Raw genomic sequence first — 57,671 nt, 5'->3', positions numbered from 1 at the left:
TATAGCCTAAGATTGAGCAGCAGGCGCTGGCTTTAATACCCTGTTAATATCCATCAAGTCTTGCTGCGTTAAAGTACCTGACGCTTCCTTTAAGCTAACAATAGCGGCAATAAAGTTATAACGAGCATCGGCTAAGTTACGGCGGGCATCAAACAGGTTTCGCGTGCTGTTAAGGACATCAACAATGGTTCGTGTACCTACATCAAAACCCGCTTCGGTTGCTTGTAATGCACTGTTGGCTGAAACGACCGACTGTTCGAGCGCGCGAATAGTCGCTATTGAGGCGTTAACATCATTGAATGAGCTGCGCACTTGGCGGACCATTTGGCGATACGTAAGCTCTAAGTTTTCACTTGCTATGACATAATTGGCGCGGGCTTGCCGAGTGCTTGCTGACACTCTTCCGCCTTGGTAGATAGGAATGTTCAAGGTAAGGCCGATTGAGCTGCGGTTCAATGCGCCGGGTTGACTAGCTTGGCCGCCATTAAAAACGGTTTCAGAGTCGTTCACATCAAACGAAGCGCCGAATCTTAAGGTAGGATAGTGACCACTTTTGGCTAAGGCAATTTCTTCTTTGGCCACGTCTTTTAGAAAGCGCTGTGCCAATAAATTCAGGTTTGACTCTTTTGCCAGGTCTAACCAGGCGCTAGCAGTGCTAGGGTCGGGCTGCACAGCAGTAAATATTTGCGTATCAAGCACGGCAATTTGGTCATGGTATTTACCGGTAATCTCTCTTAATTGCTCGAGGCGCTCCTCAAGCAAGTTCTCAGCGCGTATTTGGCGTGCAACTGTATTGTCAAAGTTGGCTTGCGCCTCGTGCACGTCGGTTATGGCGGTTAAGCCTACTTCGAATCGTTGTTTGGTCTGCTCTAACTGTCTTTCAATGGCTTCTAGTTCGGCTTTTACAAACTCAACGTTGTCTTGTTCACGCAGTACAGCAAGGTAGGCATTAACGGTACGCAACATTAAGGATTGCAAGGTTGCCCCTAACACCGCGTCACTTTGCTGAGCGATAAGTTCTGCGCGGTCCATACCTAACCAATTTGCGTGGTCATATAAAGACATATTTAGGTCAATACCATAGTTGATTCCAGTAGTCTCAACTTCTGCAATGGCATTAATAACGACTCTTCCCCCATTCTCATCGACTACGGGATTGTTGTTGGCGTCAAAAACAGGTTGATTAATTTCGGTTTCTCGGGTCCCATCTGAATAGCTAATACTGCCTGTTATTTGTGGTAGCAAATTAGCGCGACTAATGTCAATACCCTCGTAAGCAGCATCTTTTTGTGCTTTGGCCCTATTTACAATAGGATCATTAGCTTGCGCCAGCTCATAAACAGTGGCTAAGTCATCAGCAAAGGCTGAGCTTGAAAGAGTGAGTCCGATAACTAGGGAAATGAACGTTTTTTTCATTGATGGGTGCTCTGCGGTATTGTAGGGGTTAACGCGAATATTGCGTGTAGTGTAAGTCACCCACGCTTGAATGCGTATAAAATGCTTATATCAAGTTATGATTAAGTGTAACAGAATGTAATGTATTTGCAGATTAAACATCTGTTATTAAATAGGGTCTGGAATAAACTATGGGGTTTCAAGCGACTGTTTTTATGGCGCATCAGCAGTAAGTGTATATTTGCGTGCTCACTTCACCTAAGCATATTTGTAACGGGTGACTAGCTTATTTGCAGTGGATGGGTAAACTACTTGCTTAAAGGAATTAGATTATTTGGACCCCTTCTCATGACGACAGCCTACCCTAAGTTCACAAAAGCCGATGTAACACTTATCAAAAAAGAATCACTGTATAAGGGTTTTTTTGAGCTAAATCGTTACCATCTGAAGCATAAGTTATTTGATGGATCACAAAGTAAAATAGTCGTGCGTGAAGTGTTCGAAAGACGTCATGCCGCTGCGGTATTACCTTACGATCCAATTCGTGACGAGCTCGTACTACTTGAACAATTCAGATTTCCGGCAATGGAAACGAGTGACCAGCCTTGGTTAATTGAGGTGGTTGCCGGCATTATTGAACATGGCGAACAACCGCAAGAGGTATGCATTCGTGAAGCCCAAGAAGAAGCGGGCATACTCGTAAGTCAGCTTATAAAAGTAAGCTCTTATTTAGCCTCACCCGGCGCCTGCACTGAACGAATCCATGTCTATTTAGGCTACGTAGACGCCAGCACCGCAAAGGGCATTCATGGATTAGACAGCGAATCTGAAGATATAAAGGTTCTCACAGTGCCTTTTGAACAAGCGGTAGCGTGGTTGCAAGAAGGTAAAATAGACAATAGCACCGCTATTATCGCCATTCAGTGGCTTATGCTGAATAAACAGAAAGTTCGCCAGCAGTGGCTAGCGACAGAGTGAAGAAGGTAAATACCCTAGCAGCAACTGAAACTTAATGCATTTTGCCAGCGTTCATTACACTAACATAAAAAGGTAATTCACACATTTTACGCAAAAAATATGTACCTCATCTGCCGACTATTCTCGCAACCTGTGAGCATAATTATTCGTGCATGCTAAAATTGTTGCCCGACTGCGACACGCGTGACTTGCACTATGAGTTTGAAGTTGGTCGTGATACTAAATATCGCATACAAATCGTCGATTCGAGCCGTTATACAAGCACCTTAAAAATGGCCCAACTAAGCAATAGCACGCCTGCATTCTTGCAGCCTAAAATGGTAGTTCGCCTATATCACGATGCAAAAGTAGCCGAGGTTCTTGAAGCCCAGCGAACGTCGCGCTTAAAACCGGTGTACGAATACCCAAATCTAAATATGCACCAGCGCAATGAGAAACATATGGTGAATGTGTTTTTAGCAGAATGGTTACATTTTTGTCTGTCTCAAAGGCTTGCGTCTACTGCCAATTAGTTTTAGTTTATGGCGTCAATTAGTCAAACAAAGCCATATATGCACCACTTAGTTTATTTACACGGATTTTTGTCGAGCCCGCATTCGCTAAAAGCGCAGCAGACCATTTCTTTTGCTAACAAACATTTTCCAAATCTTAATGTACATGTGCCGGAATTACCCGGTGACATAAATAAAGCCATAGAGCTTATAGATAACTTGCTAGCCACACTGGCGTTAAGTCATACCGGTTTCATTGGTAGTTCGATGGGTGGGTTTTTGGCGACGTACTGCGTTGAAAAGTATGCACTTGGTAATAGCCCAAAAGCGGTATTAGTTAATCCAGCTGTTGAACCTTTCAAGCTGCTAGGCAATTACTTAGGGCAACATGTAAATCCCTATACTAATAAAGCATTTGCTATTGTGCCTCAGCATATTGTTAAATTAAAGCAGTTGTATGTAAATGAATTAGCCGCGCCTGCACGCTATAAAGTGTTATTGCAAACCCATGACGAAACGCTTGACTATACATTAGCAGCAAAAAAGTATGCGGCTAGTGATCTGGTTATTGAACAAGGCGGGAATCACAGTTTTGTTGGCTATGAAGTCCACCTGCCAAGTGTTTTTAAGTTTTTATTTGCGTAAAAAAAGAGCGAGACAGCGTGGTTGCTCAATCCCTATTCGCTTGTTACTATTGGATTTATATACAGGTGTTTATTTGACCAAGCCCCACACGAGTGCAAATCATGTCACAACAATATAATTCAGATGCTATTGAGGTTTTAAACGGCCTTGACCCAGTGAAGCGCCGCCCCGGCATGTATACCGATACCACTCGGCCTAACCACCTGAGCCAAGAGGTTATTGATAACAGCGTTGATGAAGCGCTTGGCGGTCATGCCTCCAACATAAAGGTTATTCTGCACGAAGATCAGTCATTAGAAGTGGTTGATGATGGCCGTGGCATGCCCGTAGACATTCACGCTGAAGAGGGCATGAGCGGCGTTGAACTTATTATGACTAAACTGCACGCGGGAGGTAAGTTTTCAAATAAACACTATGAGTTTGCCGGCGGTTTACACGGCGTGGGTATTTCAGTGGTAAATGCGCTGTCAACACGCGTTGAAGTTACCATTCGTCGAGGCGGGCAGGTGCACCAAATAGCCTTTGAAAACGGTGACAAAAAAGAGGAACTCGCCGTTATTGACACCTGCGGAAAGCGCAACACCGGAACCCGCGTCCACTTCTGGCCCAATCCCATCTATTTCGATACGTCCAAATTCTCCGTCGGTAAGCTACTGCATATATTGCGTGCAAAAGCGGTGCTGTGTCCCGGTTTACGCATAAAGTTTGAAGACAAAATTGGTAAAGAGTCTTACGAATGGCATTATGAAGACGGTCTTCAAGATTATTTATTACAAGGCTTAAAAGAGTATATTACGGTGCCGGGTGACGTGCCTTTTGTAGGCAGTTATTCAGGTAATGGTGAGGCAGCTCAGTGGGCTATAATGTGGCTGCCAGAAGGCGGTGACATGGTCACTGAAAGCTACGTTAACTTAATACCAACCGCGCAAGGCGGCACCCATGTAAACGGTTTACGCCAAGGTTTATTAGACGCCATGCGCGAGTTTTGTGAGTTTAGAAACTTGCTGCCACGAGGTGTTAAAATTACTGCCGACGACATATGGGACCGCTGCTGCTATATATTGTCAACCAAAATGCAAGATCCGCAGTTTGCTGGCCAAACCAAAGAGCGTTTGTCGTCACGACAAGCCTCTGCTTTTGTGTCAGGGATTGTTAAAGACGCCTTCAGCCTATGGTTAAACCAGCATACTGACGTAGCAGATTTACTCGCTGAAATGTGCATAAATAACGCACAGCGAAGACTGCGTCAAAGTAAAAAAGTCGCGCGCAAAAAAATCACATCAGGTCCTGCACTGCCGGGTAAACTCACCGACTGTTCAACGCAAGACAACGACCGCTCTGAACTATTTTTAGTGGAAGGTGATTCAGCCGGTGGTTCAGCCAAACAAGCCCGCGATAGAGAGTTTCAGGCGATTATGCCGCTGCGCGGTAAAATACTGAATAGTTGGGAGGTTGACTCGTCGCAAGTGCTGGCGTCGCAAGAGATACACGATATATCGGTAGCCTTGGGCATAGATCCCGACTCTGAAGATTTAAGTGGCCTTCGCTATGGCAAAATATGCATACTGGCCGACGCTGATTCAGACGGCTTGCACATTGCCACACTGCTGTGTGCGTTATTCGTCAAACATTTTAGAAAGTTAGTCGACACGGGGCATGTATATGTGGCGATGCCGCCCTTGTTTCGCATAGACGTGGGTAAAGATGTGTATTACGCCCTTGATGAAAGTGAAAAGCAAGGCATATTAGATCGTATAGAAGCCGAAAAAAAGCGCGGTAAAGTAAACGTTCAGCGCTTCAAAGGATTGGGTGAAATGAACCCGCTGCAGTTGCGCGAAACTACTATGGACCCTAACACTCGAAGGCTGGTTAGGCTCACTAGTGAAGATGCCCAAGGCATGCTTGAACTAATGGATATGTTACTGTCTAAAAAGCGCGCGCCCGATCGTAAGGCTTGGTTAGAAAGTAAGGGTAATTTGGCTTTAGTGTAGCCATACTGCCTTAATTAAGTTTTTTCTTTTTCGAAGGAAATTTGAAGTGATAATTTGGTTAACCCTGTTATCTGGACTGGTGCTACTTATTTTGGGTGCAGAGGTGTTGGTAAAAGGCGCGAGTCGATTAGCCACTTTTTTTGGTGTGCCAAGTTTGGTTATTGGACTCACCATTGTGGCATTTGGCACTAGCGCGCCAGAATTGGCAGTCAGTGTAAAGGCCGCTTTCGATGGCGAAGCCGAACTAGCCATTGCTAACGTAATAGGCAGCAACATCGTTAACGTGCTCGTTATACTAGGCATTTCTTCAATCATTCTTCCTCTGGCCATCGCTAACCAGCTGGTGCGTCAAGACCTGCCTATTATGGTCGGACTGAGCTTAGTGCTGGTGCTATTTGTACAAGACGGCCAACTCGGAAAAATTGAGCAGAGTTGAAGGTGGCTTTTTCTTATTGCTTTATGTCTTTTACACATGGTTTTTAATTTCGGTGTCGCTCGAATTTACATATGTAGAAAATTTACAAAAGGGTATTTTGTTTGGTTTACTGCCAATACTAGGTGTTTATGTATTGTTTACCTTTCTAAAAGCGTTTAAAAATAAAAGCTCCTAGAAAATAAAGCGGAGTGTTAGCCCAGTAAGCTAGCATGTAAGAATTACTTTTCAGCGGCCGTGAGTCTTATATTGTTTACACTGTGTTTGATTTTGCCTAGTAATGCTTAAACAAGTGCTCAAGCATTGATATACTCAACCGTATCCCTATCACTAGGGCAATACATAAATATGAGCTATGTACCTGTGTTTACGCAAAAGAGCACGGTTAAAGCAAGCTTAGCGAAAGGGAAGCAATGCGAAAAACAATTAAAGGGCTAGTGGCTTTACTACTGCTAATAACGATAGTGTTAATGGTATTGGTGTTTGACATATCCTCTTCTGTAGAAGTAAGTTCGTCAGCACAGGTGAATAATGCAGACACAGTGCAGCCTCTTATAGACGAGCTAAAACAAAGTTTACGAAGCCGCTACGAGTCGCAGCAAATTAATGTTAGTGCGGCCCAAGCAAATAGCCTAGCAGGTTTTATTAACCGCGCGCGCAGCCAAGTTGATGCTCACGTTACGTTTAATAACGACAAAGTGAATATTGCGCTGTCCTATGAGATTCAAACTGGTCTTTTTCCACTTTATCTTAATATTGAAGCACTTGTGCGCGAAGGCAACGCACTGCAGATAGAGACCGTACGTGTGGGCGATCTGAAACTGCCTGGCGGCTTTGCCTTGGGACTTGCTGAGTCTTTTACCAACGCATATACTTCTTCTCAAGTGGCTACGAAAGCCATCGCCAGTGTTGAATCAGTGGTAGTAGAAAACAGTGCTATGCAGGTCACCCTTGCGCCGTTGGACGCCCTACTTAAAGAATTTAAAAACATAGAAACAGGCAGCAGCCGAGCAGACTCTCGAATTTTGAAAATAAGAATTGCACATTATTTACGTCTGCTAGACGGTATGTATGTGGCAAATGATTCTGAAAATGCAGGCTTAACCTCTTTAAGTATTTATTTGCACGCGGTCATGCAAGAAGCAGCTGCCCTAAGTCAGCAAAGCTCTGCCCCGCTTGAAAACGAAGCGGCTATTTTAGCCCTTGCGATCTACGCAGGTAGTGGTCGTTTTACCACCATAATAGGTGACTTAAGCTTTGCCATTGACAACATTCCAAGCGCATCGCCAAAGCCGGTGCTAGCAAATAGGCAAGACTTGAGCCTGCACTTTATTTACTCTGCGGCAATTAAGCTACTTTCTGAAAAAGGCGTGAGTATCGCTGTTGGGGAGTTTAAAGAGCTAATGGATCGTGGGAAAGGCGGTTCAGGCTATAGTTTTATAGACTTAGCCGCCGATTTATCTGGCGCGCATTTCGCTGATTTAGCGGTAAACACCCAGCGTGCAAAACACCTGCAGCAAGTAATGGGCAGTGCAGCAAACGAAAGCTTGTTTATGGTGTCTATTAATGACTTAGATGAAGGACTCAATAAAACTCAGTTTACCGAAAAGTATGGGGGGGTAGACACGCCACTGTACCAAAAGGTTGTGGATGACATAAACGTGCGAATTTCTAACTTACCGATCTCTCAATAGGACATTACAATGCCTGTACATGAAATAAAACACCCGCTTATACAGCACAAAATAGGGCTAATGCGAGCCTATGGCGTTAGCAGTAAAGATTTTCGCGAACTTGCCAGTGAGCTTGCTAACTTACTCACCTACGAAGCCACCCGAGATCTACACGTCGAAACAAAGTCTATTAAAGGCTGGACAGGTACGCCCATTAATATTGAGCAAATTAAAGGTAAGAAAATTACCGTTGTGCCCATTTTAAGAGCTGGCTTGGGTATGTTAGACGGTGTACTAAAGCTATTACCTAACGCTAAAATTAGCGTGGTTGGATTATATCGCGATGAAGAAACCCTTCAGCCGGTAGCATATTTTGACAAGGTCGCCAACGATATTGACCAACGCATAGCGCTTATTATCGATCCTATGCTGGCAACAGGCGGCACGCTAAACGCAACTATTAGCTTGTTAAAAGACAAAGGCTGTAAGCATATTTTAGGCTTATTCCTCGTTGCAGCCCCAGAGGGTATTAAAACCGTCACAGATGCGCACCCCGACGTTGATATTTATTTGGCCTCTGTAGACGACTGTTTAGATGAAAAAGGCTACATATTACCCGGTCTAGGCGATGCTGGTGATAAGATATTTGGCACCTAGTAATAGCGATTAGTATGGCAATGCGTGTTCTGCGTAAGCATTAGGCAATAATGCTGGTCGCTATATTGCCTATCACTGCATTATGAACCCTTGCGTAAGCCACTATTCTTGGCTGTAATGTGTAGCGTATAAGGTCTTGTCAAACACCGTCGCGAACATAGTCAGGTAATTCATCCTCGTGAGGAATTGGGGTTGAGTTACCGTGTTTATCTATAGATACAAATTTGAATTTACCTTCAGTGACTTTTTCCCTTAGGCCAATTCTGTCGCGTCTTACCCATGCTTCAACATGTATCGCCATAGAAGTTCGGCCGAGCTCGCAAACATGTGTATATATGCCCAAAATGTCACCCACTTTTACGGGCCTTATAAAGCTCATGCTATCTAGCGCAACGGTAACTACGCGGCTTTGTGCTCTTTGTCCGGCGCAGATACCCGCGGCAATGTCCATTTGAGATAAAACCCAGCCACCAAATATATCGCCTGCTGCGTTGGTGTCAGCAGGCATAGCTAGCGTGCGTGTAGTAAGCCTACCAGAAGGCTGTAAACTGTCAGATTTTTTGATGGCGTGTAAGCCTTTAGGTTAAAAGCGTAGGAATAAAGCAATATTATAAGGTCTTTTGATAATGACACAACAAAGTCTTGTGAAACTCTAGACGCTGTCGTTTTAGCCTCAATGGTAGAGTGGTGTTTAATTGCTCGTTATCCTGGCGTAAATAGTTAATACTGATCTTCGGTACAAGGTTTTAAGCTAACTAGTATGTGCTAACCTTTAATACTCTAATTTAGTTTAAATGCTCCCAGCACCATTAACTTTACGTAGATTTTGTACAAATGCTTATTTTTATATCGAAACTAAAAGGATCGTTAATGACCAAGTCTTTCTTACCTACGCTTGTCTGTTTGTGTTCATTCGTATTAGTACTTAGTACCTCGGTGGTCTCCGCGCCTGTATTCAAAGTCAGCAAAGACGGTGAAACAATTTATATTGGCGGCACCTTTCACTTACTTACAGAGGGTGATTATCCGCTTCCTGAGGCCTTTGAAAAAGCCTATGAGCAGGCCGATGAGCTTTATTTTGAAACCGATATTAACGCATTAAAGACGCCGGAGTTTCAGCGTAAGAGCTTGGGTGTTTTATTGTACCAAGATGGCAGTACTTTACAGTCGGGTCTTAATGCGACAACGTATGCGCGCTTTGTCGAATATGCAAAATCGAGACAGCTTGATCCCATGCAGTTAAATGCCTTAAATCCCACGGGCGTAATGTTCACTATTACTATTATGGAATATCAAGCGCGCGGTTTTGTTGCCCAAGGAGTAGACAAATATTATTTTGAAAAAGCCGAAGCAGACAATAAAACCATTGGCTGGTTTGAAACGCCAGACCAACAACTAGCAATCATTGATAGCTTTGACGATGAAGAGCCAAATGCCTTAATTAATTACACCTTAGACGAAATCGAAAATTTTGATGCTGTCGTAAAGCCTCTGCATGAAAGCTGGCGCTCTGGAGACATGGAAACCTTAACAGCCCTAGGTATAGACAGCTTTGAGGGCTATCCTGACGTTTACGATGCACTGCTGGTGCAGCGAAACAACAGCTGGATGACTAAAATTGAAGCGATGTTTGGTGATGAAGGTACCGAGTTTATACTCGTAGGCGCACTGCACTTACCCGGTGAAGACGGTGTGCTTACGCAATTAACCAATAAAGGCTATACTGTTGAAAAACTGTAGCAGTGGCTAATGTGTTTTAGGCAATAACAAATTTTACGATACCGTCTTTTTAAACTGCGTTAAGGTTGTCAGCAAAAGCTCGATTTTTTTCACGATGGCTGGAAGTTCTTTATTCAAGGTGCTGGGGTCAGCGTCAACTAACTGGGCTACTTCCCCAGCAAGTTCTTCCACGTAAGGACCAAAGCGTTTATTACGTGTTGTAAAACCTGAGCCATCAACAAAAACGCTATCAAACTTGCCTTTGCCTTTTGCCTGCAGGGTATTAAGGGCTGCGTCGGCGTCTACCGATTTGCGATAAATAACGCGTAAGTTTTCGTTTAACGCCTCTATTATTTTACTCATGAATCTCCCAAAGTTGCCGATATTTCTAATGCGGACAATTGTGCCTGTATTTAGTTTTTGCTACAAGCAAATATGAAAAAAGGAGGCGCAATGGATATGCAAGGTACATCTGGCGTTGCTCAAGCACTTGCAATAAGGTCTGCCGTAATGGCAAACAATAAACAAAAGCAGGAAGAGCAGGCGGTTTTAGCATTGCTGCAGTCGGCGCCTGTGTCAAATACGTCTAGCGTAGGGAGTTCAATAAATACTTATGCTTAGCAGTATAAGCCGAAGTTTTAATGTGTTTATAGTCGTTCATTTATGTTTGTCTTTAGATACGCATTTACGTTAAGGCTCAAGTCCTAAATCGATTGGTGTCTTACCGGGTTGTCTTGGCAGTTCTTGCACTAGCTTGGGCACCAAAAATCCCGGTAAGCGCGTTATTACCTTAGCCATAATTTTTTGAGCATCGGGTTTACTCACATCAAAATGCGCTGCACCTTTTACCGGATCAAACATATGTAAATAGTACGGTAAAATATTCGCTTCAAACAAAGCCTCGCTCAGCTCACAAATTTCTTCAGCGCTATCATTAATATTTTTTAGCAATACCGACTGATTAAGTAAGGTTACACCGGCCTGTTTCAGCATTTTTGTTTTTTCTATTAGTGCTTCACCTATTTCGTTTTTATGATTTATGTGTAGCACTATAATCGGCTTTATACGTAAATTAGTAAGCCATGCTAATAGCTCATTATTCACGCGAGAAGGAATCACTACAGGCAGTCTGGTGTGAATTCGCAGTCTTTTAATATGCGTAATATTGTCTACTTTTTGTGCAAGCTTCGCTAGTTGCTTGTCGTTCGCCATTAGGGGGTCGCCGCCGGAAAAAATGACCTCATTTATATTGGTATCATTATTTATATATTCTAATACCGACTGGTATTGAGCTTGTCCAAGCTGGTTGTCTTGATAGGGAAAATGACGTCTAAAACAGTAGCGACAGTTGATTGCACAACCGCCTCTAACAAGCAGTAAAACACGACTTTTGTATTTGTGGATTAGGCCCGCTGTGGTGCCGTTTTGTTCTTGCAATGGGTCGGCTACAAAGCCAAGCTTATCGACAAATTCAGCCTGTTGGGGCACAACTTGTTGAAGTAAAGGATCATACCAATTTGATTGTTGCATAAGGTCTGCAAAGGGCTTAGGTACCCGCATTGGGAAAAGACGGCGCGCGTTGTTGTGCTGCTCAATGATACTGATATCGTTTTGAGTGGGAATAATGTTTATATTGTTGTTATTCGAAAACGCATCGTTCGATAAAGCCGGTGGCAGTGAACTAGGGTCTATCCGCAAATATTCCAGCAATGAATCCAACGTGGTGAAAGAGTTTGCTAATTCTTTTTGCCAATGAGTCTCTACAGGCGGTGTTTTTTTAGGTATTATCAGCATGTTTATATTATTGACCCAAGGTATTAGAGGATTGAATGGCTAATTACAGTACAAACGAGTTTAAAGCTGGCTTAAAAATAATGATGGATGGCGAGCCATGCAACATTTTAGAAAACGAATATGTTAAGCCGGGTAAAGGCCAAGCATTCAACCGCACCAAAATACGTAAGCTTGTTTCTGGCAAAACACTCGAAAAGACATGGCGCTCGGGCGAAACAGTAGAAGCCGCCGACGTAATGGATACCGACTTAGCATATTTGTACACTGATGGTGAATTTTGGCATTTCATGAATAACGAAACCTTTGAGCAAATAGCCGCCGACCAAAAAGCGGTAGGCGATAACGTAAAGTGGCTAGTTGAAAACGATGTTTGTACGCTTACTTTGTTCAATGGTAGCCCAATTGTGGTCACGCCACCAAACTTTGTTGAAATAGAAATTGTAGAAACTGATCCGGGCTTAAAAGGTGACACCGCAGGTACAGGCGGCAAACCGGCCACATTGTCGACGGGAGCGGTTGTGCGTGTTCCTCTATTCGTGCAAAAAGGCGAAGTGGTTAAAGTAGACACTCGCAGCGGAGAATATGCCTCGCGTGCGCAAAAATAGTCTGCTTAAATATGCCTATCAATGTAGTGTAAGCTATCAATGAATCAGTCTTGGCAGCCAAGCGCAAGCATCGAAACGCTGCGCAAACGTGCGGCGCTTTTGCATCAGATAAGAGTATTTTTTGCCCAACGCAAGGTGCTTGAAGTCGAAACCCCCGCGTTATCAAGCCACACTATTACCGACCCTTATCTTGAGGCCATGCACACTTTGCATACCCAGGTCGGTGCATTTACTTCAAGCAAGCTTTACTTACAAACATCGCCCGAATATGCAATGAAGCGTTTGTTGGCTGCCGGCAGCGGCGATATTTTTCAGTTGTGTAAAGCATTTCGCGACGACGAAGTTGGGCGCATTCATAACCCAGAATTTACTATATTGGAGTGGTATAGAATAGGGTTTTCGCTGCAGCACTTAATTGATGAAGTGGGATCTTTATTAATGGCTACATTAAAGGTCGAGGCAGTGAACCAGTCAAGCTACAGCGTATTGTTTGAGAGGCATTTAGCTTTTAACCCCTTAGAGGTAGACTTGCCCTCATTGTTTGAAATATGCGCTAAGTTAGGATTACAAGACTACGTTGGCAGTTTGCGGGCTAATTTGGCAGATGATGAAAATACACACGCAAGCGTACTGCTAAAAGACAGTATATTACAAGTTTTGTTTAGTACGCATATAGAATCACTTATTGGTATCGACTACCCCACGGTGGTGGTTGATTTTCCGGCTAGCCAAGCGTCGTTAGCAACCCTACATGAAAATGGACGAACGGCCAATCGCTTCGAGGTTTATTACAAAGGCATAGAGCTTGCCAATGGGTTTGACGAATTAACCGATGCACAAAGCCAGCATCTGCGGTTTGCACAAGATAACCAAAAACGAAGCGTCTTGGGGCTTTCTATAAAGCCTATTGATATGCATTTTATGGCAGCGCTTTTTAGTGGTTTACCGCAGTGCGCGGGCGTTGCGCTTGGCGTTGACCGCCTGCTAATGTTGGCGTTACAAAAAAACACCATAGAAGAGGTGATGAGTTTTAGTCAGCGTAACTGCTAATATTAAGCGTATAAAAACCTCAGACAAGCTGGTTTTTTGACACACGGGCTCTTTTTTGATGCCGTTTGGCTGTTTAAATAGAATTTATCTAAATGAGATAAGCATTTCAGCGATAAATTAAGGTAAAATGCCGGCCTTTCGCGACAAGACAAAGCGATAAACATTTTATAAAACCTTGGATATTTTCAGGAGACCCTATGGAGCATAAAGACATCAGTTCTCGTTCTACTTCGCAAAAAGCACTGCGTTTAAATCTTGACGACAAAAAGTACGGTACTATTGTTGAAATAGGCGCAGGGCAAGAAGTCGCTCGGCAATTTTTCTTAGCGGGTGCGGCTGCCGGTACCATAGCAAAAACCATGTCTGCCTATGACATGAAGTTTTCGGACGCTATATACGGCGTGCAAAACGATGGCCGATATGTAAGCAAAAGCCGTGTCAAAGCTATGATGGAGCAAGAACTCGACTTGGTGCTTGAAAGAGTCAAAGATGTGCGCTCAAAATCTTCACGCTATTTTGCTTATGCTGCCACAGTAGCGGCAAAAAGCTTTGGCCGTCAAAACGAGTGTCATGCGTGGTGTGGTATTCGTGTTCAAATGTATCCTGGCGCAGAGCCTTCAAATATTAAAGTACACGTGCGTATGCGCGATGACAATGCCGAAGCACAGCAGCATGCGCTTGGTATATTGGGCGTAAATTTAATTTATGCTGCCTACTATTATTTTGAGAACCCCAAAATGATGATTGATTCGCTTACCGATGGCATAGAAGCGGACAGAATTGAAATTGATTCAATCGAATTTATCGGTCCATACTTTGAAGATCTCGATAATCGCGCAATTAACCTTCATTTAATCCGCAGTTGGAAAACACGTGCCATAATGTTCAGACCCGATGGCAGCATTTGTGTGCCGGCAGAAATGTTATACAAAAAGAACGTGATTACCATTCGCGGCTCGTTCAGGCCCGTTACCAACCTCAACATAGATATGATAGAGCAGGGTAAAAAAGCCTTCTTTAAACAACAAGGCGTTACTGACGAAAACACCGTTGCTATTGCCGAAATTTCACTTAACGATGCTAAAGGTAACGACAACCACGTACCAGAAGAAGACTTAGTACAGCGCGTACAGTTGCTAAATTCTTTAGGCTACAATGTAATGATTTCAGATTACACTCGTTACTTTTCGCTGCGTGCCTACTTCCGTCAGTACACTAAAATGGAAATTGGCATTGTGGTAGGTATGAAAAACCTCAAACAAATTTTTGACGAAGATTCGTATCGTGGTGTTCCAGGTGGCATTATGGAAGGCTTGGGCAAATTATTTGAAGACGACACGCGCATGTTTATTTACCCAGAAATTAACCTAGAAAACGAGGTGCGTGACTTTTCAAACTTAAAAGTAGCTGAGCACCTGCGCTTTTTATATCGTCATTTACTAGAAAACAATTTCTTGACGGGTCTTGAAGCAAGTAATCTCGCGTTATTTGAAATTTATTCACGCGACGTTTTGAAAAGTCTAAAAGCGGGCAGAGGTGACTGGGAAGAAATGGTGCCTAAACTTGTCGCTGAAAAAATAGTTGAGCATGGTTTCTTTGGTTTTAAAAAGAAACGTGCATAGTTTTTTTATGATGTAGTTTATCTAAAATAATAATGGCGCGAGGCTTAGAAAACTTGCGTTTGAGTTCTAGCTAGCTTCTTTGAAAATAGTGTAAGTCTTCCTTTATGACTCACAACTAGCGTTTAACTTTATATGATCTTTGCTTATGAGACTGTACTGGCATTTTCCTTCTAACAGACTCTACTACAACCTTATTATATGTGGCCATTGCAAATCCTTCCCCGTGTTCAATTATGTCTAAGCATTCGCCCCAGGGTGAATAAATACAGCTATTCCCGAATGTTTGGCGTTTATCCGCATGTGTGCCTACTTGGTTTGGCGCCACAATATAACATTGATTTTCAATGCTGCGCGCTTTGAGTAAAGCATGCCAGTGAGCACTGCCTGTTTTATGGGTAAAAGCGCTTGGTACAACGATAATGTCGGGCGCCTTTTGGGTGAGTGTATAGCGACAATAGGCCGAAAACATATCGGGAAAGCGCAAGTCATAACATATGCTCTGGGCGACTTCAGCAAAGGGTGTTTTAAACAGTGATAGGTGCTCACCAGCAAGGGTATATCTAGATTCTTTATACGACTTGGTTTCATCTTCTACTTCAACATCGAATAAATGGATTTTGTTGTAGCGCGCTATACATTTTCCTGAGGGGCTATAGGCTAAACTCGCAGCGTAGTATTTATAGGGGTCGCGAGTAATGTCGGCGTCTATAATTGGGGTAGTGCCTGCTACTATATAGCATTGTAATTGTTTGGCTAGCTCACTTAGCTTAGTTTGAATATAACCACTGCCCTGTGTTTCAGCATGTTCCAGCATTCGAAGGCCGGATATACCAAAGACTGAAAAACACTCTGGAAGTACCACAAGCTTATGTTGGCTGTCATTGTTTTTATCGGCTTTTTCGCAGGCTTGTTTAACCAGCGCTTCAACTTTGTCGAGGTTATTTGCAACGTTTGCCTCGCCATTAATTTGGACACTTATTAGCGTAGTCATCTCTTAACTCCTTTGTACCTTTGCTTTATCGTTGCATAAGTACAGCGCTAAAAACACCTTCCAATATAACTAGTGAATGCGCTGTCGAGGCTACTTTTCACCCCAAATTTCTGCTAAACGCTCATCGCGACCACAGTTCCAACGATATAAATTATATCTAACAGGACTCTTTTTGTAATAATCTTGATGGTAGCTCTCTGCACCCTTTATGGGGTAAAAAATTGAAGTGGATAAAATGGGCGTCACCACTTTTTGATTAGGAAATTGCTTAACTACCTTTCGTTTTGATTGTTCAGCCAATTTTCTTTCTTGCTCATTGTCTACAAACACCGCACTTAAGTAACTAAAGCCTTTATCACAAAATTGCCCGCGTGCATCAAAGGGGTCAATGTTCACCCAAAAATGATCAAGCAAGTCTTGATAGCTAACCACGCTTGGATCGTATGTAATTTGTACGGCTTCGTAGTGCCCTGTATGGTTCCCAGAATAGGTCGGATTTTCCAAAGTACCGCCGGTGAAGCCAGAGATAACATCTGATACACCTTCAAGCTTCTCAAAGTCGGCCTCCATGCACCAAAAGCAACCGCCGGCAAACACTGCTTTTTCAGCTTTAGCATGCGTCGCGATGAACATTGAACCTAGCAGTAAAATGCTCAGTAGTTTGTATTTCATAATTTTCTCCAAAACAGCTTATAAGTTCGGACAGTAAAACTTGTGTAAAAGTTTCATAAGTGAATGCCTGAGAGCTAAGTGTAATTCAAAATCATCTGTATGTATGTGCTTAAAACGTTTCGGCTACTAGTACTATTTTATCTTTCAGTCCTTGCATGATAGAGCCTTTAATTTAAGTACTTCTAATTTCCTTGCCTACCAAGTATAACAAGCTGCTGGCAATAAAAAGTGTCAAAAAATAATGCATAAAGATAATCAAGGGATAATCAAGGGATAAATTGAACCTGAGGTCTTTATTCTCGTCATAGTTGTGTATCACAACGCTTAGGTCTTTGTACTGATCCCATAGTAGGTTTTAATGTGTAAAAGACTACATACTTTATTGTGAAGTAGAGACTTAACGCACATACATTTCTTTTGAAGCTTCAAACACAACAGCGGATTCCGCAAACAAGGTGATTAGCATGAATCGTCAAATATTCTACTCAGTAATAGTCTTAATTATTGGCTTTATAAGTCTTACAGCCATGACCGAGGCTAAAACGCCTGACTGGCAGTCCTTCCAAAAGCCTAGCGATGAAGAACTACGAGAGCAGCTAAGCGATATCCAATATAAAGTGACTCAAAAAGACGCCACTGAGCGAGCTTTCTCGAATCCATACTGGGATGAAAAGCGTGAAGGTATTTACGTTGACATCGTTTCTGGCGAGCCTTTATTTTTATCTACCGACAAATACAAATCAGGTACAGGATGGCCAAGCTTTATTCGGCCTATCAGCCCTGATGCCGTAATTGAAAAAGACGATCGCACTTGGTTTGGAATGTTGCGTATTGAAATTCGCAGTGCAATTGCAGATTCTCATTCCGGCCATGTGTTTAACGATGGTCCCGCGCCCACTGGGCTGCGCTATTGTATGAACTCAGCCTCGCTGCGATTCATACCCAAGGCACAGATGACTGATGCTGGTTATGGTCAATATCTTGAGCGAGTTGGAGCACCTATAAGCTAGAGAGGTGGGTCAAAACTAAGGGTTTGGATTGCGCAGCACCATTAAGCGAATTTCAGTCATATCTTCAATGGCATAGCGGATCCCTTCACGGCCTAAGCCCGACTCTTTAACGCCGCCATAGGGCATGTTGTCTACTCGCCAACTGGGTACATCACCTATTATTACGCCGCCAACTTCTAATTGATTCCACGCTTGATGCGCTTTGTAAATGTCGCGCGTAAAAATGCCCGCTTGTAGGCCATACTTGCTGTTGTCGACTTCTTTCAAGGCTTCGTCAAAATCAGAAAAGCGGCTAATAACTGATACTGGACCGAAAGCTTCTTCGCTGTTTACGTCGCAGTCGGTGGGTACATTTTCAAGTATAGTGGCGGTGAGCATTGCGCCATCGCGTTTGCCACCGCACAGTAAGTTAGCGCCTTTTTCTACCGCTTTGTTAATCCATTGTTCTAAGCGTTTAGCTTCCGACTCGGCAATCATCGGGCCAATAAAAGTGTTTTCTTTGAGCGGATCGCCGTGGACTAAGTTTTTGACTTTTTCTACGTAGGCTTCTTTGAAATCCTCATATATATCGCTGTGCACAATTATGCGCTGCACACTTATGCAGCTTTGGCCGCTTTGATAATACGCCCCAAATACAATGCGCTCTACGGCGTCTTTTAGGTCGGTGTCGCGATCAACGACGCAGGCTGCATTGCCGCCTAATTCTAATATTACCGATTTTTTACCGGCTTTTGCTTTGAGTGCCCAGCCAACTTCGGGTGAACCGGTAAAGCTTAACAGCTTGAAGCGCTCGTCGGTGGTGAATAAGTCTGCGCCGTCGCGGCTGCATGGTAATATTGAGAATGAACCCTCAGGCAAATCGGTTTCTGCTAATACTTCGCCTATAATGATGGCGCCTAAAGGCGTTCTGCTAGCAGGTTTTAATACAAAAGCACAGCCTGCTGCAATGGCCGGTGCTACTTTATGCGCGGCTAAATTCAAAGGGAAGTTAAACGGTGATATAAAAGAACATGGACCTATAGGCACACGTTTTGTCATACCGGTGTACCCACGAGCGCGTTCGGTAATTTCTAGCTCAATAACTTCGCCAGAAATACGAACCGATTCTTCTGCAGCAATTTTGAAGGTGTCGATTAGGCGCGTTACTTCGCCTTTTGCATCCTTAATGGGCTTGCCTGCTTCAATACACAGTGCGTAGGCCAGTTCGTCAAAGCGTTCTTTAAAGCGCATTACGCAGTGTTCAAGTATTTGCTGGCGTTTATAAGCTGGCATTTTGTTAAGGGCAGGCTGCGCGGCTTTTGCACCAGCAATTGCTTTGTCTATAACGCTGGCGTCGGCAAGGGCAACTCTGGTAGCCACTTCTTGCGTATATTTATTGGTGACTTCTAAGTCGGTGTTGGCAAACACCGCTTTGTTAGCCAAAAAGTATGGGTATTTAGCTGCTAGTTTCATAGTTTATTCCTTTTATTTTATACAAGCACAACAGGCAGCCTTAAAGTTTGCTGCTAAGTGTGCGAATAGTTTTATTTAAGGTTTCATCATTTAGGCTGTAGTCTACCGGCACATCTATTAAATGCACGCCGGGCTGGGCTAAACAGGCTTCAATTTGGCCTTGTAAATCTGCAGCTGCTTCTATGCGCCAGCCTTTGCCGCCGTAGCTCTCTATATATTTGACAAAGTCGGGGTTACCGTAGTCAAGACCATAGTTGCCAAAGCCCATATCGCTTTGTTTCCATTTAATCATGCCGTAGGCGTCGTCGCGTAATATAATAATGACAATGTGAAGGCCTAAACGCACCGCGGTTTCTACCTCTTGGCTGTTCATCATAAAACCGCCGTCGCCGCATACGGTAATGACGCAGCGGTTTGGGTAAACTAGCTTTGCGGCCATGGCTGAAGGTAAGCCGGCTCCCATGGTGGCTAGTGCGTTGTCTAATAACAAAGTGTTACGAAGTGCGGCAGGGTAGTTTCGTGCAAACCAAATTTTGTATATGCCGTTGTCTAAAGTCACTATGCCGTCTTTTGGCATGGCACTGCGCACCGCTTTAACCGCGCGCTCGGGTAAAATTGGAAAGCGGTCGTCGTTTTCTGCGACATTTCGGTGTTCAATATAAGCTTTGTTGACGTCGCTGTAAAAATCGAGTTCCCATTTGCACTGTGTGTCTATGGCTTGGTTTATTTGCCAAATGCTGTTGGCAATATCGCCTACCACCTCTAACTGGGGAAAATAAACAGGATCAACCGCAGCCGTTTCAAAATTCACGTGAATAACCTTTTTGCCATTATTTTCCATAAAGAAAGGGGGCTTTTCTACCACATCATGGCCCACGTTAATAATGAGATCGGCACGGCTAATAACACGATGCACAAAGTCACCCGAGGACAGCGCGGTGTTGCCCATGAATTTTTCGTCGGTTTCGTCTAACACGCCTTTACCCATTTGCGTGGTAATGAAGGGAATACCAGTATTGTTAACGAATTCGCGTAGCATTTTAGAGGTGAGCTTTCTATTTGCGCCAGCCCCTATAACGAGTACTGGCGATTTAGCCGCTTCAATCATATCTATAGCCGCTTTTATAGCTTTGTATTCAGCAATTGGCCTGCGTACCACACTGGGCGTGAGAAGAGTTGCGTTGGTTTCTTCGGCGGCAATATCTTCGGGTAATTCAATATGTACTGCGCCTGGGCGCTCTTCGCTGGCTAGTCTAAATGCTTCGCGTACAATAGAGGGGATGCGATCGCCACTTACCACTTGGGTGGTATACTTAGTAATAGGGCGCATCATATCAACTACATCAATGACCTGAAAGCGGCCTTGCTTACTGGTTTTAATGGGTTTTTGGCCGGTGATCATTAGTATTGGCATAGCGCCAAGCTGTGCGTAGGCGGCGGGAGTCACTAAGTTAGTTGCTCCGGGGCCTAAGGTTGCCAAACACACGCCAACTTTACCAGTTAAGCGCCCGTAAGTAGCGGCCATGAAGCCAGCGCCTTGTTCATGACGTGTAAGAATAAGTTTAATAGATGAATGACGTAATGATTCCAGTAAATCTAAATTTTCTTCACCCGGAATACCGAAAATATATTCTACCCCTTCGGCTTCTAATGCTTTTACCATAAGGTCTGATGCTTTCATGTAAGTCCCCTTGTTATTGAATTACTTTGGGTTACCGGCATATCGTGCTGTTTCGTTTTATTATCCGTGGTTCATAATTTCATGTATGTAGATATGCACTGATCCGTAGACTTTTTAAATGCTTAGCAAGGTAGTTGATAAGTAGCAAATTTAAAAACTACACTTTCGCAAGGGGTCATTATAGCATTCTTGTCTAAATAACGAAAATAGCTAATATATGACCAAGATAGACCTCAACGTTCAAGCTAAAATTTCCTTTTTGACTAAACACGGCAAGCAAAACACGCTGGCGCCTATTCTGGTGTCGGCATTTAATACGGTGCTGGTGCATACCGACAAGTTTGATACCGATACATTAGGCACCTTTGACCAAACCATAGCCCGCACACTAAATCCGATAGAATGCGCTCTTAAAAAAGCATATTTAGCCTGCAAACTTAGCGGCTGCGAGCAGGGTATCGGCAGTGAGGGCAGTTTTAGTTCATTAATGGGCATGGGTGTTATTGACGAGGAGTTTTTGGCCTTTGTAGATATTAAGCGCAATATCGAAATCCTATCGCTTATTTACCGTGTGAGCTTTGCGGCCAAGCGACAACAAAAATAGTGTCGCCCACTGAGCTGTGCAATCACTGCGGCTTTAGTGGGCCTGAAAAAAGCGCTCCGCTAAATGTGAGCGCGTTTTATTGTGGCTACTGTAACCCTTAAATATTATGCTTTTAAGCCTAGTCAAAAACTGGTTCAGGCATAATAATCGCACGCTTTAATACTACGTTTTCAACCGGCGTGTCGGGAAAGCCAATTTCAGGGTTCACGCGGGTGTCTACTAAGGAAATTGCATCAAGCACTTCTTTACCTTCTATTACCGAACCAAATACGGTGTAGCCCCATCTGCGGCCAGGATCTAAATTGTCGTTGTCTTTCATGTTGAAAAAGAACTGACGTTTAGCCGAATGCGGGTCGCTCATGCGGGCCATTGCGATGCTATATGCTTCGTTTTTGAGTCCGTTGCCCGACTCGTTAATAATTTTATAATTCGACTTACGTTCTGTAAAGTCAGTTGTATACGCGCCGCCTTGCACTATGTAGCCGGCAATTATGCGATGAAATAGTGTGTTGTCGTACTCTTCTTCTTTCACGTAGGTCAAGAAGTTATTAACGGTCACGGGCGCTTTAGCACGTGAAAGCTCAATGACAATGTCGCCCATGCTGGTCTCAAACTTTACCTGCGGGAAAAAGTTATCTTGTTGCACGGCTGCGCCAATGGGGCTTTCCGTTTTAGGCGTTTCACGCGCTTGAGAATGCGCTACAAATGAAGTGGTGACTACCAATATGCTAATTATGCATAGTCGAAAAGTGCTCATAAAAACCTTCCTTTACTTAACTAATGATAGTGCCTCACCAGCTGACACCCTATTTTTAATACGAGGCTCAAAATAGACTATTGATACAGTAATTTCTTTTATCGGATTGAAGTATCAAGAGCGATCGACAACACTCAAGGGTACAATCAGATAATCACAGGCTGACTTTGTTCGTCTTATGCTCTTGCGCGTTGTTTAATAGCGCTAAGCACTACGAATTTAGCATCACTGGCAATAATCTCACAGGCGCCAAAAAGCTTTTTTAGTTTAGCACGGTGATCAAGATGGCGATTGCCCACAATTCTAAGTTCACCACCTACTTTTAGTGCCTTTTTTGCATCAGTGAACATCTGCCATGCAATGTCGTCAATGATCGTGTTTTGCTGATGAAAAGGAGGGTTGCATAAAATAAGATCAACGCCCTTAAGATTACCCGAGCTATCTTCACTGTGATTGATAAATTCATCTAAACAATGCCCGACTAAAAACTCTGCGCGTGCTTTTAGTCGTTCATCTACTGTACTATTGTTAAGACTTACTTTAGCTGATTCTATCGCCATAAACGATTCGTCTATGTAAATCATTTTGGGTGCATTAGCCGCATTTTGTAACAGTAAGCTAGTGCCCAAAATACCGTTGCCGCAGCCTAGATCAATTACTACTTGATTAGCTCTGGTAATACTAGGCAGCACTTTTAGCATATACCTTGCGCCAATATCTACCTGATCCCGGCAAAATACGTTAGGATAATTATGCAGCGTAAGGTCAATTTCTTTGTCTTGTACTTCGTGTATGCAGTGCGGGTTCAATGATAAAGTTTGAGCGACGTTGCCACCATTGTCGGTTTTTACAGCACATTCAGCAAATATTAAGCGTGCTTTTTTGCGCGCTAACGAGGTAGTGGTATTGCCCATGTGGGCGTTAAATATGTTCATCACCGAAGAAGTCACCAGCTTAACCATCGCGCCGCCTATCACTATTGGCGATTGGCCCGTATTGCTCGCAGTTCCGAGCGTTTGGCTAAGTGTAAAAAGTAAGTAGTCAAGATATGACAATGTGCGAGGCACTTTCAACAGCACTAGGTCAACACTTTTACCCGCCAGTTCGCTAAGCATTAGGCTACTGTGCATCGTCACGTTATTCTTATCCAAGTTACTGCCTTTTAAATTTTGCGCAATAGCACGCATAGACATGTACGAGTCGGTGTATACGCTAATATTAGCCTGTGGCGAGAGTTTTGCCATTGCACAAGTAAGGGCACCAAAGCTATCATTTACAATAACAATATGCGCCAGCTCGATAAGGTTTATCGTATCGGCGACATGATCGATAATATATTCGTCGGCCGCGTCCCATGCGCGCAAGGACTTGTCAAACGGGTTGTTTGGGAAACGTTTTAAAGAAAAGGTGTTGGCTTGAATATGGAGCTGAGTATTGTTCATAGTAGTTTCATAATAATGTTATTGCAGCATGTGGTGCGCTTTATCCTTAAATAGTAGCGCAGTGTTAGGCATGTTTACAGCAACTTATTGTGTACTTGAATATAAAATGCAGTCCGTATACCTAAGGTGTGTTTCAACTTGTGGCAGCAGAACTGAATACTGACGTCTTAACACTGGTGTTTATTCGTGTTTACTCGTCTTTGTTGGCTTACTCATGGTAATATAGTGGGAGTTTGACCATCTTTATACAGATTGGTATTGATACGAAATTTTTGAAATGAATATTAGATGAGCAACCAAAGCTAACAATAATGAACAAACAAAAAATCCCACTTATTAACGCATCTGACCCCTCGCAAGAAGAGGCGGTGTTCATCCTAGCGATGGAAAATGCGCATGTGGAGTATTACCCTAACTGGCTAAGTCATAAGCATGCTAAAAGCTTAATGGACTACTTCATTGCGCAGCTTCAGTGGCAGCAGCCTAGTATCACCCTTTATGGACAACAGCGACTTATTCCTCGGCTGCAAGCTTGGTACGGCGATCCTGACAGCCAATATGAATATTCCAGATTAGTTATGCAGCCACTGCCGTGGGACATACGATTGGCTAAATTAAAGCAGGCATGTGAGCAAAAATGTAGGGCACGCTTCAATTCAGTCCTGGCGAACTATTATCGCCATGGTAGAGACAGTATGGGCATGCATGCAGATAACGAGCCTGAACTTGGCGCGCAGCCAATTATTGCCTCGGTCAGTTTAGGGCAAACACGGCGTTTTACGTTTAAAAATATACACACCAAAGAAACCTACAAAATAGGTCTTGAACATGGCTCGTTGCTTGTTATGAAGGGCGACACGCAGCAGCATTGGCACCATGGAATGAATAAAAGTCGCACGCAAACCGGCCCAAGGCTTAACTTTACGTTTAGACATGTTACGCAAAAAAAATAATTGTTGGGTAAATCGTTGGCTGACGAATGTCGAGTCAAAAATCAGCTTTACTAAGGTATTTACCCACATAACCATAGCGCATTTATAGGGTCTATAGCGCTGTTTATATGCCGACATAGCAATAGAACAGAGCCGGTAATTATGGCTTTGAACATCGGCGCCGAACCATAATCCATTTTCAAAGGCTTTACTTGTGAATACAAAAACCACTATACAAACCGTTGTTACTGAAAAGCTCAACGCCAAATTTTTGCCGCGCTACCTTGAGGTGCTCAATGAAAGCCATATGCACAATGTGCCTGAAAATTCCGAAACTCACTTTAAAGTGACGGTGGTGAGTGATGCATTTGAGCAAAAAAGACTTATCCAACGCCACCGCATGGTAAATGCGCTGTTAAGTGAGGAGTTGGCAGGCTCTGTGCATGCTTTAGCTTTGCACACCTACACCGCAGATGACTGGGCGAAAAAGCAGGGCAGTGCGCCTACTTCACCCAATTGCCTAGGAGGCTCGGGAAAGTAAGCTAACAGTGACAATGGCTACACCTGAGGAAGTCATTAGACAAGCCATTAGATCAATTGGTAATGTTTTACCTAAAGTAAATTGAATCTATCTTAAAACCACCATGGGTACTTTGCTGCGCTCTAGCATTTTTAGCGTGTTGCTGCCTAAAAAGAACTGACGAAGCTTAGAGTGCCCAAACGCTCCCATGACAATAAGATCAATTTTATGTTTTTGTTTGTAGTCCATTAAAGAATCAAAAATATCACCTTCAACGAAGGATGCTGTAAGGTCAAAGCCTTTTTCTTTCAGCTTTTGTTGGGCGGCAATAAATTTTTCCTCGAGATTGGTTTCGTTATTTTTTACCGAAACGAGATGACAGTGAAGGCCATGCAGTAAGCCGCCATCAATGACTCGCTGCAGCGCATTATCGGCGGTTTGTCTGCCGTCATAAGCAACCATAAATGAAGTGGGTTGGGTGAATGTCTCAGGAATAAGCACGACAGGATGTGAGGCCTTGCGCAGCAGTGTCTCAATATTAGATCCCAGTGCACTGTAGTTATCGCCATGTTCCATTCCACTGCGGCCAATCACTATCAGTCGGGTTTTATCTTCAATGTCGACTATTGCATCTGCAAGCTCACCGTGTCTTTGCATCGATTCAACTTTTTGTGTAACACAGTCCTGAGCTTGCTTTGAAACCCGCTCGAGTAACTCTTTACCCAATTTTAAAGCTAGCTTGCCGCGCTGTTCATCCAGCTCGGTCAATTCTTGTAAGAGCGCCGAACGCGCGCCTAAACCAATCGCCCCGCTATAATTATCGGCGCCGTGCTGCTGTTCTTTTTCAATGGTGTGTAAAAAAAGAATGGGCTTATCAAGCTTATTTGACGCCCAGATGGCTGCGTTGGTCACGGCTGTTGTCATTGCCGAACCGTCCACACACGTGATTATTTTTGTCATCCCTTTGTCCTGTATTTATCGTCGCTTTGTGATTTCTTAAACATCGGTTTCACTTAGTGCCCGCCAAACATCTTTTTGACTTCTTTGGGATCATTGTGTATGCCGAATTCATCTACTACGGTTGCCGTTGCTTCATTCATTCCTACGATGTTTACCGTGGCACCTTCGCGTCTAAATTTAATCACGACCTTATCTAAGGATGTAACGGCGGTGATATCCCAAAAATGCGCGTGTGTCAGATCTATAACCACGTTTTCTAAAGCTTCTTTGAAATCAAATGCGTTTATAAATTGTTCCGCTGACGCAAAAAACACCTGACCAATCACTTCATACGTGCGCTTATTTTCAGGCTCGCTATAGTGCGATTTTACCGCCATAATGCGGCTAATCTTGTTAGAGAAGAACAGCGTAGCTAATAGCACGCCAACTAATACACCAATGGCTAAGTTGTGCGTAGCCACAACCACAATAACGGTGGTTATCATTACAATATTTGATGACATAGGATGCTTGCGTAAATCCTTGATGGAAGACCAAGAGAAGGTGCCAATTGACACCATGATCATAACCGCTACCAGTGCGGCCATTGGGATTTGTTGAACCCAATCGTCTAAAAAGACTACCATGATAATGAGAACTGTACCCGCAACAAAAGCAGATAATCGCCCTCTACCGCCTGACTTCACGTTAATAATTGACTGCCCAATCATTGCACAGCCTGCCATTCCGCCAAATAGACCGGCGCCAATATTAGCAATACCTTGTCCTTTGCACTCCTTATTTTTATCGCTGCTTGTATCGGTAAGGTCATCTACTATGGTTGCCGTCATCATCGATTCAAGCAGGCCTACCACGGCCAAGCCAAGCGAGTATGGTAAAATAATCATTAGGGTGTTTAGATTAAGTGGAACATCGGGCCACAAGAATATGGGTAAGGTATCGGGCAAATCGCCCATGTCACCCACTGTTCTAATATCTAGCCCTAGAAACATTGCTGCTATCGTTAATGCGACAATGCACAACAAAGGAGAGGGAATCAATTTACCAATTTTGGGGACGTACGGAAACAGATAAATGATGCCTAAACCAATAGTGGTCATGGCATAAACATGCCATGTAACGTTAGTGAGTTCGGGTAATTGCGCCATAAAGATGAGAATGGCCAGTGCATTCACGAATCCGGTCACCACTGAGCGCGACACAAATCGCATTAAGCCGCCTAACTTTAAAAATCCGGCTAATATTTGAAACACACCTGTTAGGAGTGTTGCTGCAAGTAAGTATTCTAATCCATGGTCTTTTACCAGTGTGACCATAAGTAAGGCCATTGCGCCTGTAGCAGCTGAAATCATACCGGGACGGCCACCAACAAAAGCGATGATTACAGCGATACAGAATGAGGCATACAGACCCACTTTAGGATCGACACCCGCAATAATTGAGAAAGCAATCGCTTCTGGTATTAAGGCTAAAGCTACAACGATACCAGCAAGCACATCACCACGGATATTCGAAAGCCAGTCTTTTTTAATGTGTTCGAGCATGTAAGTTGCCTAATTTTGAAAATTTTTCTCAGAGTAGAGGAAAATTGATATTATAATTTTAAAATAAATGTGAAACGTAAATAATACGCTAACTATGGCATGAATCGAAACAGTGCACCTTACAGAGAGCTTTCAGGGATAAGGCGCTCTGAGGGTGGAGTGACTGTTAAAATTTGGTTCTTTAACCTTAAACCGGAAAGTATGATAACGCTTTTGTAATTTTGTTACAAATGGAGATACTTTCTAGCCTAAATAAGAACGCAAGCTTACTGGCTTGCGCAACGTTAATGTTAAGGTCGAAACCGCCACAAACCTTGTCGAACACGAAAATTTTGATTGAAAATAAATGTTCAGTTCTAAATGCATAAAAAAAGCGGGAGATCCCCGCTTTTTTTTATGTTTATTTACTATTAAACTTTACTTTTGCTTACTCAGCCACATGACTAAATTAATCATATCGTCTACGCTCATATCATTTCTAAACGTAGGCTTAAACTTTTCATTGATGATAAAAGTAGGCACGCCTGTTAGATGCTCACGAAATTCGTCTATGCTTTTGTTATTGCGATTTACTAGACTGTTGACGCTGAAACTAGCAGCTAGCTTGTCAAACTCTTCACCGTCGGCGCCGTTAACGACGAATATTTTGCGTAAGTCGTCCAGGCCTGTGATAGACGCGCGCTGAACGTGGATGTAGTTGAAAATTGCGCCAACATATTTCTGTTCCTCTTTCATAGCGCGTGCAATCATCATTGCTTTAGTGGCTTCACTTTGTATATCGCGACTGGTTAGGCCCATGAAATTCACATGTACTTTGGTAAATTGAACGTCTTGTGGAAGCTTCTCTTTGAACTGTGCCACTAGTGGTTCATACTGAAAACAAGCTGGACACCAAAATGAAAAATATTCTTTCATCATGGGTTTTTCTGAGGCTGTTTCGGCAATCACGTCAAAATGTGTGCCTTCTTTCCACAGTTCTACCTGAGCGTTGGCTTGAAAAGAGAGTACAAGGCCTAACACCAGAGAGCTTAAAATTCGTTTCATTGTATATTCCTATAATTGTTAGACTCGAAATTGACTGTAAAATATTTCACAAGTGCGTGTTATCTTAATTTTTGCCATACAATAGCATACAGCCCCTTTGGTGCAAGTATTCTCAATTTTCAAGATATTTAACAAGAAAGGGGTGCGGCCTTACTATCCCAGTAAGCTTAAATGATTTTATAAGCTATATCGAACGCTGAGAAGCACTGTGCTGCCGTCTGTGTTATAGCCAAAAACATCTTCATACTCTGCGTCGAGCGCATTCGAAAAACGCAGGCTCGCGCTCAAGTGCTCGCTGTAAGTATACTGATAGTTTGCACTTAACAACCAATAGCTGTCTAACGTGACTATTTGAGCAGCCCCGGCAGGCGGGAAAAAGTTATCAAACTTAGTGCCTGTGTAATCAGCCTGAAGGTACACTTGATGCTGCTGATCAATTGTATAAGTCGTGCTTAGTGAGCCGATGTGACGTGAACGGCGAAGTTCAATGCTATTACCCTGCGACGCATCTAAATAGCTATATTGTGCTTGCCACGTTAGGGTCTTGAACTGTCCTTGTAAGCTAAGCTCAAGCCCATCGCGGCTGCTGTTTGCACTTGCGTTGTCTGCGGTAAACTCGCCTGTTGCGGGCACAAAAACAAAGCCGAGTATTTCGTTTTCAAGTTTGGCGCTAAACCAGTTAAGCTGGACACTCACACTGTTAAATGCACCTTCTATTCCTATTTCAGTGCTTTTTTGCTGTTCGGGTGTAAGGTTTGGGTTACCCAAAAATGAATTAGGGAAGAAACCAAATCGTTCTATAAAGGTAGGATTTGTAATCGCTTGGCCCTGCGATACAAATACGCGCCAGTCGTTGTTAACGGCATACGTGGCGCCTACTCGGTAGCTGTCGGCGTTATCAAATTCGTCGTTGTTGTCATAGCGGTAGCTAGCGCTTAGGCTTAGGGCATTGGTAATGGCATAAATCCCATCTGTTACTAGCGACCACGTGTCGTTGCTTCGGTTTTGATTCAGGCCGCTGGTGAAGGCAGGGCCGCGTTGCTCAAAATCCTCATTGGTGCTTTCAAGCCCCATGTTCAGCCATTTATTAGGCGTAAATTCAAAACGGTTCGACCACAACACGCGCAGCTTTTCTCCTTGCGACATACGGTCAAAGGCGTTGTTGGTGAAGTTGTCGGTGTCTTGCTTTGAGTATTGGAGGGATAAAAGCTGTGAATAAATGCCGTTTCGCTGGCCATTGGTAAGTGGTGTAAAATGCCAGTTAAGGCCAAGCGAAATTTGATCACCCTGGGCCACTACATTGCCATCGCCAACCAAGCCTGTGGAAAAGTCATAGCCGTCTGCATCTGTTTCATAATTGAGAATGCGCGCACTTATGTCTATGCGACTGTCTTCACTAAACGTATAATTTATGCCGCCACTAAGGTCGGTATTTCGGTAGCCGTCGGCTTCAAACCCTGTGCGGCTGATATTTTCGCCGCCGGTTTTATAGGTAGAGGTATTCAATTTAAAGCCAAAGTCGCTTAACTGTTGGCCAAAGTGAGCACTAGCACTATAGGTGCTTTTATTGCCTGCAGACACATTGGTACTAACTTGCAGTTTATTACTACTTGCGCCTTTAGTGCTTATACTAATAATGCCGGCAATAGCGCTTGATCCCCAAATAGCGCTTTGTGGCCCTCTTAATATTTCTATGCGTGAAATATTAGCCAGCAGTAAGTGGGAAAAGTCTGTTAGACCGCCTTGACCAACATCGTTCACAGCAACACCGTCTACCAACACCATAACGTGGTTGCTTTCACTGCCTCTAAAACGTACTTCGCTTAAGCTACCTGCAGTGCCCGTTTTGCCAATGTTAACCCCCGCGACGGTGCGTAAAAGGTCGGTAATGCCAATGCCACCCGATGCTCTTATGCGCGCTTCATCAATAATGGTGACCGACCCGGCAATTTGGCCTACCGCAATAGGCGCATGCGTGCCTAACACACGGATCGTTTCGATTTTTTTATTTGAATTGGCTTGTGTTTGCGCTTGCGCACCCATAGATAGACTGATCAGCACAGCGGCTGCCAGCACAGTAGTTTGAATTTTCATAAAGTTCCTTGTAAGCGCTCCGCCCGAGCACAACATAAAAAGTAAAAGCATAAAGGCTATGCTTTTTAAGCGTCACTGATTTTAAAAACAGCTCACATGCCAAGCCTTATCCAACAAAAAGAAAAGCTTGCATGCTTTGAAGACAGGCCGGTATCCGGGCTCACAATATGTTTTACAATTCCTTCCCATAGCCCTGCAAAAATGCAGTTAACCACAGTGGACGACGCATCAGTGGAATAAATCACACCAGTGTAAATGTAAAGTTTGTCTATAAACGAAGTGTTTTAAGAAAATTGATTACCGTTGCGGGGGCAGCATAGGTTTTGCACCTATTTCCCGTTTAACAAAACGCTAAGCTGCTGAAAAAAATCAATATTAGGTTTCGCACCTGACTTAATTATATTATAGAGGGACTGTGTGAAAGTGCTAGTACTTAATGCCGCTTAGTGGATGCTATTTATTTTTTACGTTTTTTATTCGCAGTAGACTTGCGAAAGCGCCGCGGTGTGGTGTCTGCCTCAAAATTTCCATACTCAGGCTCATCTATAGCAGACTTTGTAGGTGTTTTTTTAGTAGGTGTTATATTAGTAGGTACAAACCCTATGACTATTTCTGGTGCAAAGGTATGCCCAACCACCGCTTCAATCGCGCGTAGTTGTTCAGTTTCGTCTTCGCTGAACAAGGTAATGGCGAGGCCGGTGGCGTTAGCACGACCGGTCCGGCCAATACGATGCACATAGTCTTGTGGCACAAAGGGAAGGTCGTGATTAATAACGCAGGGCAGATGGCTTATATCAATACCGCGCGAAGCAATATCGGTGGCAACAAGCACGCTAATGGTGCCGTTCTTAAACCCGTCTAAAGCTAAGGTGCGCGCGCGCTGGGTTCTGTTTGCATGGATCGAGTCGGCGTTAATACCAAGGCTCTCAAGCTTTGTCACTATTTCATCAGCGCCGCGTTTGGTGCGGCAAAAAACCAATGCCTGAGGCCACTTGTGTTGCACCAGAAGGTGGATCAGAAGATCTGTTTTACGCGCCTTGTCTACCGGGTGTAGCTGTTGCTTAATGTTGTCAAGACTGCGCGTTGCATCAGCCATTTCTAATACCACTGGATTAAATAACATGCTCTTAGCCAACATTTTAATCTCTTTAGAAAAGGTAGCTGAAAACATAAGGGTTTGACGCTTATTAGGCAGTAGTGCTTGAATGCGTAATATGTCATCAATGAAGCCTAAATCTAACATGCGATCGGCTTCGTCTAATACCAGTATTTCAAGATGCTCAAAGTTAAGTGCCTGCTTGTTGTGTAAATCGAGTAGGCGCCCGGGTGTAGCAACAAGTACGTCTGCGCCGTATTCTAAGGCGAAAATTTGCGGCTCAATTCTGACACCGCCAAATGCAGCGGTACTTCTAATATTCATGTTTGCGCTATAGTTTTCAACGCTCTGTGCAACTTGAGCTGCAAGCTCACGCGTGGGGGCAATGACTAAGGCCCTAACATGGCCGGGCTGCGCGCTTATACCAGTAGCAAGCAGCTGCAGCAGAGGTAAAGTAAAGCTAGCGGTTTTGCCTGTGCCTGTGTGCGCTAATGCCATCACGTCACGCCCGCTTAACACCGCAGGGATCGCATCAGTTTGTATAGGGCTAGGCGCAGTGTAACCTTGCTGCTCGATGGTTTTTAAAAGCGCATCACACAAACCTAAGGTGCTAAATGCCATAAAAGAAAATTCCTTAAGAAACGAATGTTGTGTATTTAACGCTGTGTAAGTAAGTAAGTATCGGTAAGGTGGGTTTAAAATATAAACGCGGGCCTTAAGTGGCGTACATTTAATTTGTGCATGCCAACACTACTTTTTTTTATTCAATAAAGCTTTTAAATCGGCAAACGGATTGTGTGTAGCCTCTTCAATTTTTTCTTCAGCGGTGGCGCCATACATCACGAATTCATGGTATTTGTTATGTTCATTGTCATGACAATATAAACAAAGCAGCTCCCAGTTACTGCCGTCTGACGGATTGTTGCTATGGTTGTGGTCGATGTGATGCACGGTGAGTTCGCGTAGTCTTGAGTAGACGAATTCGCGTGCACAGCGCCCACACACCCAAGGATACATTTTTAGGGCTTTGTCGCGATAGCCTTGTTCTTGTTTTTGATAGGCTTGTGCCCCACTGGTATGTTTGCTCATTGCTATGACGTATACATTGGTAAAGAATTAACTACGATAGTAAGGCATTTTGATACGAAGATATATTAAAATGAAGGCAAATGAATAGAAGGCTGCTGCAGCGCCGAGAACTGCTCTTTTAGCGAGAGTATCTGATTTTCCCAATACTTGTCTTCTCCAAACCAAGGAAAGGCGCGCGGAAAAGCCGGATCTTCCCAGCGTTTTGACAGCCAAGCCATGTAATGCACCATTCGCATGGCGCGTAATGGCTCTATTAAGGCAAGTTCACTTGGGTTGAAGGGCGTAAATTTCTTATACGCGTTAATTAATGTCTCTAACTGTATTTGCTGTTGATTAATATCGCCTGCGAGCATCATCCACAAATCTTGAATAGCGGGGCCGGTGCGGCAGTCATCTAAATCAACGAATATTGGGCCATCGCGCCATAAAATATTGCTGGGATGGCAATCGCCGTGTAGGCGAATTTGAGTAATGTTGGCAACCGCAGCTGTGTATTTTGATTCAGCAAGGGTGCAAACCTGTTCCAAAATAGTGAAAAACGGCAGGTGAAGGTGAAAGGGCACAAGTTCACTGTGCTTGAGCGCGTGAGCCGGATCATGCAAGAACTCAGCGACACTTATTCCCAAGCGATGCGTAAACGACTTTTTGGCACTTTTCGCATGAATTTGCCCAATTAAACTGCCCATGCCTTCAAGCTGTTCTAAGTTGTCTACTTCAAACTCACGCCCACCCATTGACAAAAATAAGGCAAAACGATAGCCGCAAAAGGTATGTAAACTTTCCCCGTTAAACTTAAGGGGTGCAACAATGGGCAAACCAAGGGCGTGCAGCTCAAGTGAGAACTCATGCTCTTCAAGTATTTGTGCGGTAGACCAACGATTAGGCCGGTAAAACTTAACCACCATGCGGCCGTGATCTTCAGTGACGAATTGATACACTCTGTTTTCGTAGCTATTAAGCGCCAGTAGCCCAGAGCTCACATATATATCTAGGCTTTCAATGGCATCTAAAATTAACGCCGGGGTAAGTCCCTCAAAGGTAAAGTCAGACACCGGTGAAAATAAATGTGCTGCGTTCTTTTACTTCCACTATGTCACCGTCAACCGACGTGGTCACTTTGAAGTAAATCCTTTGCGTGCCTTCTTCAAGGTTATTAGGGTTTACCGCCACACTAATAGGCAAGGTGTATACGCCGCCGCCTTTCACCGTAACGCTGCTGTTGCCAATAAATTTAGGCTGAGTTAAGCCAAGCACTTCCACGCTATATGTTTGCGCTAACTGACTTTTATTGAGGATTTTTAAAGTGTATACGTTCTCAATTAAGCCTTCGTTGGTTTCTCTGAAAAGTGAATTACGGTCGCGAATAATATCTACGTCAAGAGGTGCTCTTGACACAATATCATATACTAACAATGCGCTCATAAGTACTAGTACAACCGCGTAACCGATGAGTTTAGGACGCATTACTTTTGTTACGCCGCCGGCAAGCTGATGCTCGGAGGTAAACCTAATTAGGCCTTTTTCATAGCCCATTTTATCCATCACGCCGTTACAAGCATCTACACATGCACCGCAGTTAATACATTCGTACTGCAGACCGTTACGAATATCGATGCCGGTGGGACAAACCTGTACACATAAGTTGCAGTCTATGCAGTCGCCAAGGCCTTTTTTATGTACTTCATCGGGGCTTAACTTGAGCGAACGCGGACCGCGCTGTTCTCCTCTAGTTGCGTCATACGATACTGTGTAGGTGTCTTTGTCAAACATAGCAGACTGAAAGCGTGCGTATGGGCATATGTGAGTGCACATTATTTCGCGCATGTAGCCTGCGTTACCATAGGTGCACGCGGTAAAAAATATAACCCAGAAAGCTACCCAAAACGTGGTGTTAAAGGTGAAGAAATCGATGAAAAGCTCATTTATAGGCACGAAGTAGCCAACGAATGTTAGCGCGGTTAACAGCGCTACGCTCACCCAAGCGAAGTGTTTTAAGCCTTTTCGCGTTAGCTTGTCGGCGTCCATTTTACGTTCATCAAGCTTTATTCGCTTGTTACGTGTACCTTCAATCTTTTCTTCAAACCAAATGTAAATCCATGTCCAGGTGGTTTGCGGACACATAAACCCACACCAGACACGACCTGCAAAGGTGGTCACAAAAAATAATGCAAAGGCAGAGACAATAATGATATAGGCTAAAATGGTTAAATCTTGTGGCCAAAGGGTAAGGGTAAAGATATTAAAACGCTGCTCGGCTAAATCGAACAAAATTGCCTGTTGGCCTCGAAATTGGATCCATGGGGCAATGGCAAATATACCTAAGAACACAAAGCCAAAAACACGCCTAATTGTTTCTAACATGCCCTTCACTGAACGCACATAAATCCTACTTCGAGCTGAGTAGCTTGGTTTTGTTATCTCTACCGTTGGCTTCTCAATTTTCACTGGTGTGATATCTTTCACTCGAATTCTTTCAGACATGCTATACAGCCTATTTTACCCATACATTAACGCTAGCCTTTAGTATATCAAAAACTAGATTACAAAAGTCAACTGAGATCAAACTATTACTCCACCATTATTCAAATAATCATCCTGATTGTCATATTGCGCTCTGATTTTGCGAAAAATTTCTTTGGGGACGTCTCAGTTACCCTCGTTTCTTGGTATAACAAGGTAATAGAGGCGACTGCGCGCAGCAAAACTATGGCTTTACGTGACCGCTTCATGCGCAACAACATGGCCTCAATACCGCATCAGGTCGCCTACATATTGAGGCAACTGATTCAGTTGAATCTATCAAGCGGTTTTATTTATTATTTTATATATTATATTGCGTACAAAAAGATAAAAATCCGTATATCTTTGGCTCAAGCTTACATAAATTTGGTGCAGAAACTAAAAGCGCTGAACTTTTACCAGACTCGGATCTCTAAAGTAATGTCAACGTTTGCAACGATAGCGCTTGAAACCTTATTCTTTTGGTCTCAACGACATATTTTTACACCTTAACAAAGGATTACGTATGAACACTTACATTAGTCTTTGTGCTGCAGCTGCACTATCTTTAAGCCTGCCGTTATCGGCAAGTGCTAAAGAAAAAAGCGAAGACGTTTATATCAGCGACAATGAGCTGCAAAGAGTGTCGGTAACGTGGGTAGAGCCTAAGTCGTATACCGATGTAAGAGATGCGAATTCCTCACGTACAAAGTTTCGTCGGCATGTTTTTACTCAATTAGAAAAACACATTGACGAACTGGCAGAAGATTTACCAGCAGGGCAAACCTTAAACGTGACCGTAACCAATGTCGATTTAGCTGGACGAATCGAACCAGCATCTTTTGTGGGGTTTTCAAACTCCATGCAAGATATACGGGTAATGCGAAACATTGATATTCCGCGCATTGAATTTAGCTATGAACTAGTTGATGCAGACGGCACAGTAATTAAGAGTGAAGAGGTTAATTTAAAAGACATGAGCTATTTAAACGGAATTGGCATTTCGGGACGAAACAAACCCTTTGAGTATGAAAAGAGAATGCTAAGCGACTGGTTCGCTAAGAGTATTGTTGAAGACAAGGCTTGATCACAGTGTAAAAACTCACTAAAAAGCTCCTGCTGAAATTAAGTTCATTTCGGCAACGCCAGTGGTCTACAAAGTATTAAGCCCGATAATTGGAATAGGGAGCAAACGTGGCAGAGCAGCCGCTGTCTTGGTAGTTGTTCTGAAATAGCGTTTACTGATACACATCACTTGCATCCGGCCGATATTTCAGTTAACTCGATTCGCGGTAACAAAGACTTCGATTTGAGTAGCAAACAGAGTTTATCAGTATCAAGGCAACCTTAACCCGTATGCCGGGTGATGTGAATAACGACGGTATCGCAAACTTCACTGATTATCGCCTGATTGTAAGCGCTAGTTCTGCCTCTAATGGATACTTTATAGCAGAAATATACTGCCTAAACCCAAGAACGCAACAAAGCCAACAATATCGGTCACCGTGGTCAGTATGACAGAGCCAGACAACGCCGGGTCGATTTTCAAGCGCGACAAGATAAGTGGTAGAATTACCCCGGTGATAGCCGCGGCAATAATATTCAACAAAATAGCAATGCCTATCACCACGCCCAGCAAACTGCTGTCAAACCACAAGTAGGCGATAGCGCCGACCACAAAAGCCCAAATAAAGCCGTTTAATATGCCGACTTTAAGCTCTTTATCAAGCAAAGCCTTGCGGTTACTTTTGGTCACCTGCCCTAATGCTAACCCACGCACAATGAGGGTTAAGGTTTGACTTCCTGCAATGCCGCCCATGCTGGCCACAACCGGCATAAGGATTGCCAGTGCAACAACTTCTTGCAAGGTTGCTTCAAATAAACCAATAAACCATGAGGCTAAAAACGCCGTCATGAGGTTAATACCCAGCCAAATTGCGCGTTTTTTTGCACTCGTTGGCACCGACGAGAATAAATCCTCGTCTTCATCCATGCCCGCCGAGGACATGATTTGACGTTCATAGTTTTCATTAACCAGTTCACAGGCGGTCACAATGTCTACTCTGCCCAACAGTTTGTTGCCGTCGTCAACCACAGGGAGTGATATATATCCGCTAGTTTGCACTTCACGGGCTGCTTGTACCGCGTCTTGGTCGGCTTTTACGACACTAATATAGTCTTCAGATAAATCCACTAATGGCAGGTGGTCGGGTTCACCAAACAATGAGCTTAATTTTACTGCGGCAGAGAACTGACCTGCGCGGTTTAGTAAAAATATGCACTCGGTGGTGTCGGGTAGCTCTCGCCTTAACAGGCGCAGTCCATCGCGCACTTTGGCATTAGTTGGCAGCACCAAAAGTTCATGGTTAAGCCAATGTCCTATTTGTTCATCTTTATACTGGCTAGCGTCTTGGAAAAACTGCCGCTGCTGCTTGCCCATGGCGGCTAAGGCAATTTCTAGCAAATCACTGGGTAGCGTATCAGATATTTCAAGCAGTTGCTCGGCGTCTACATTTTGAAATATAATCTCCCATTCTTCTTTGGGCGTTGATTCTATTACGGTGGTGCGAGGATCGCCGCGCATTTCGACTAAAACATCTAGTTTTTTGGCATTAGGTACTTGCTGCCAGCTTATTAAGCGAGGCTCTAATGGCACCGATTCAAGCAATAATGCCAAGCTTTCCGGATCGGATGCGGCGATGCTATTAGCGATGCCTGTGTCTTGTAAAAGATCGTCACATGCGACGACCTCTTCAATCAAATTAGGAAGTTGATCCGCCATAGTTACTCAGTGAATAGTTGGGTTCTTGGTTAGTAGCTGATTGCTTATAATTGCTTATATTAGTGTGTTTAGGCTAAATGTAATAGTCTTTGCATAAAATAATCTTAAGCAGATTTGTTACCATAAGTTGATGGTGCCTTCCAATTCAGGTACTTTTAACTACTAAAAAACCTAAAAATGATAACTAATGACCAAGATGAACAATACCCTCACCTTTGTAAAAGTGGATTATAGTAAGCAAATACATATGGCGCATCTGCTTACTTTGCTGCAGCTGTATGCAAAAGATCCTATGGGCGGCGGCGAGGCTATAAGTGAGCATGTCATGCAATCACTGCCGCATGCTTTGGCCACAAGATCCTATATGCATTCTTTTTTAGTGTTTAAAGATGAGCAGCCTGTTGCTTTTGCAAATTGTATAGAAAGTTTCTCTACGTTTGCAGGCAAAGGGGTCATGAATATTCACGATTTTGCGGTCAACAGTGATCAGCGAGGACAAGATGTGAGCCAGTTTTTACTCAAAGGTATCCAAGAGGTAGCGTTGCTATTAGGCTGTAGTAAATTGACTCTCGAAGTGCTGCAAGGAAATAAATCGGCTATTCGTGCCTATGAAAAATCAGGATTTAGCGCTTACCAACTTAACCCTGAATTGGGTAATGCTATGTTTTGGCAAAAATATATCACCTGAATTTGATATAGCTTAAAGTGCGCTTTTTGATACTAAAGCGCTACTGCTTCCATAAGTGCAGCAGACGCATTTATACAATGTGGTGATCAGGCAGTAAAGTGGTTTTTTTCACCACGCCATAGGCGAAGCTGGTGTCGATAGAAGCTATACAGCCAATTGAATGCAGGCTATGGCGCACAAAATGTTCATAGTCGTGCAAATCTTTAACCACCACTTTAAGCAAGTAGTCGGCCCGGCCAGTCATAACAAAGCACTCAAGTACATTTTTCTGCTCTTTAATTTGCGCTTCAAAATGGGCCACCACTTCTTGTGTGTGCTTTTCTAACTGCACGCGCACAAATACGGTTACAGGTAAACCAAAGGCTTCGTTGTCTATCTCTAGTGTATATGCTCTTATAATACCTTGCTGTTCTAGCGCTCTCACTCGCCTTAAACAAGGGGAAGGCGACAGATTGACGGTGTCGGCAAGTTCTTGATTGGTCATGCGAGCATTTTTTTGCAAGGCTCGAATGATGTTGCGATCTGTTTTATCCATAAGTTGCGTGATTTTTATTAATTTAATGAATATATGCCAATAAAGATAGCACTATCGACACTATTCGCAAGAAAATTGCGCACGAGTTAGCATATTATGTGTAGGTTAATAAGTCGTTAAAAGTGAATAAAAAATGAAAAGTCTATTACATCATCCAACAACAGATAATCAAAGTAAACATCGTGGCGATCTGCCAAGCAAGCATCAACAACGACAGAACTTAGGGTTCGCAACGCAAGCTATTCACCATGGCTATTGCGCCCGACAACATCAGGGGGCCCTGAATCCGCCTGTACATTTTAGCTCAACGTTTACTTTCGAAAATGCACAGCACGGCGCAGACTTATTTTCAGGTGAGCAGGAAGGTCATTTTTACTCACGAGTATCAAACCCTACTTTAACGGTATTAGAAGAGCGTATAGCTTGCTTGGAAAAAGCAGAAGCAGGCTTAGCCGTGGCGTCTGGCATAAGCGCAATTACCTCAACTTTATGGACCTTGTTAGCAGCTGGCGACGAAATTATTGTGGATAAGACTTTATACGGCTGCACTTACGCTTTTTTACACAAAGGATTAGCCAAGTTTGGGGTAAGCGTCACCCACATTGATTTAACCGATATTGCGCTTTTACGCGCCGCTATTAGGCCAAATACCAAAGTGATTTATTATGAAACACCAGCTAATCCGAACATGCGCTTAATAGACATTGAGGCAGTGTCGGCGCTGTCCACAGCGCACAATATTATATCGGTGGTTGATAATACCTATGCCAGCCCGCTTATTACTCGGCCGATTGAGCTGGGCGCTGACATTGTGGTGCACTCAGCAACCAAATATTTGGGCGGTCATGGCGATTTAATTGCCGGCGTACTGGTAGGTCGCAAAGCCATGGTTGACCAAATTCGCTTAGAAGGGGTAAAGGATATGACCGGTGCTTGCATGTCTCCTTTTACGGCCATGCTGGTGCTAAGAGGATTAAAGACGCTTGAATTAAGAATGCAGCAGCATTCGCGCTCGGCCCTCATCGTGGCTCAATTTTTAGATAAATGCCCGCAGGTTTCAGTAGTGTACTATCCTGGCTTACCTAATTTTGATCAACATGCCCTAGCGCTTAAGCAAATGAAGATGTTTGGGGGAATGATTGCGTTTGAGTTAAAAGGCGGGATGGCCGCCGGTAAGCAGTTAATGAACGAATTGAAAATGATTCAGTGCGCAGTATCCCTAGGCGATGCTGAAAGCTTGATTCAACATCCGGCCAGCATGACCCACAGCGCATATAATGATAAAGAGCGCTTGGTGCATGGCATAAGTGATAATTTAGTTAGGTTGTCGGTGGGCTTAGAGTCGGTTGATGACATTGTGGATGATTTGGCGCAGGGCTTAGCGGCCCTATTGCACCCAATCTCTGACGCAGCATCAGCGCCCTTAGCGTAAATAGTGTATATAAGTGCTAAACTATAAAGCACTGAATATGGATTAAGTAAGCCTAATAATCAAACGCTTCATCTGAGAGCGACATTAAATCAGAGGCTGAACTTAACAGAACTGATCGATGCGCTTCTTTACGCGGCAAAATACGTTTTATGTAAAATTCGCAGGTAGCAGGTTTGCCTGCTTTAATTTTAGGGTTTGCAGATTTTTTAGCGGCGTCGGCCATTTGTAGCCACAGTATGCCCAATAGTACGTAGCCACTGTAATGCAAATAATCAGTAGCTGCGCCAGCCGCGTCTAAGGCATCAACATGAATTAATTTGGCCGATATTTGATGCCATTCATGCAGTAACATTTGCGCCTGCTCTAGCTGTTTTTTATTCGACATACTGTTGATACTAGCTGACAGCATTTCTACCGTTGCGTTCAACATTAAGCCGCCGTCGCGGCTTAATTTACGGCCAATAAGGTCGGCTGCTTGAATGCCGTTAGTGCCTTCATATAGCTGTGCAATTCGGGTGTCGCGAGCTAATTGCTCCATGCCCCATTCGCGCACATAGCCATGGCCGCCATATACCTGAATACCAATATTGGTCACCTCAGTCGCAATATCGGTCATGAAACCTTTACAAATAGGGGTTAAAAACGCCAGAATTTGCTGAGCTTGAGCCTTGCGGTAGTCTTTACAATATTTTTCAATGTCCATTTGCTGTGCATACAGCAAGGATAGCGCACGCAAGCCTTCGGTGAAGGCTTTTTGCGTTAGCAGCATCCTTCTTACATCAGGCTGGTGCATAATTGAGTCGGCTTTTGCATCGGGCTGCTGTGGGCCTTTAGGGCTTCTTGACTGTAGGCGGTCTTTGGCGTAGCTAAGCGCTCCTTGAAAAGACGCCTCGCAGGTGCCTAAGCCCTGCATGCCTACTTGAAAGCGTGCGTCATTCATCATAGTAAACATACAGGCAAGGCCTTTGTTTTCTTCGCCCACTAGCCAGCCTTTAGCGCCATCAAAATTCATTACGCAGGTTGGACTCGCTTTAATGCCCATTTTCTTTTCAATACTGCCTACACCTAGCTTGTTTTTTTCAGCGGCTTCGTTTTGCTCGTTTAGCAAAAACTTAGGCACTAAAAACAAGCTAATGCCCTTAACACCTTCTGGAGCCTTGGGCAGTCTGGCCAGCACTAAGTGAACAATGTTGCTGGTCCAGTCGTGATCGCCGCCCGTGATAAAAATTTTGTTTCCTGTGATTGCATAGGTGCCATCATCTTGCGGCTCAGCTTTGGTGGTAAGCAGCGATAAATCACTGCCGGCTTGTGGCTCCGTGAGGTTCATGGTGCCTGTCCATTCGCCGCTAATAAGCTTGGCTAGATACTGCTGCCTAAGTGCTTCGCTAGCGTGTTTGTCAACCGCTAACACCGCACTTTCAGTGAGCATAGTCGTGAGTCGCCAGCTTAAATTAGCCGAGTTGAGCATTTCATGAATAGGCACTGCGGCGGTATAGGGTAAATCTTGGCCATCGAAGTCTGGGTTGCCTAGCATTGCATTCCAGCCATTGCCTACGTATTCTTGGTAGGCTGCTGCAAAGCCAGGCGGCGTGCTTACTGCGCCATTTTCAAGTTTGCAGCCAATTTCATCACCTTCTCGGTTGAGCGGAGCAATAACTTGCTCTGCAAATTTAGCACCTTGTGTCATTACTTCGCTAACCAGCTCAGCGTCCATACCTTGTGCGCCTATGGCTAAGTAGTGGCTGTCTAAGTTTAACCACTCTTTTAATAAAAACTGAAAATCGGCCATAGGGGCTTGATATTGATGCATGTTAGTTTCCTATTCGTCATAATTACAGGGCAGGTGCTATATGTAGGTCATGAATACAGTCATTCAATCCAAAGTCTTTGCCAAGCACCTTGTGATTTCACTTAACCTTGAGTAGTGAATTATGAAATTAGTTTACCTGATTGAGCCTCGTCAGACCAGTAGCATTGATTAATTGTCTAAGTACGTATTAGCAATAATATAATAATGTGTACCGTATTCTTCACCTATTGTCGGCTTGGACGCCACGCAAAATGAAGGCGTCGCGAACGATAGTGAACTGGCGTTTGCGCGCCCAGTGATGTGCATCAATCTCAAATGGATCAACAAACGCAATCTTGTCAACGCTAGGGCTGCTCCAAGGCGGTGCATCAAATGGGGCTTCAGTGCCGTCAAAACCAGCGCTTACAGTGCAGCCAAATAGCCAAGTTCCGTCCGCTTGTGCACCCACAACGCTTTGAACCTCAACATTAAGGCCGGTTTGCTGCCACATCCCTTGATGCGCTAAACACTGCGAGGAGGTGAAGCGCGCTTCGTTATTTGATGATAGCTGCGCAATTGGCAGGTCGTATAAGCGCGATGTTAATTGCGTTACTAAGAGTTTATTGTTCATTTTGATTACGCAAGCGCCTGGGCCTTGATGGGTGGATAAAAAATTTGCGTTGACCCGGCAGCTCGGCTGCGCAAACTCCTGCTGACGACAAGACAGCACAAATAATGCAAGCACTAATATAATTGTTAATTTACATCCATTTATCATCGCTTACGTACTATACTAAAGGATTAGAGTTGGTACTCTAAATTGCCAATAGGCGTTACACAAGCTATTAATTAGTTAACAGCAGGCGAGCCTGTTCATTTGAGAGTGTTATGTTAAGATTTGTAAAGTTATCTCCCCTCCTCATCGGTGTTTTTGTTCTCGTTGGATTTTTGGTTTATATGAACTGGCCTGCTCAAGAAGAACAACCGGGCCAGCTTGGTACAGGTGAAACGCCGGTAGTGGTATACGCGGCCAGCCAGCAACCTTTCCCTATTGTGGTTGAGGCCTTAGGTACAGCAACCGCGAATGAATCAGTAAATATTACTGCGCAGCGCGCACAAACAGTGACTAAAGTATTGTTTGAAGATGGCGATTTAGTAAAGGCCAATCAGCCATTGCTAGAGCTTAGCAACCGAGCTGAAACAGCGCGCTTAAACGAACTTAATATCAATTTGACAGAAGCACGCCGTCAGCTTCAACGTATACAAGGACTGGCCGAGCGAAGCGCAGCGTCGCAGCAATTATTAGATGAACAAGATTCGAAAGTAGAAGCTATCTTAGCGCAGCGTGAGGTGGCCAAAGCTATCTTGCAAGAGCTTGTGGTTTCAGCACCTTTTGGCGGCCGTTTAGGGGTGCGCCAAGTGAGTGTAGGAAGCCTTGTTCGCCCCGGCGATATCGTCACTACACTTGATGACCTAAGTCTTATGAAAGTAGATTTTTCTATTTCTGAAACCCATTTTGCCAGCATTCAAGATGGCCAAAGTGTAGTGTCTACCTCAATTGCTTATCCAGGAGAAATCTTTGTAGGTAAAATAACCAATATAGATTCAAGAATAGATCCTCGCACCCGCTCAATCCAGGTACGTGCGCAAATACCTAACCTCGAGTTAAAGCTGCGTCCGGGCATGCTGCTACAAATGAATTTAGAAAAACGTGTGCTCGATGCTCTAGTGGTGCCAGAAGGTGCAATAGTGCCTGAAGGCGACAGGCAATTTGTGTTTGTGGTTAACGGTGACAACAAAGCCATAAAAACCCAGGTAGAAATTGGCGAGCGCAAGCCTGGTTGGGTCCAAATTGTATCGGGTATTGAAGTGGGCCAAACCGTCATAGTACAGGGGACCTTAAGAGTGCGCGACGGCTCTGGTGTGAAAGTGCTTGATGTTCAGGGAGATGTGTAATGCTACTGTCTGACTTAGCGGTAAAACGGCCCGTGTTTGCGACCGTTGTAAACCTTTTGTTGTTAGTGTTCGGCATTGTCGCAGTTACTTTTTTATCGCTGCGTGAATACCCCGACATAGATCCCCCTATTGTATCAATAAACACCAGTTATCCGGGTGCTTCGGCTGAAATTGTAGAAACCCGAATTACCCAATTACTTGAAGAGCGTATAAGTGGCATTGAAGGTATAAAAAATATTTCTTCGTCTAGCCGCAGTGGACGCTCTAGCATTACCATTGAATTTAACCTTAGCCGTGATATAGACGCCGCCTCCAACGACGTACGCGAGCGAATATCAAGAGCCGCTAATAACCTACCCGACCAAGCTTTTCCACCTGAAGTGGCCAAAACCAATTCAGATGAAGACGTTATTATGTGGTTCAACTTGCGCAGCACTAACTTAAACACTATGGAATTAACCGATTATGCTGATCGCTTCGTTATCGATCGCTTGTCTGTTGCCGACGGTGTAGCGCGGGTTGTTTTAGGTGGCGGACGCACCTACGCCATGAAAGTGTGGTTAGATAGAAACGCAATGGCGGCCCGCGGTATCACCGTGGGCGACGTTGAACGTATTATTCGTTCTGAAAACGTAGAATTACCCGCTGGCCGAGTACAGTCGCAAGAGCGAGATTTTGATGTGCGCGTGGCCCGCAGTTTTTTATCACCCGAAGATTTTGGCAAGCTCACGGTGGCGGCAGGGGTTGACGGTTTTTTGGTTAGGCTGTCAGACGTTGCAGTCGTTGAGTTAGCCGCTGAAGATGACGAAACCGATTTTAGAGGTGATGGCGTAAATATGATTGGCTTAGGGATTGTTAAACAATCCAAAGCCAATACTCTTGAAGTGGCGAAGTCGGCGAGCGCGGCCATAGCCGAAATAGAAAAAACACTGCCTGATAATATTTTTATTGTAAACAGCTACGATTCGTCTGTATTTATCGCTGAATCGATAAGTGAAGTTTATAACACCCTAGCCATCGCCATGTTTATGGTTGTCGTGGTTATTTACTTATTCTTAGGGAATATCCGCGCTACGTTAATTCCTGCTGTCACAGTACCTGTATCATTAGTGGCTGCTTTTATTGTGATGTTTACCATGGGTTTTTCTATCAATTTACTCACGCTGCTAGCATTGGTATTGGCAATAGGCTTGGTGGTAGACGATGCAATAGTGGTATTGGAAAATATTTACCGGCGTATTGAAATGGGCGAAGAGCCTATCTTAGCAGCCTACAGAGGCGCGCGCGAAGTAGGTTTTGCAGTCATAGCAACAACGCTTGTGCTTATTTCGGTGTTTGTGCCTTTAGTCTTTTTAGAGGGTAACATAGGCCGTTTGTTCAGCGAGTTTGCAATAGCCATTGCCGCAGCCGTCGCGTTTTCAAGTTTTACCGCGCTAACCTTGTCGCCAATGTTAGCCTCTAAAATACTTAAAAAACGTGAACGTACTTCGGGTTTTGGGGTGTTTGTAGACACCAACTTTAAACGCTTAGAGGAGCGTTACTATAAGTCTCTTGGTACAACCATGAAACAGCCCTTTGTTATGTTGTTATTGATCGTGGCCAGTATTGCGGTTGTTGTTCAGCTACAAAGCAAAATTCCAGAAGAATTTGTACCACGTGAAGACCGCGGCAATTTCTTTATAATTATGCAGGCTCAAGAAGGCGCCAGTTATGAAAGCAACTCGCGTAACCTCAAGCAAATCGAAGATATTCTCCTGCCGTACAGAGACACAGGCGAAGTGACTAGGGTACTCATACGTACGCCTGGCTTTGGAGGCAGCGCAGGTATTGCCATTGTAGGTATGGCTGATTGGGAGACTAGAGAGCGTTCTACTTTTGAACTAATGAATGAAGTAAGTGGTAAATTATCCCAGTTACCTGATGTGCGGGCCTTTGCTATTATGCGTTCGGCATTAGGCGGCGGCGGTTTAGGCCGACCCGTTCAGTTTGTACTGCAGGGGAACACTTACGAAGAGCTTGTGCAGTGGCGAGATATTTTAATAGATAAAGCGTCTGAGAATCCTAATTTACTGCGAATAGATTCAGACTACAAAGAAACCTCGCCGCAACTGCTGGTGCAAATTGATCGTGAGCGCGCTGCCGATTTAGGCGTGTCAATTTCCGAAATAGGGCGCACGCTAGAGACTATGTTGGGCCAGCGTCGCGTGTCGACGTTTTTGGACAGAGGCCAAGAGTATGACGTTATTTTAGAAGGTCGCGACGGCGATTTTCGAAGCCCCAGTAGCATAGACAACATATTTGTGCGAAGTGATCGCAGTGGTCAGCTAATTCCGCTCGACAATCTGCTCAACGTGACCGAGCAAGCGACTTCAGATACCTTAAATAGATACAACAGAATGCGCGCGGTTACGATAAGTGCAAACTTAGCTGACGGCTACACTGTAGGAGAGGCCTTAAGCTTTTTAGAAAATATAGTGGCTACCGAGCTACCCGCTGAAGTGTCGATTGACTACAAAGGCGAGTCTCAGCTTTATCAAGAGTCGGGTTCTTCGTTTGTGTTTATTTTCGCTTTAGCCTTAGCAATTACGTACTTAGTGCTAGCCGCACAGTTTGAAAGTTGGGTGCATCCTTTGGTAATAATGCTCACGGTGCCGTTAGCGCTCGTTGGCGCTTATTTGGGCCTATACTTAACCGGGTTTTCAATTAATATCTACAGCCAAATTGGCTTGGTAATGCTGATAGGATTAGCGGCTAAGAATGGTATCTTAATTGTAGAGTTTACCAATCAACTGCGCGACGCAGGGACCGAGTTTGAAGAAGCCATTAAAAAAGCCTCTATGATGCGCTTACGCCCCATTGTCATGACAGCCTTCACTACCTTGTTCAGTGCATTGCCCTTGGTGCTCGCCACAGGCCCCGGTGCTGAGTCACGCGCGGTAATTGGCACCGTTATTTTCTCGGGTGTTTTGTTCAGTGTATTTATGACGCTATTTATTGTACCTACCGCTTATTCTTACTTAGCGCGTAATACAGGTTCGCCCTTAAAGCGTACGAAGCAGCTAGAGCAGCTCACGCAAGAAGTGCCGAATGATAAAGGCCCAAGTAAGCAGCTATAATAGAAAATAAAAAAGTAAATAAAAAAGGGGCAGTGTTGATCTGCAATACATTTGTGGCACGTTAATACTGGTTCCTTTTTTTTGAATAACATAAAGGCTACGAAAAACGATTATACTTTCAAAAATTTAGTATAGTAAAGTGGCATTACAACATCAATAGCACCTGAACTGCCGACAGAGCCAATCAATTTAATTCATCGTTCATCTGCAAAAAAAAAAGCCAGAACACTGTTCTGGCTTTTTTACTTGTAAGGGTATAACGCTCTAATCGTCTAAGAAACTCTTGAGTTGCTCAGAGCGGCTAGGGTGGCGAAGCTTTCTTAATGCTTTAGCTTCTATTTGGCGAATTCTTTCACGCGTTACATCAAACTGTTTGCCTACTTCTTCTAGCGTATGGTCGGTGTTCATATCGATACCAAAGCGCATGCGCAGTACTTTGGCTTCACGAGCAGTTAAACCCGCTAGTACTTCCTGCGTTGCGTCTTTAAGGCTACCGCCCGTGGCGGAGTCTAAAGGCTGCGTAATAGTCACATCTTCAATGAAGTCACCTAAGTGAGAGTCTTCATCATCGCCAATAGGCGTTTCCATTGAAATTGGTTCTTTTGCAATCTTTAATACCTTGCGGATCTTATCTTCTGGCATCACCATGCGTTCAGAGAGTTCTTCAGGCGTTGGCTCACGCCCCATCTCTTGTAGCATTTGACGAGAGATACGATTTAGTTTGTTAATCGTTTCAATCATATGCACCGGAATACGGATGGTGCGTGCTTGGTCGGCAATAGAGCGTGTAATAGCCTGCCTGATCCACCACGTGGCGTAAGTAGAAAACTTATAACCACGACGATATTCAAATTTATCAACCGCTTTCATCAAGCCGATATTGCCTTCTTGGATTAAATCTAAGAACTGTAAGCCACGGTTTGTGTATTTCTTGGCAATTGAGATTACTAATCGCAGGTTAGCTTCAACCATTTCTTTTTTAGCACGGCGCGCTTTTGCTTCGCCAATCGACATGCGGCGATTGATGTCTTTGATGTCTGGAATAACCAAACCCGTTTCTTTTTCAACCGCGTTCATTTTACTGACGCAGCGCTCAATCTCTTCTTTAAACTCAAGTACGCGTTCTACATAGTCTTGCTTGCCTTCAAGTAACTTGTGTAGCCACTTGGTAGAAGTTTCGTTGCCGGCGAAGGCTTTAATAAAATCTTTTCTGGGCATTTTTGCGTTTATGACGCAGTACTTCATCACTAAGCGTTCTTGAATACGCACGCGATCCATCATGCCGCGCATGTTTTTGACCATGCGGTCGAACTGCTTAGGTATTAGGCGAAACTCTTTGAATACATCGCTTAGTGCAGCAATTTCTTTGCGCGCAGCTTTGTGAGAACGACCCTTTGATTCAATGACGTCGCGGGCAATGCCGTACTGAACGCGAAGGGCCGCAAACTTTTCGCGTGCTAGCTCAGGATCAACAGAATTGTCGACTTCTTCGTCTTCTTCGTCATCGTCATCATTGTTATCTTTGTTTCGATCGCTATCGGCTAATTCAGAGCCGACATTGGTAGCGGACGGTGCTACATCGTCTTCGTTAGGATCGATAAAGCCAATGATGATGTCGCTTAGTCTAATTTCTTCCGCTTCGTAAAGGTCCCATTGGTCAAGCAAGTAGGTAATTGCCTCAGGGTACTCAGCAACGGAGCACTGCACCTGATTAATGCCTTCTTCTATGCGCTTGGCAATTTCTATTTCGCCTTCACGTGTTAATAGCTCTACCGTGCCCATCTCACGCATGTACATGCGAACCGGGTCGGTTGTTCGGCCAATTTCGCTCTCGACGGTTGCAAGGGCCTGCGCTGCAGCTTCAGCGGCATCTTCGTCGGTGGTGGTTTCTTGCATTAATAATTCATCGGCATCGGGTGCTTGTTCAAACACCTTGATCCCCATGTCGTTTATCATGCGAATAATATCTTCAATTTGGTCTGAATCCACTACATTAGCGGGAAGATGGTCGTTGACTTCGGCAAAGGTTAAGTAACCTTGTTCTTTACCCTTGGCAATCAGGAGTTTTATCTGGGACTGCTTACTTTGCACATTATACCTTAAACGTAGTTGACCTTGAACATGGCTGCTCATTGGCCTTGTTAACTTACGCCTGTTTTATTAATTTTCAGTAACAATAATACCAAATGCTACTACAACGTGGTATTTTCGAAAAGTAACAAAACAAACTTGCTATATTTCCATAAACTCTAACTCGCCACTTTAGCATATGTTGGGCTAGTTATTCCACTATAAATGAATACTAAGACAGCCGTGTAAAGTTCACTATAAGTTTCATATTGTGAAATACTTCTATGTAGTGATCTAAGGCATTCGTGTTTTGAAAACACGTCCCGTGAAGGTCTGTATATATGTATGCATTTCGCTTTAGTAAATAATGACGCTCAACTATCGGTGGCTAAAAGTAATGCAGTTATTTCCTTCACTTCGTCCTGCGTTAGTAGTTCAAACTCCTGTTTCGCCATTAACTCATCGAGCCTTGCGTTAACCTGCCATTTGACCAGCGTTGAGAAACATGCAATATACTCAGCTTCCAAATCTATGTTATCTTCAATAGGCGCTGAAAATAACTTACTTAAATGATGTATGTGAGGGTGCTCTCTAAAAGCCTCAAATAATGAGGCAGTGTTAGCGTTAGGCACGCGCAAACAGTAGTCGTATATTTCAAGCAGCATACTAAGCCCTGAAATTTTATCAACGCTTAATGAGTGTGGGTTAACAATGTCCACGCTGCTGGCCAAACGAGGTGATTCAAGCAGCAGTCTTATTATCATTCGTAATGGCGAAAGCACAATATTTGCAGGCGATTTGTAATCAGTACGCTTTATTTTGCGATGCTTGTTAGCATGCTTGGTGTCCGCATCGTAGTCGTGCCCATCGCCTTCTTTACAGACTTTTTTTAACTGTGCCATCATCATTGTGCGCTGGTTTTCGCCTAAAATTTGTTTTATCAGAGGCATAGCTTCGGCTTTCAAAGCTGCCATGCCTTCAATAGAGGCAATAGAATGTTTTTTAATTAAAGCATCAAAAAAGAAGCCTGACAAAGGCTTCGCTTCACTAATCAGCGTTTCAAACGCTTCTTTGCCTATCTTTCTTACCATTGAATCGGGGTCTTCGCCGTCTGGGAGAAACAAAAACTTCATGATCTTACCGTCTTGTAAAAAAGGCAGGGCGTTTTCAAGTGCACGCCACGCGGCTTCACGCCCGGCGCGATCACCGTCATAGCAACATACCACTTCGCTAGTCGACTTAAACAAGGTTTGGATGTGGTCAGGCGTGGTAGCCGTACCTAGTGCCGCGACTGAATAATCAATGCCAAACTGTGATAGTGCGACCACATCCATATAACCTTCAACCACCATTAAGCGCTCAAGTTTGCGATTGGCTTGGCGGCTTTGATACAAGCCGTAAAGCTCATAGCTTTTATGAAAGATGCGCGTTTCAGGCGAGTTTAAGTATTTGGGTCCCTCGTCATCTATAATACGCCCGCCAAAGGCGACTACTCTGCCGCGTTTGTCATGAATGGGAAACATGACGCGATGGCGAAAAAAATCATAGCGGCGTTTGTTATCATTTTGGTTAACGACTTTTAGGGCTAACAAGCGTTCTACTGCGGGTGCATCATTGCCAAATTTACTTAGCAGTGCGTCCCACTCTTGGGGCGCGTAGCCTATTCCCCAATGCTTAACAACTTTGCCGCTTAAGCCCCTGTTTTTTAAATAATCAATAATTTGCGGCGCGTTTTTATGATGCTTTAGCTGATATTCAAAATATCGCGCCACTTTGCCCATAAGCTCGTAGTCTTGTTCGCGTTCGTTGCGCTGTTCTTGTGATTTTAAGGGCGTACCGCCTTTTTCGCGGGGCACCTCTAGGCCATACTGCTTGGCTAAATCCTCAACCGCTTCAACAAAATCTAAGCGTTCATACTCCATAATGAAGCTAATAGCATTGCCCTTAGCGCCGCAGCCAAAGCAATAATAAAATTGTTTTTCTTGAGAAACTGAGAAAGAGGGGGTTTTTTCATTGTGAAATGGGCAGCAGGCCTGATAGTTACGGCCTGCTTTTTTGAGTTTTACACGGCTGTCAACAATCTCGACTATATCGCTGCGCGCGATCAGATCGTCAATAAAGCTTGAAGGAATGCGCCCGGCCATATTACCCGCTTACCCTGTATTAGCTAGTTGAGTTTAGACTTTATGATACTGCTAACTGCGCCCATGTCGGCTCTACCTTGTAACTGGGGTTTTACCACGCCCATTACTTTGCCCATATCTTTAATACTGCTGGCACTGGTGCTTACAATGGCGGCGTCTACAATGGCATTGACTTCATCAGCGCCAAGCTGCGCTGGTAAAAAGCGTTGAACCACCTCTATTTCTTGCCTTTCTATTTGCGCCAAGTCTTCACGATTGCCTGTTACAAACATGGCAATTGACTCTTGGCGCTGTTTGACCATTTTGGTTAAGATCTGCAAAATATCAGTGTCGTTTAACTCAATGCGCTCATCTACTTCACGTTGTTTGACTGCCGCAAGTGCCATTCTAATGGTTCCCAAGGAAAGTTTGTCCTTACTGCGCATGGCGTCTTTTTGTGCTTCTTTGAGTTCGTTTAGTAGTGACATAGTCGTGTCCTGTTGTTGAGTTAAATGAAGTATAGCATTGCTATGATACAAAGCTGCATGCGACCTAAGGCTCTACCGTTATTTACAATATTAACGACTTTTATAATACTCGTAAACTAAAACGGGCGTCTAATTTAGACGCCCGTTTTTTTAATCAATTCATATGTGTATTAATCAATACAACTTAATGCGACGAGCATTATCACGCGCTAACTTTTTCATGTGACGCTTCTTGGCAGCAGCTTTCTTACGCTTGCGTTCCCAAGTCGGTTTCTCAAAATACTCACGACGACGTACTTCAGACAATACACCGGCTTTTTCACATGAACGTTTGAATCGTCTTAGTGCGATGTCAAACGGTTCGTTATCTCTTACTTTCACAATTGGCATGTTAAATATTCACCTTTGAAATTAAATCATCCGGGCGCGTATGGTTAACATTAAAATAACCACTCTTCAATTTAGAGACCCGGGCTAAAAATTGGTGCGAAATAGTACTGTTTATTTAAATCTTTGTAAAGCCTAAAACATGAAATTTATGGAATAAACAGGGCTTTTTAGCGCTTGTGTAGTACTTATATGGCTAGTTCAACGGTAAATTAAATAAGGTGTCTATATTCACGTGTGTATTGATGTACTTTTTCTGCCCATGTAAAGCATAAAAGATATACCAAAACGCAATCAAATAAGACTAAAATTAACAGCCTAAACTTACGCTAGAAGACAGTTTACACTATACTATGCGGTATATCTTTTACTATTAACAAAAGGCAGCTCTTTTTTTATGAAAGTACTTGGCATTGAAACTTCTTGCGACGAAACCGGTATTGCAATATACGATAATGAAACAGGTCTGTTAGCGCATAAACTTTACAGCCAAGTAAAGCTACACGCTGACTACGGCGGTGTAGTGCCTGAATTAGCGTCACGTGATCACGTACGTAAAATTGTACCGCTGGTCACAGCCACGCTTGCACAAGCTAATTTAAGCGCTAAAGATATTGGTGGCATCGCCTACACTCGTGGTCCTGGCTTAATTGGCGCGCTTTTGGTGGGCTCGTCCATGGCGAAATCGTTGGCCTATGCTTGGCAAGTACCGGCCTTAGGCGTGCATCATATGGAAGGGCATTTGTTAGCCCCAATGTTAGATGAGCCAAAGCCACCGTTTCCATTTTTGTCGTTGCTTGTTTCAGGAGGCCACAGTATGTTGGTAAACGTACAGGGGCTTGGTCGCTATGAAGTGCTTGGTGAATCAGTAGACGACGCCGCGGGTGAGGCTTTTGATAAAACGGCTAAGCTACTTGGTCTTGATTATCCGGGCGGGCCTTTATTAGCTAAACTAGCAGAGCAAGGTCATACGGGTATTTACAAGTTCCCAAGGCCCATGACCGATAAGCCAGGCCTTAATATGAGTTTTAGTGGTCTAAAAACGTTTGTCGCTAACACCATAAAAAGTGAGCCGTGTGATATGCAAACGCGTGCCAATATCGCTTATGCATTTCAAGAAGCGGTAGTTGACACTTTACTTATAAAATGTCGCCGGGCGCTCGCGCAAACAGGCCTTAAACGCATTGTAATGGCCGGTGGTGTCGCGGCTAATAAAATGCTGCGCGATGAATTTGCGAAGGCGAGTAAAACGGATGGTTTTGAAGTGTATTATCCAAGTTTTGAATATTGTACCGACAACGGCGCTATGATTGCTTATGCTGGCTGTATGCGCTTAGCCGCAGGCGAAAGCACGGCGCTTGACAGTAAAGCAATGCCGCGCTGGTCGCTGGAGACGCTAAGCGCTGTATAGCGATATGCTATATGTTATTTTTTGCTACTGTGCTTGCGTATTTTTTCTTCCGACTTGCTTAAAATACGCGCTATATTATTTTTGTGCTTAATTATAATTAAACAGCATAGTATGGCCACCGCAAGGGTATACTGGGGCTTAAAAAGGTAGGCGTACACAGGTGCCAGAATAAGTGTTGCAATCGCGGCGATGGATGAAATTCTAGTAATCGCAAAAACGATAATCCACGTGCTTAGTACGCATAAAGCCAGCCAGCTGTTTAACGGCATTATTGCACCTAATGCCGTAGCAACGGCCTTACCGCCTTTAAACGAAAAGAAAATGGGGTACATGTGCCCAAGACAAGTGCTTATTGCGATAATGCTCAGCACCATAGGTTCATAGCCGAATAAAAAGCCTATGTACACCGGAACAGTGCCTTTTAGCACATCAAAAACAAGCACGGCAGTCGCTGCTTTTTTACCCGCTACCCTTAGTACGTTAGTTGCGCCAGGGTTACCTGAGCCTTGTTTGCGTATATCTTCATCGACAAATAGCCTTGTTACGAGTACCGCACTTGAAATCGAGCCAAGCAAATATGCCCCAACAATATGCAAAACGACCCATGTAGTCATGTACTTAACCTATGAGGTTGGATACACTATGCGCCAATATTAAAGCTACCAAGGGTTGCGCGCAGCGTAATCGACTAAAGTGTGTGAATGGACAAAGTGTATATAAAGGGGCTTCAACTGTATACCCTAATTGGGGTTTACGACTTTGAACGCCTTGCCAAGCAGCGAGTTATCATCGATATAGAGCTGCAGACTTGCTTAGCCCAAGCCGGTCAAAGCGACAACGTAAATGACACCTTAGACTATGGCAAAATTGCAGGCAGACTGGCCGATATTGCCGACACTGCCAGCTATAAACTACTTGAAGCCTTAGGTGAGCACATGGCTAAAATGCTCTTAGATGAGTTTACCGCGCAGTCTGTTTGTCTTACTATCAACAAGCCCGACATTCTCGATAATGTGACTGCTGTAGGCATACAAATTGTCCGAAATCGGGCATGAGTGATGCATCTATGCAGCATGAAATTCTTATTAGCGTAGGCTCTAATGTTGAAAAGGAGCATAACACCACGCTAGGAATACAGGCCATGCAGAATAGCTTTGGCAAGCTGGTGTTATCCACAGTCTTTGAAAGTGAATCGGTTGGTTTTAACGGCAACAACTTTTATAACTTAGTCGTGCTGGCACGTACTTCGTTGTCCATCAAATGCGTTTGTCAGCGCTTAAAAGCCATTGAAGATAAACAAGGCAGAACACGCGACATAAAGTTTGGCAATCGAACGCTTGATCTAGATTTGCTGACCTTTGACAGCGTCATCACCAGCACGCCAATAAAATTACCGCGCGGCGAAATTGAATATAATGCCTTTGTGCTGCAGCCTATGGCCGAAATTGTGCCGAATCATATTCATCCTACCACGCAAAAATCTTACCTTATTTTGTGGTCTGAGTTTTTATTACATAGCAAAAATAAACATCAGCGATTGTGGCCGTCGGGCTTTACATACAAAGGACAAGCGCAGTGACTATTTATGAAATAATTGTTCTAGCCATTATTCAAGGATTGACTGAGTTTTTACCTATTTCAAGCTCTGCGCATCTTATTTTACCAGCAGAAATTTTAGGCTGGCGTAATCAAGGCCTAGCCTTTGACGTGGCTGTGCATTTAGGTAGCTTGCTGGCGGTTATGATTTATTTTCGCGAAGATATTTGGCGCTTAGCCTTGGCTTGGCTTAACCATGGTTTTAGTAAAACGCAAAGCACCGACTCGCGCCTCGCTTGGTGGGTAATCATCGGCACTATTCCAGCCGGTTTTTTTGGCTTTTTAATGAAAGACTGGATTGAGCTAAATGCGCGCTCAGCCCTTGTTATTGCCATTACAACTATCGTGTTTGGCCTGCTGCTATGGTATGCCGACATAAAGGCAAAGCAAACTAAAACTACCGTTCACATCACCTTTAAAGACACTGTGCTTATTGGTATCGCACAAGCACTTGCCATTATTCCTGGTACATCTCGCTCTGGTATAACGATGACTGCTGGTTTACTGTTAGGTTTAAACCGCGAAAGTGCCGCTCGATTTTCGTTTTTACTCTCTATCCCCATTATTTTAGCCGCGGGCTTGTTCGCTACCATAGACCTATTAGCCCTTAAAACGCAAGTTGACTGGAGCGCGTTATTTTATGGTGCTGGCTTTTCTTTTGTTGCCGCTTATTTATGCATCTATTTATTTTTAAGCTGGATTGCCAGAATAGGCATGTTACCTTTTGTGATATATCGATTAATTTTAGGTACAGTGCTGCTCTACATTGTGTATAGTTAAATTTATTAGTGCTTAATATTATCCAAATATTTTTAAAATCTCTTATGTAAGACCTACGCCAGTTTGGCGCGAATTAAACGGAAAATAAAGGATAGAAACATGGCTACAATCTTTACAAAAATTATTGAAAAAGAAATTTCAGCCGACATTTTATTTGAAGATGAACGTGTGCTTGCTTTTCGTGATATCAATCCGCAGGCACCTATTCATTTTCTCGTTATCCCAAAGAAGCCTATCGCCACTGCTAATGACATTAGCCAAGAAGATGAGGCGCTTGTTGGCTATATGCATCGTGTTGCAGCAAAAGTAGCAAAAGATCTTGGGGCAGATAAACACGGATTTAGAACCGTTATGAATTGCAATGAGCACGGTGGACAAACTGTTTATCATATTCATCTGCATGTATTAGCAGGTAAGCCCTTAGGCTGGCCTCCTTATACCGAAAATCTAAAAGTGAACTAAATAGTCATTAAGCATTGTCAATTATACCTAGCTTGACTCATGTAAGCTTCCTAATGAACCGCCGTGATCCACTATGCGAAAATAAAAAGCTCAAGCTCTTAAAAACTTGGGCTTTCTTGTATTTTAAGATTAGCGCTATTTTATGAAAGCCTATTTTTAAAATCTTCATACGTGAAAGTCTTCACAAGTTTGAACTCACCGCTGCTTTGTAATATTCCGATAGCGGGATGTTCTACGCCATTAAAAAACGTTGTTTTTACCATAGTATAATGCAACATATCTTCGAAAATAAGCCTGTCGCCCGCTTTCAAGGGTTGGTCAAAGCTATAGTCATCGATAACATCACCCGCTAAACACGAATTACCGCCTAACTTGTAAGTGTATGCCTTTTCGTTTGGCAAGCCTGAACCATAAACAGCCGGTCGATAGGGCATCTCGAGTACGTCGGGCATGTGTCCCGTAGCGGAAATATCTAAAATAGCTATTTTCTGGCCGTTCTCAACAATGTCGACGACTTCAGCTATTAGAGGACCAGCCTGCCAAGCAACTGCCGAACCCGGCTCCATAATAATACGCAGATTAGGATACTTCACTTTAAACGCCTTAAGCGTGCTAA

General features: G+C 43.8%; 54 protein-coding genes and 1 riboswitch. Of the genes, 26 read left to right on the top strand and 28 right to left on the bottom strand.

The features are described from left to right. Positions 1 to 6 precede the first annotated feature (6 nt). Complete coding sequence (tolC, locus tag GPUN_RS12010) at positions 7 to 1,416, bottom strand: outer membrane channel protein TolC (protein WP_040521077.1); 1,410 nt, start codon at positions 1,414 to 1,416, stop codon at positions 7 to 9. 327 nt (positions 1,417 to 1,743) lie between these two features. Between tolC and nudF the strand changes: the two genes are divergently transcribed. From nudF to upp, 7 genes are all read left to right on the top strand, one after another. Next, a complete protein-coding gene (gene nudF, locus GPUN_RS12005; RefSeq protein ID WP_006007139.1) occupies positions 1,744 to 2,373 on the top strand; it encodes an ADP-ribose diphosphatase in 630 nt (209 codons plus the stop codon). Positions 2,374 to 2,525: 152 nt separating this feature from the next. After that, entirely contained in the window at positions 2,526 to 2,885 is a 360-nt protein-coding gene (locus tag GPUN_RS12000; RefSeq protein WP_006007137.1) for a DUF1249 domain-containing protein, read from the top strand. 39 nt (positions 2,886 to 2,924) lie between these two features. Continuing rightward, entirely contained in the window at positions 2,925 to 3,509 is a 585-nt protein-coding gene (locus GPUN_RS11995) for a YqiA/YcfP family alpha/beta fold hydrolase (protein ID WP_040521100.1), read from the top strand. A 101-nt stretch (positions 3,510 to 3,610) separates the two neighbouring features. Further along, a complete protein-coding gene (gene parE / locus GPUN_RS11990) occupies positions 3,611 to 5,500 on the top strand; it encodes a DNA topoisomerase IV subunit B (protein WP_006007133.1) in 1,890 nt (629 codons plus the stop codon). A gap of 46 nt (positions 5,501 to 5,546) precedes the next feature. Beyond that, positions 5,547 to 5,936 (top strand): sodium:calcium antiporter, encoded by a 390-nt coding sequence (locus GPUN_RS11985; RefSeq protein WP_051987351.1) that lies wholly within the window; start codon positions 5,547 to 5,549, stop codon positions 5,934 to 5,936. 410 nt (positions 5,937 to 6,346) lie between these two features. Next, positions 6,347 to 7,627 (top strand): YfiM family lipoprotein, encoded by a 1,281-nt coding sequence (locus tag GPUN_RS11980; protein WP_006007131.1) that lies wholly within the window; start codon positions 6,347 to 6,349, stop codon positions 7,625 to 7,627. Between the two features lie 9 nt (positions 7,628 to 7,636). Next, positions 7,637 to 8,263: a uracil phosphoribosyltransferase gene (gene upp, locus GPUN_RS11975; protein WP_006007129.1), complete on the top strand. Its 627-nt coding sequence runs from the start codon at positions 7,637 to 7,639 to the stop codon at positions 8,261 to 8,263. 139 nt (positions 8,264 to 8,402) lie between these two features. Here the strand turns inward: upp and GPUN_RS11970 are convergent, their stop codons facing one another. Beyond that, positions 8,403 to 8,771, bottom strand: a complete 369-nt coding sequence (locus GPUN_RS11970) for an acyl-CoA thioesterase (protein ID WP_006007128.1) — start codon at positions 8,769 to 8,771, stop codon at positions 8,403 to 8,405. Between the two features lie 362 nt (positions 8,772 to 9,133). On the opposite strand from GPUN_RS11970, the gene GPUN_RS11965 reads away from it, so the two are divergent. Next, entirely contained in the window at positions 9,134 to 10,003 is an 870-nt protein-coding gene (locus GPUN_RS11965) for a TraB/GumN family protein (protein WP_006007126.1), read from the top strand. Positions 10,004 to 10,036: 33 nt separating this feature from the next. Here GPUN_RS11965 and GPUN_RS11960 read toward each other — a convergent pair whose 3' ends face one another. After that, the gene (locus GPUN_RS11960; protein ID WP_006007123.1) at positions 10,037 to 10,345 is read right to left on the bottom strand and encodes a hypothetical protein; all 309 of its coding nucleotides are present in this window, start codon (positions 10,343 to 10,345) and stop codon (positions 10,037 to 10,039) included. A 90-nt stretch (positions 10,346 to 10,435) separates the two neighbouring features. Between GPUN_RS11960 and GPUN_RS14420 the strand changes: the two genes are divergently transcribed. Then, positions 10,436 to 10,603 (top strand): hypothetical protein, encoded by a 168-nt coding sequence (locus GPUN_RS14420; protein ID WP_006007121.1) that lies wholly within the window; start codon positions 10,436 to 10,438, stop codon positions 10,601 to 10,603. A gap of 69 nt (positions 10,604 to 10,672) precedes the next feature. On the opposite strand, the gene epmB is transcribed toward GPUN_RS14420, so the two are convergent. Further along, complete coding sequence (epmB, locus tag GPUN_RS11955; protein WP_006007119.1) at positions 10,673 to 11,776, bottom strand: EF-P beta-lysylation protein EpmB; 1,104 nt, start codon at positions 11,774 to 11,776, stop codon at positions 10,673 to 10,675. A gap of 35 nt (positions 11,777 to 11,811) precedes the next feature. Between epmB and efp the strand changes: the two genes are divergently transcribed. The 3 genes from efp to GPUN_RS11940 all read left to right on the top strand — a co-directional run bounded on the left by efp (position 11,812) and on the right by GPUN_RS11940 (position 15,053). Further along, complete coding sequence (gene efp, locus GPUN_RS11950) at positions 11,812 to 12,381, top strand: elongation factor P (RefSeq protein ID WP_006007117.1); 570 nt, start codon at positions 11,812 to 11,814, stop codon at positions 12,379 to 12,381. Positions 12,382 to 12,420: 39 nt separating this feature from the next. Continuing rightward, positions 12,421 to 13,431 (top strand): elongation factor P--(R)-beta-lysine ligase, encoded by a 1,011-nt coding sequence (gene epmA / locus GPUN_RS11945; protein WP_006007114.1) that lies wholly within the window; start codon positions 12,421 to 12,423, stop codon positions 13,429 to 13,431. Between the two features lie 197 nt (positions 13,432 to 13,628). Then, complete coding sequence (locus GPUN_RS11940) at positions 13,629 to 15,053, top strand: hypothetical protein (protein WP_006007112.1); 1,425 nt, start codon at positions 13,629 to 13,631, stop codon at positions 15,051 to 15,053. Positions 15,054 to 15,168: 115 nt separating this feature from the next. On the opposite strand, the gene GPUN_RS11935 is transcribed toward GPUN_RS11940, so the two are convergent. Both GPUN_RS11935 and msrA read right to left on the bottom strand, forming a co-directional pair. Then, positions 15,169 to 16,044 carry a carbon-nitrogen hydrolase family protein gene (locus GPUN_RS11935; protein ID WP_006007110.1) on the bottom strand — a complete coding sequence of 292 codons (876 nt, stop codon included), beginning with the start codon at positions 16,042 to 16,044 and terminating at the stop codon, positions 15,169 to 15,171. Positions 16,045 to 16,134: 90 nt separating this feature from the next. Beyond that, positions 16,135 to 16,716, bottom strand: coding sequence for a peptide-methionine (S)-S-oxide reductase MsrA (msrA, locus tag GPUN_RS11930; protein ID WP_006007108.1), 582 nt, complete (start codon positions 16,714 to 16,716; stop codon positions 16,135 to 16,137). Positions 16,717 to 17,180: 464 nt separating this feature from the next. Between msrA and msrB the strand changes: the two genes are divergently transcribed. Continuing rightward, complete coding sequence (gene msrB / locus GPUN_RS11925) at positions 17,181 to 17,726, top strand: peptide-methionine (R)-S-oxide reductase MsrB (protein ID WP_006007106.1); 546 nt, start codon at positions 17,181 to 17,183, stop codon at positions 17,724 to 17,726. 15 nt (positions 17,727 to 17,741) lie between these two features. Here msrB and GPUN_RS11920 read toward each other — a convergent pair whose 3' ends face one another. Further along, on the bottom strand, positions 17,742 to 19,178 hold the full coding sequence (locus tag GPUN_RS11920; RefSeq protein WP_006007105.1) for an aldehyde dehydrogenase family protein: 1,437 nt from the start codon (positions 19,176 to 19,178) through the stop codon (positions 17,742 to 17,744). Between the two features lie 40 nt (positions 19,179 to 19,218). Continuing rightward, entirely contained in the window at positions 19,219 to 20,859 is a 1,641-nt protein-coding gene (locus tag GPUN_RS11915; protein WP_006007102.1) for an acetolactate synthase large subunit, read from the bottom strand. 217 nt (positions 20,860 to 21,076) lie between these two features. Here GPUN_RS11915 and GPUN_RS11910 point away from each other — a divergent pair, with 217 nt between their 5' ends. After that, positions 21,077 to 21,463 (top strand): hypothetical protein, encoded by a 387-nt coding sequence (locus GPUN_RS11910; protein WP_006007100.1) that lies wholly within the window; start codon positions 21,077 to 21,079, stop codon positions 21,461 to 21,463. Between the two features lie 118 nt (positions 21,464 to 21,581). Here GPUN_RS11910 and GPUN_RS11905 read toward each other — a convergent pair whose 3' ends face one another. Next, on the bottom strand, positions 21,582 to 22,220 hold the full coding sequence (locus GPUN_RS11905) for a peptidylprolyl isomerase (protein WP_006007098.1): 639 nt from the start codon (positions 22,218 to 22,220) through the stop codon (positions 21,582 to 21,584). 176 nt (positions 22,221 to 22,396) lie between these two features. Continuing rightward, on the bottom strand, positions 22,397 to 23,662 hold the full coding sequence (locus GPUN_RS11900; RefSeq protein ID WP_006007096.1) for a methyltransferase: 1,266 nt from the start codon (positions 23,660 to 23,662) through the stop codon (positions 22,397 to 22,399). Between the two features lie 311 nt (positions 23,663 to 23,973). On the opposite strand from GPUN_RS11900, the gene GPUN_RS11895 reads away from it, so the two are divergent. Together GPUN_RS11895 and GPUN_RS11890 are read left to right on the top strand one after the other, a co-directional pair. Further along, on the top strand, positions 23,974 to 24,615 hold the full coding sequence (locus GPUN_RS11895; RefSeq protein ID WP_006007094.1) for an alpha-ketoglutarate-dependent dioxygenase AlkB family protein: 642 nt from the start codon (positions 23,974 to 23,976) through the stop codon (positions 24,613 to 24,615). Positions 24,616 to 24,808: 193 nt separating this feature from the next. Next, complete coding sequence (locus GPUN_RS11890) at positions 24,809 to 25,135, top strand: BolA family protein (RefSeq protein ID WP_006007090.1); 327 nt, start codon at positions 24,809 to 24,811, stop codon at positions 25,133 to 25,135. Between the two features lie 87 nt (positions 25,136 to 25,222). On the opposite strand, the gene GPUN_RS11885 is transcribed toward GPUN_RS11890, so the two are convergent. The 8 genes from GPUN_RS11885 to ccoG all read right to left on the bottom strand — a co-directional run bounded on the left by GPUN_RS11885 (position 25,223) and on the right by ccoG (position 35,422). After that, the gene (locus GPUN_RS11885; protein WP_006007088.1) at positions 25,223 to 26,074 is read right to left on the bottom strand and encodes a universal stress protein; all 852 of its coding nucleotides are present in this window, start codon (positions 26,072 to 26,074) and stop codon (positions 25,223 to 25,225) included. A gap of 53 nt (positions 26,075 to 26,127) precedes the next feature. Beyond that, complete coding sequence (locus tag GPUN_RS11880; RefSeq protein WP_006007086.1) at positions 26,128 to 27,618, bottom strand: SulP family inorganic anion transporter; 1,491 nt, start codon at positions 27,616 to 27,618, stop codon at positions 26,128 to 26,130. A 417-nt stretch (positions 27,619 to 28,035) separates the two neighbouring features. Next, entirely contained in the window at positions 28,036 to 28,662 is a 627-nt protein-coding gene (locus GPUN_RS11875) for a thiol:disulfide interchange protein DsbA/DsbL (RefSeq protein ID WP_006007084.1), read from the bottom strand. 177 nt (positions 28,663 to 28,839) lie between these two features. Next, entirely contained in the window at positions 28,840 to 30,756 is a 1,917-nt protein-coding gene (locus GPUN_RS11870) for a TonB-dependent receptor plug domain-containing protein (RefSeq protein ID WP_006007083.1), read from the bottom strand. 128 nt (positions 30,757 to 30,884) lie between these two features. Then, positions 30,885 to 31,163: riboswitch (cobalamin riboswitch) on the bottom strand. A gap of 50 nt (positions 31,164 to 31,213) precedes the next feature. Continuing rightward, a complete protein-coding gene (locus GPUN_RS11865) occupies positions 31,214 to 32,473 on the bottom strand; it encodes a DEAD/DEAH box helicase (protein WP_006007079.1) in 1,260 nt (419 codons plus the stop codon). Positions 32,474 to 32,602: 129 nt separating this feature from the next. Beyond that, the gene (locus GPUN_RS11860; protein WP_006007077.1) at positions 32,603 to 32,941 is read right to left on the bottom strand and encodes a YajD family HNH nuclease; all 339 of its coding nucleotides are present in this window, start codon (positions 32,939 to 32,941) and stop codon (positions 32,603 to 32,605) included. 65 nt (positions 32,942 to 33,006) lie between these two features. Further along, positions 33,007 to 33,993, bottom strand: coding sequence for a serine/threonine protein kinase (locus GPUN_RS11855; protein ID WP_006007075.1), 987 nt, complete (start codon positions 33,991 to 33,993; stop codon positions 33,007 to 33,009). Beyond that, positions 33,986 to 35,422 (bottom strand): cytochrome c oxidase accessory protein CcoG, encoded by a 1,437-nt coding sequence (ccoG, locus tag GPUN_RS11850; RefSeq protein ID WP_040521072.1) that lies wholly within the window; start codon positions 35,420 to 35,422, stop codon positions 33,986 to 33,988. The genes GPUN_RS11855 and ccoG overlap by 8 nt, the downstream gene beginning before the upstream one ends. A gap of 544 nt (positions 35,423 to 35,966) precedes the next feature. Here ccoG and GPUN_RS11840 point away from each other — a divergent pair. Next, entirely contained in the window at positions 35,967 to 36,527 is a 561-nt protein-coding gene (locus GPUN_RS11840; protein ID WP_006007071.1) for a DUF3016 domain-containing protein, read from the top strand. 357 nt (positions 36,528 to 36,884) lie between these two features. On the opposite strand, the gene GPUN_RS11835 is transcribed toward GPUN_RS11840, so the two are convergent. Beyond that, entirely contained in the window at positions 36,885 to 38,222 is a 1,338-nt protein-coding gene (locus tag GPUN_RS11835; RefSeq protein WP_006007069.1) for a magnesium transporter, read from the bottom strand. Positions 38,223 to 38,409: 187 nt separating this feature from the next. On the opposite strand from GPUN_RS11835, the gene GPUN_RS11830 reads away from it, so the two are divergent. Further along, positions 38,410 to 38,910 carry a GNAT family N-acetyltransferase gene (locus GPUN_RS11830; protein WP_006007067.1) on the top strand — a complete coding sequence of 167 codons (501 nt, stop codon included), beginning with the start codon at positions 38,410 to 38,412 and terminating at the stop codon, positions 38,908 to 38,910. Between the two features lie 70 nt (positions 38,911 to 38,980). Here GPUN_RS11830 and GPUN_RS11825 read toward each other — a convergent pair whose 3' ends face one another. Continuing rightward, positions 38,981 to 39,445, bottom strand: coding sequence for an Lrp/AsnC family transcriptional regulator (locus tag GPUN_RS11825; RefSeq protein WP_006007065.1), 465 nt, complete (start codon positions 39,443 to 39,445; stop codon positions 38,981 to 38,983). A 133-nt stretch (positions 39,446 to 39,578) separates the two neighbouring features. Between GPUN_RS11825 and megL the strand changes: the two genes are divergently transcribed. After that, positions 39,579 to 40,877, top strand: coding sequence for a methionine gamma-lyase (gene megL / locus GPUN_RS11820; protein WP_006007063.1), 1,299 nt, complete (start codon positions 39,579 to 39,581; stop codon positions 40,875 to 40,877). Positions 40,878 to 40,929: 52 nt separating this feature from the next. On the opposite strand, the gene GPUN_RS11815 is transcribed toward megL, so the two are convergent. Further along, positions 40,930 to 42,687, bottom strand: a complete 1,758-nt coding sequence (locus GPUN_RS11815; protein WP_006007061.1) for an acyl-CoA dehydrogenase C-terminal domain-containing protein — start codon at positions 42,685 to 42,687, stop codon at positions 40,930 to 40,932. Between the two features lie 220 nt (positions 42,688 to 42,907). Beyond that, positions 42,908 to 43,297, bottom strand: coding sequence for a hypothetical protein (locus GPUN_RS13765; protein ID WP_141567293.1), 390 nt, complete (start codon positions 43,295 to 43,297; stop codon positions 42,908 to 42,910). A 326-nt stretch (positions 43,298 to 43,623) separates the two neighbouring features. On the opposite strand from GPUN_RS13765, the gene GPUN_RS11805 reads away from it, so the two are divergent. After that, entirely contained in the window at positions 43,624 to 44,622 is a 999-nt protein-coding gene (locus GPUN_RS11805; protein ID WP_006007057.1) for an efflux RND transporter periplasmic adaptor subunit, read from the top strand. Further along, a complete protein-coding gene (locus GPUN_RS11800) occupies positions 44,622 to 47,738 on the top strand; it encodes an efflux RND transporter permease subunit (protein WP_006007055.1) in 3,117 nt (1,038 codons plus the stop codon). Before GPUN_RS11805 ends, GPUN_RS11800 begins: the two co-directional genes overlap by 1 nt. Positions 47,739 to 48,002: 264 nt before the next feature. Here GPUN_RS11800 and rpoD read toward each other — a convergent pair whose 3' ends face one another. From rpoD to rpsU, 4 genes are all read right to left on the bottom strand, one after another. After that, the gene (gene rpoD, locus GPUN_RS11795; RefSeq protein WP_040521088.1) at positions 48,003 to 49,829 is read right to left on the bottom strand and encodes an RNA polymerase sigma factor RpoD; all 1,827 of its coding nucleotides are present in this window, start codon (positions 49,827 to 49,829) and stop codon (positions 48,003 to 48,005) included. Positions 49,830 to 50,182: 353 nt separating this feature from the next. After that, entirely contained in the window at positions 50,183 to 51,952 is a 1,770-nt protein-coding gene (gene dnaG / locus GPUN_RS11790; RefSeq protein WP_006007051.1) for a DNA primase, read from the bottom strand. A gap of 23 nt (positions 51,953 to 51,975) precedes the next feature. Next, the gene (locus tag GPUN_RS11785) at positions 51,976 to 52,419 is read right to left on the bottom strand and encodes a GatB/YqeY domain-containing protein (protein WP_006007049.1); all 444 of its coding nucleotides are present in this window, start codon (positions 52,417 to 52,419) and stop codon (positions 51,976 to 51,978) included. Between the two features lie 174 nt (positions 52,420 to 52,593). After that, positions 52,594 to 52,809, bottom strand: a complete 216-nt coding sequence (rpsU, locus tag GPUN_RS11780) for a 30S ribosomal protein S21 (protein WP_006007047.1) — start codon at positions 52,807 to 52,809, stop codon at positions 52,594 to 52,596. Between the two features lie 394 nt (positions 52,810 to 53,203). Between rpsU and tsaD the strand changes: the two genes are divergently transcribed. Then, positions 53,204 to 54,217 carry a tRNA (adenosine(37)-N6)-threonylcarbamoyltransferase complex transferase subunit TsaD gene (gene tsaD / locus GPUN_RS11775; RefSeq protein WP_006007045.1) on the top strand — a complete coding sequence of 338 codons (1,014 nt, stop codon included), beginning with the start codon at positions 53,204 to 53,206 and terminating at the stop codon, positions 54,215 to 54,217. Between the two features lie 14 nt (positions 54,218 to 54,231). On the opposite strand, the gene plsY is transcribed toward tsaD, so the two are convergent. Then, positions 54,232 to 54,831, bottom strand: coding sequence for a glycerol-3-phosphate 1-O-acyltransferase PlsY (plsY, locus tag GPUN_RS11770; RefSeq protein ID WP_006007043.1), 600 nt, complete (start codon positions 54,829 to 54,831; stop codon positions 54,232 to 54,234). A gap of 87 nt (positions 54,832 to 54,918) precedes the next feature. Here plsY and folB point away from each other — a divergent pair, with 87 nt between their 5' ends. The 4 genes from folB (at position 54,919) to GPUN_RS11750 (ending at position 57,055) form a co-directional block, all read left to right on the top strand. Beyond that, positions 54,919 to 55,272, top strand: coding sequence for a dihydroneopterin aldolase (gene folB, locus GPUN_RS11765; protein ID WP_006007041.1), 354 nt, complete (start codon positions 54,919 to 54,921; stop codon positions 55,270 to 55,272). Then, positions 55,269 to 55,796, top strand: a complete 528-nt coding sequence (gene folK, locus GPUN_RS11760; protein ID WP_040521064.1) for a 2-amino-4-hydroxy-6-hydroxymethyldihydropteridine diphosphokinase — start codon at positions 55,269 to 55,271, stop codon at positions 55,794 to 55,796. The genes folB and folK overlap by 4 nt, the downstream gene beginning before the upstream one ends. Then, positions 55,793 to 56,593: an undecaprenyl-diphosphate phosphatase gene (locus GPUN_RS11755; protein WP_006007037.1), complete on the top strand. Its 801-nt coding sequence runs from the start codon at positions 55,793 to 55,795 to the stop codon at positions 56,591 to 56,593. The genes folK and GPUN_RS11755 overlap by 4 nt, the downstream gene beginning before the upstream one ends. A gap of 99 nt (positions 56,594 to 56,692) precedes the next feature. Next, positions 56,693 to 57,055 (top strand): histidine triad nucleotide-binding protein, encoded by a 363-nt coding sequence (locus GPUN_RS11750; RefSeq protein ID WP_006007034.1) that lies wholly within the window; start codon positions 56,693 to 56,695, stop codon positions 57,053 to 57,055. A gap of 140 nt (positions 57,056 to 57,195) precedes the next feature. Here GPUN_RS11750 and GPUN_RS11745 read toward each other — a convergent pair. Further along, positions 57,196 to 57,671, bottom strand: a 476-nt coding sequence (locus tag GPUN_RS11745) for a carboxynorspermidine decarboxylase (protein ID WP_040521061.1), incomplete at its 5' end; no start/stop codon positions are given.

This window comes from Glaciecola punicea ACAM 611 (assembly GCF_000252165.1).
Lineage (GTDB): Bacteria > Pseudomonadota > Gammaproteobacteria > Enterobacterales > Alteromonadaceae > Glaciecola > Glaciecola punicea.
The sequence above is the reverse complement of the archived record's forward strand: the minus strand, read 5'-3'. Positions and strand labels throughout refer to the sequence as shown.

Excerpts from the sequence above, each read along its gene's own strand:
- tolC (WP_040521077.1), bottom strand. The coding sequence starts at position 1,416 with ATGAAAAAAACGTTCATTTCCCTAGTTATCGGACTCACTCTTTCAAGC.
- nudF (WP_006007139.1), top strand. The coding sequence starts at position 1,744 with ATGACGACAGCCTACCCTAAGTTCACAAAAGCCGATGTAACACTTATC.
- GPUN_RS12000 (WP_006007137.1), top strand. The coding sequence starts at position 2,526 with ATGCTAAAATTGTTGCCCGACTGCGACACGCGTGACTTGCACTATGAG.
- GPUN_RS11995 (WP_040521100.1), top strand. The coding sequence starts at position 2,925 with ATGCACCACTTAGTTTATTTACACGGATTTTTGTCGAGCCCGCATTCG.
- parE (WP_006007133.1), top strand. The coding sequence starts at position 3,611 with ATGTCACAACAATATAATTCAGATGCTATTGAGGTTTTAAACGGCCTT.
- GPUN_RS11980 (WP_006007131.1), top strand. The coding sequence starts at position 6,347 with ATGCGAAAAACAATTAAAGGGCTAGTGGCTTTACTACTGCTAATAACG.
- upp (WP_006007129.1), top strand. The coding sequence starts at position 7,637 with ATGCCTGTACATGAAATAAAACACCCGCTTATACAGCACAAAATAGGG.
- GPUN_RS11970 (WP_006007128.1), bottom strand. The coding sequence starts at position 8,771 with ATGCCTGCTGACACCAACGCAGCAGGCGATATATTTGGTGGCTGGGTT.
- GPUN_RS11965 (WP_006007126.1), top strand. The coding sequence starts at position 9,134 with ATGACCAAGTCTTTCTTACCTACGCTTGTCTGTTTGTGTTCATTCGTA.
- GPUN_RS11960 (WP_006007123.1), bottom strand. The coding sequence starts at position 10,345 with ATGAGTAAAATAATAGAGGCGTTAAACGAAAACTTACGCGTTATTTAT.
- GPUN_RS14420 (WP_006007121.1), top strand. The coding sequence starts at position 10,436 with ATGGATATGCAAGGTACATCTGGCGTTGCTCAAGCACTTGCAATAAGG.
- epmB (WP_006007119.1), bottom strand. The coding sequence starts at position 11,776 with ATGCTGATAATACCTAAAAAAACACCGCCTGTAGAGACTCATTGGCAA.
- efp (WP_006007117.1), top strand. The coding sequence starts at position 11,812 with ATGGCTAATTACAGTACAAACGAGTTTAAAGCTGGCTTAAAAATAATG.
- epmA (WP_006007114.1), top strand. The coding sequence starts at position 12,421 with ATGAATCAGTCTTGGCAGCCAAGCGCAAGCATCGAAACGCTGCGCAAA.
- GPUN_RS11940 (WP_006007112.1), top strand. The coding sequence starts at position 13,629 with ATGGAGCATAAAGACATCAGTTCTCGTTCTACTTCGCAAAAAGCACTG.
- GPUN_RS11935 (WP_006007110.1), bottom strand. The coding sequence starts at position 16,044 with ATGACTACGCTAATAAGTGTCCAAATTAATGGCGAGGCAAACGTTGCA.
- msrA (WP_006007108.1), bottom strand. The coding sequence starts at position 16,716 with ATGAAATACAAACTACTGAGCATTTTACTGCTAGGTTCAATGTTCATC.
- msrB (WP_006007106.1), top strand. The coding sequence starts at position 17,181 with ATGAATCGTCAAATATTCTACTCAGTAATAGTCTTAATTATTGGCTTT.
- GPUN_RS11920 (WP_006007105.1), bottom strand. The coding sequence starts at position 19,178 with ATGAAACTAGCAGCTAAATACCCATACTTTTTGGCTAACAAAGCGGTG.
- GPUN_RS11915 (WP_006007102.1), bottom strand. The coding sequence starts at position 20,859 with ATGAAAGCATCAGACCTTATGGTAAAAGCATTAGAAGCCGAAGGGGTA.
- GPUN_RS11910 (WP_006007100.1), top strand. The coding sequence starts at position 21,077 with ATGACCAAGATAGACCTCAACGTTCAAGCTAAAATTTCCTTTTTGACT.
- GPUN_RS11905 (WP_006007098.1), bottom strand. The coding sequence starts at position 22,220 with ATGAGCACTTTTCGACTATGCATAATTAGCATATTGGTAGTCACCACT.
- GPUN_RS11900 (WP_006007096.1), bottom strand. The coding sequence starts at position 23,662 with ATGAACAATACTCAGCTCCATATTCAAGCCAACACCTTTTCTTTAAAA.
- GPUN_RS11895 (WP_006007094.1), top strand. The coding sequence starts at position 23,974 with ATGAACAAACAAAAAATCCCACTTATTAACGCATCTGACCCCTCGCAA.
- GPUN_RS11885 (WP_006007088.1), bottom strand. The coding sequence starts at position 26,074 with ATGACAAAAATAATCACGTGTGTGGACGGTTCGGCAATGACAACAGCC.
- GPUN_RS11880 (WP_006007086.1), bottom strand. The coding sequence starts at position 27,618 with ATGCTCGAACACATTAAAAAAGACTGGCTTTCGAATATCCGTGGTGAT.
- GPUN_RS11875 (WP_006007084.1), bottom strand. The coding sequence starts at position 28,662 with ATGAAACGAATTTTAAGCTCTCTGGTGTTAGGCCTTGTACTCTCTTTT.
- GPUN_RS11870 (WP_006007083.1), bottom strand. The coding sequence starts at position 30,756 with ATGAAAATTCAAACTACTGTGCTGGCAGCCGCTGTGCTGATCAGTCTA.
- GPUN_RS11865 (WP_006007079.1), bottom strand. The coding sequence starts at position 32,473 with ATGGCATTTAGCACCTTAGGTTTGTGTGATGCGCTTTTAAAAACCATC.
- GPUN_RS11860 (WP_006007077.1), bottom strand. The coding sequence starts at position 32,941 with ATGAGCAAACATACCAGTGGGGCACAAGCCTATCAAAAACAAGAACAA.
- ccoG (WP_040521072.1), bottom strand. The coding sequence starts at position 35,422 with ATGTCTGAAAGAATTCGAGTGAAAGATATCACACCAGTGAAAATTGAG.
- GPUN_RS11840 (WP_006007071.1), top strand. The coding sequence starts at position 35,967 with ATGAACACTTACATTAGTCTTTGTGCTGCAGCTGCACTATCTTTAAGC.
- GPUN_RS11835 (WP_006007069.1), bottom strand. The coding sequence starts at position 38,222 with ATGGCGGATCAACTTCCTAATTTGATTGAAGAGGTCGTCGCATGTGAC.
- GPUN_RS11830 (WP_006007067.1), top strand. The coding sequence starts at position 38,410 with ATGACCAAGATGAACAATACCCTCACCTTTGTAAAAGTGGATTATAGT.
- GPUN_RS11825 (WP_006007065.1), bottom strand. The coding sequence starts at position 39,445 with ATGGATAAAACAGATCGCAACATCATTCGAGCCTTGCAAAAAAATGCT.
- megL (WP_006007063.1), top strand. The coding sequence starts at position 39,579 with ATGAAAAGTCTATTACATCATCCAACAACAGATAATCAAAGTAAACAT.
- GPUN_RS11815 (WP_006007061.1), bottom strand. The coding sequence starts at position 42,687 with ATGCATCAATATCAAGCCCCTATGGCCGATTTTCAGTTTTTATTAAAA.
- GPUN_RS13765 (WP_141567293.1), bottom strand. The coding sequence starts at position 43,297 with ATGAACAATAAACTCTTAGTAACGCAATTAACATCGCGCTTATACGAC.
- GPUN_RS11805 (WP_006007057.1), top strand. The coding sequence starts at position 43,624 with ATGAACTGGCCTGCTCAAGAAGAACAACCGGGCCAGCTTGGTACAGGT.
- GPUN_RS11800 (WP_006007055.1), top strand. The coding sequence starts at position 44,622 with ATGCTACTGTCTGACTTAGCGGTAAAACGGCCCGTGTTTGCGACCGTT.
- dnaG (WP_006007051.1), bottom strand. The coding sequence starts at position 51,952 with ATGGCCGGGCGCATTCCTTCAAGCTTTATTGACGATCTGATCGCGCGC.
- GPUN_RS11785 (WP_006007049.1), bottom strand. The coding sequence starts at position 52,419 with ATGTCACTACTAAACGAACTCAAAGAAGCACAAAAAGACGCCATGCGC.
- rpsU (WP_006007047.1), bottom strand. The coding sequence starts at position 52,809 with ATGCCAATTGTGAAAGTAAGAGATAACGAACCGTTTGACATCGCACTA.
- tsaD (WP_006007045.1), top strand. The coding sequence starts at position 53,204 with ATGAAAGTACTTGGCATTGAAACTTCTTGCGACGAAACCGGTATTGCA.
- plsY (WP_006007043.1), bottom strand. The coding sequence starts at position 54,831 with ATGACTACATGGGTCGTTTTGCATATTGTTGGGGCATATTTGCTTGGC.
- folB (WP_006007041.1), top strand. The coding sequence starts at position 54,919 with ATGGACAAAGTGTATATAAAGGGGCTTCAACTGTATACCCTAATTGGG.
- folK (WP_040521064.1), top strand. The coding sequence starts at position 55,269 with ATGAGTGATGCATCTATGCAGCATGAAATTCTTATTAGCGTAGGCTCT.
- GPUN_RS11750 (WP_006007034.1), top strand. The coding sequence starts at position 56,693 with ATGGCTACAATCTTTACAAAAATTATTGAAAAAGAAATTTCAGCCGAC.